This is a genomic window from Alloscardovia theropitheci (assembly GCF_004332295.1).
In the GTDB taxonomy this organism is placed as follows: domain Bacteria; phylum Actinomycetota; class Actinomycetes; order Actinomycetales; family Bifidobacteriaceae; genus Alloscardovia; species Alloscardovia theropitheci.
The window spans coordinates 1-57,671 of sequence record NZ_RXLP01000025.1 but is presented as its reverse complement, the minus strand read 5'-3'; the positions used below and the strand labels follow the sequence as shown (position 1 = coordinate 57,671).

Annotated in this window: 52 protein-coding genes (1 of these 52 running past the window's edge); 32 read left to right on the top strand and 20 right to left on the bottom strand. The window is 44.8% G+C overall.

The features are described 5' to 3' along the window. The 5 genes from valS to EJ419_RS06425 all read right to left on the bottom strand — a co-directional run. Nucleotides 1-186 carry the beginning of a valine--tRNA ligase gene (valS, locus tag EJ419_RS06445; protein ID WP_131284813.1) on the bottom strand. It extends 2,562 nt beyond the left edge of the window, so 186 of the gene's 2,748 nt are visible here — the first part of the coding sequence; its start codon is at nucleotides 184-186; its stop codon lies off the left edge, out of view. A gap of 178 nt (nucleotides 187-364) precedes the next feature. Further along, a complete protein-coding gene (locus EJ419_RS06440; protein ID WP_131284811.1) occupies nucleotides 365-793 on the bottom strand; it encodes a hypothetical protein in 429 nt (142 codons plus the stop codon). Between the two features lie 195 nt (nucleotides 794-988). Beyond that, complete coding sequence (locus tag EJ419_RS06435; RefSeq protein WP_165496265.1) at nucleotides 989-2,557, bottom strand: ABC transporter substrate-binding protein; 1,569 nt, start codon at nucleotides 2,555-2,557, stop codon at nucleotides 989-991. A 69-nt stretch (nucleotides 2,558-2,626) separates the two neighbouring features. After that, nucleotides 2,627-3,304, bottom strand: coding sequence for an endonuclease III (gene nth / locus EJ419_RS06430; RefSeq protein ID WP_131284807.1), 678 nt, complete (start codon nucleotides 3,302-3,304; stop codon nucleotides 2,627-2,629). Between the two features lie 19 nt (nucleotides 3,305-3,323). Further along, nucleotides 3,324-4,127, bottom strand: coding sequence for a response regulator transcription factor (locus tag EJ419_RS06425; protein WP_131284805.1), 804 nt, complete (start codon nucleotides 4,125-4,127; stop codon nucleotides 3,324-3,326). Nucleotides 4,128-4,342: 215 nt separating this feature from the next. Here EJ419_RS06425 and EJ419_RS06420 point away from each other — a divergent pair, with 215 nt between their 5' ends. After that, on the top strand, nucleotides 4,343-5,071 hold the full coding sequence (locus tag EJ419_RS06420; RefSeq protein WP_131284803.1) for a hypothetical protein: 729 nt from the start codon (nucleotides 4,343-4,345) through the stop codon (nucleotides 5,069-5,071). Between the two features lie 164 nt (nucleotides 5,072-5,235). Here EJ419_RS06420 and EJ419_RS06415 read toward each other — a convergent pair whose 3' ends face one another. Beyond that, entirely contained in the window at nucleotides 5,236-5,727 is a 492-nt protein-coding gene (locus tag EJ419_RS06415) for an inorganic diphosphatase (RefSeq protein ID WP_131284801.1), read from the bottom strand. A gap of 360 nt (nucleotides 5,728-6,087) precedes the next feature. On the opposite strand from EJ419_RS06415, the gene EJ419_RS06410 reads away from it, so the two are divergent. Beyond that, nucleotides 6,088-8,463, top strand: coding sequence for a hypothetical protein (locus EJ419_RS06410; RefSeq protein WP_131284798.1), 2,376 nt, complete (start codon nucleotides 6,088-6,090; stop codon nucleotides 8,461-8,463). Between the two features lie 289 nt (nucleotides 8,464-8,752). Further along, entirely contained in the window at nucleotides 8,753-9,763 is a 1,011-nt protein-coding gene (gene adhP / locus EJ419_RS06405) for an alcohol dehydrogenase AdhP (protein WP_131284796.1), read from the top strand. A gap of 193 nt (nucleotides 9,764-9,956) precedes the next feature. Here the strand turns inward: adhP and nrdG are convergent, their stop codons facing one another. The 3 genes from nrdG to EJ419_RS06390 form a co-directional block, all read right to left on the bottom strand. Further along, nucleotides 9,957-10,736, bottom strand: coding sequence for an anaerobic ribonucleoside-triphosphate reductase activating protein (gene nrdG / locus EJ419_RS06400; protein WP_131284794.1), 780 nt, complete (start codon nucleotides 10,734-10,736; stop codon nucleotides 9,957-9,959). A 236-nt stretch (nucleotides 10,737-10,972) separates the two neighbouring features. Next, entirely contained in the window at nucleotides 10,973-13,360 is a 2,388-nt protein-coding gene (gene nrdD / locus EJ419_RS06395; protein ID WP_131284792.1) for an anaerobic ribonucleoside-triphosphate reductase, read from the bottom strand. A gap of 613 nt (nucleotides 13,361-13,973) precedes the next feature. Next, a complete protein-coding gene (locus tag EJ419_RS06390) occupies nucleotides 13,974-15,365 on the bottom strand; it encodes an MFS transporter (RefSeq protein WP_131284790.1) in 1,392 nt (463 codons plus the stop codon). A gap of 478 nt (nucleotides 15,366-15,843) precedes the next feature. On the opposite strand from EJ419_RS06390, the gene EJ419_RS06385 reads away from it, so the two are divergent. From EJ419_RS06385 to EJ419_RS06360, 6 genes are all read left to right on the top strand, one after another. Further along, nucleotides 15,844-17,046 carry a glycerate kinase gene (locus EJ419_RS06385; RefSeq protein WP_131284788.1) on the top strand — a complete coding sequence of 401 codons (1,203 nt, stop codon included), beginning with the start codon at nucleotides 15,844-15,846 and terminating at the stop codon, nucleotides 17,044-17,046. Between the two features lie 195 nt (nucleotides 17,047-17,241). Then, the gene (locus EJ419_RS06380) at nucleotides 17,242-18,102 is read left to right on the top strand and encodes a LytR/AlgR family response regulator transcription factor (RefSeq protein ID WP_131284786.1); all 861 of its coding nucleotides are present in this window, start codon (nucleotides 17,242-17,244) and stop codon (nucleotides 18,100-18,102) included. Further along, entirely contained in the window at nucleotides 18,099-19,400 is a 1,302-nt protein-coding gene (locus EJ419_RS06375) for an ATP-binding protein (RefSeq protein WP_131284783.1), read from the top strand. Before EJ419_RS06380 ends, EJ419_RS06375 begins: the two co-directional genes overlap by 4 nt. A 174-nt stretch (nucleotides 19,401-19,574) precedes the next feature. Next, a complete protein-coding gene (locus EJ419_RS06370) occupies nucleotides 19,575-22,811 on the top strand; it encodes a glycoside hydrolase family 3 C-terminal domain-containing protein (protein WP_131284781.1) in 3,237 nt (1,078 codons plus the stop codon). A 2-nt stretch (nucleotides 22,812-22,813) separates the two neighbouring features. Continuing rightward, nucleotides 22,814-23,317, top strand: coding sequence for a hypothetical protein (locus EJ419_RS06365; RefSeq protein ID WP_131284779.1), 504 nt, complete (start codon nucleotides 22,814-22,816; stop codon nucleotides 23,315-23,317). Nucleotides 23,318-23,530: 213 nt separating this feature from the next. Beyond that, complete coding sequence (locus EJ419_RS06360) at nucleotides 23,531-26,290, top strand: glycoside hydrolase family 2 TIM barrel-domain containing protein (RefSeq protein WP_131284777.1); 2,760 nt, start codon at nucleotides 23,531-23,533, stop codon at nucleotides 26,288-26,290. 139 nt (nucleotides 26,291-26,429) lie between these two features. On the opposite strand, the gene EJ419_RS06355 is transcribed toward EJ419_RS06360, so the two are convergent. The 5 genes from EJ419_RS06355 to EJ419_RS06335 form a co-directional block, all read right to left on the bottom strand. After that, nucleotides 26,430-27,389, bottom strand: a complete 960-nt coding sequence (locus EJ419_RS06355; RefSeq protein ID WP_165496264.1) for a lysophospholipid acyltransferase family protein — start codon at nucleotides 27,387-27,389, stop codon at nucleotides 26,430-26,432. A 216-nt stretch (nucleotides 27,390-27,605) separates the two neighbouring features. After that, on the bottom strand, nucleotides 27,606-28,574 hold the full coding sequence (locus EJ419_RS06350) for a glycosyltransferase family 8 protein (RefSeq protein ID WP_131284773.1): 969 nt from the start codon (nucleotides 28,572-28,574) through the stop codon (nucleotides 27,606-27,608). 82 nt (nucleotides 28,575-28,656) lie between these two features. Continuing rightward, a complete protein-coding gene (locus EJ419_RS06345; protein ID WP_205668843.1) occupies nucleotides 28,657-29,493 on the bottom strand; it encodes a glycosyltransferase family 8 protein in 837 nt (278 codons plus the stop codon). 168 nt (nucleotides 29,494-29,661) lie between these two features. Then, nucleotides 29,662-30,615 carry a lysophospholipid acyltransferase family protein gene (locus tag EJ419_RS06340; RefSeq protein WP_131284771.1) on the bottom strand — a complete coding sequence of 318 codons (954 nt, stop codon included), beginning with the start codon at nucleotides 30,613-30,615 and terminating at the stop codon, nucleotides 29,662-29,664. 260 nt (nucleotides 30,616-30,875) lie between these two features. Further along, nucleotides 30,876-31,097, bottom strand: a complete 222-nt coding sequence (locus EJ419_RS06335) for a hypothetical protein (protein WP_131284769.1) — start codon at nucleotides 31,095-31,097, stop codon at nucleotides 30,876-30,878. 139 nt (nucleotides 31,098-31,236) lie between these two features. Here EJ419_RS06335 and EJ419_RS06330 point away from each other — a divergent pair, with 139 nt between their 5' ends. From EJ419_RS06330 to mobF, 21 genes are all read left to right on the top strand, one after another. Then, the gene (locus EJ419_RS06330) at nucleotides 31,237-32,097 is read left to right on the top strand and encodes a tyrosine-type recombinase/integrase (RefSeq protein ID WP_131284767.1); all 861 of its coding nucleotides are present in this window, start codon (nucleotides 31,237-31,239) and stop codon (nucleotides 32,095-32,097) included. A 203-nt stretch (nucleotides 32,098-32,300) separates the two neighbouring features. After that, nucleotides 32,301-33,356 carry a hypothetical protein gene (locus tag EJ419_RS06325; protein WP_131284765.1) on the top strand — a complete coding sequence of 352 codons (1,056 nt, stop codon included), beginning with the start codon at nucleotides 32,301-32,303 and terminating at the stop codon, nucleotides 33,354-33,356. A gap of 220 nt (nucleotides 33,357-33,576) precedes the next feature. Next, complete coding sequence (locus EJ419_RS06320) at nucleotides 33,577-36,933, top strand: LPXTG cell wall anchor domain-containing protein (RefSeq protein ID WP_240680364.1); 3,357 nt, start codon at nucleotides 33,577-33,579, stop codon at nucleotides 36,931-36,933. A gap of 320 nt (nucleotides 36,934-37,253) precedes the next feature. Continuing rightward, complete coding sequence (locus tag EJ419_RS06315) at nucleotides 37,254-37,613, top strand: hypothetical protein (RefSeq protein WP_131284761.1); 360 nt, start codon at nucleotides 37,254-37,256, stop codon at nucleotides 37,611-37,613. 83 nt (nucleotides 37,614-37,696) lie between these two features. Then, the gene (locus EJ419_RS06310; RefSeq protein WP_131284759.1) at nucleotides 37,697-38,149 is read left to right on the top strand and encodes a helix-turn-helix domain-containing protein; all 453 of its coding nucleotides are present in this window, start codon (nucleotides 37,697-37,699) and stop codon (nucleotides 38,147-38,149) included. Continuing rightward, entirely contained in the window at nucleotides 38,130-38,399 is a 270-nt protein-coding gene (locus tag EJ419_RS06305) for a hypothetical protein (protein ID WP_131284757.1), read from the top strand. The genes EJ419_RS06310 and EJ419_RS06305 overlap by 20 nt, the downstream gene beginning before the upstream one ends. Nucleotides 38,400-38,417: 18 nt before the next feature. Further along, entirely contained in the window at nucleotides 38,418-38,714 is a 297-nt protein-coding gene (locus EJ419_RS06300) for a hypothetical protein (protein ID WP_131284755.1), read from the top strand. Between the two features lie 473 nt (nucleotides 38,715-39,187). After that, the gene (locus tag EJ419_RS06295) at nucleotides 39,188-39,784 is read left to right on the top strand and encodes a hypothetical protein (RefSeq protein ID WP_131284753.1); all 597 of its coding nucleotides are present in this window, start codon (nucleotides 39,188-39,190) and stop codon (nucleotides 39,782-39,784) included. Between the two features lie 94 nt (nucleotides 39,785-39,878). Then, a complete protein-coding gene (locus EJ419_RS06290; RefSeq protein ID WP_131284751.1) occupies nucleotides 39,879-40,586 on the top strand; it encodes a hypothetical protein in 708 nt (235 codons plus the stop codon). Between the two features lie 568 nt (nucleotides 40,587-41,154). Continuing rightward, nucleotides 41,155-41,490, top strand: coding sequence for a hypothetical protein (locus EJ419_RS06285; RefSeq protein WP_131284749.1), 336 nt, complete (start codon nucleotides 41,155-41,157; stop codon nucleotides 41,488-41,490). A 76-nt stretch (nucleotides 41,491-41,566) separates the two neighbouring features. Further along, nucleotides 41,567-41,926, top strand: a complete 360-nt coding sequence (locus EJ419_RS06280; RefSeq protein ID WP_131284747.1) for a hypothetical protein — start codon at nucleotides 41,567-41,569, stop codon at nucleotides 41,924-41,926. Between the two features lie 139 nt (nucleotides 41,927-42,065). Beyond that, on the top strand, nucleotides 42,066-42,647 hold the full coding sequence (locus EJ419_RS06275; RefSeq protein ID WP_131284745.1) for a hypothetical protein: 582 nt from the start codon (nucleotides 42,066-42,068) through the stop codon (nucleotides 42,645-42,647). 75 nt (nucleotides 42,648-42,722) lie between these two features. After that, nucleotides 42,723-43,049, top strand: a complete 327-nt coding sequence (locus EJ419_RS06270; protein WP_131284743.1) for a hypothetical protein — start codon at nucleotides 42,723-42,725, stop codon at nucleotides 43,047-43,049. A 59-nt stretch (nucleotides 43,050-43,108) separates the two neighbouring features. Continuing rightward, nucleotides 43,109-43,567 (top strand): single-stranded DNA-binding protein, encoded by a 459-nt coding sequence (locus tag EJ419_RS06265; RefSeq protein WP_131284741.1) that lies wholly within the window; start codon nucleotides 43,109-43,111, stop codon nucleotides 43,565-43,567. Between the two features lie 84 nt (nucleotides 43,568-43,651). Continuing rightward, a complete protein-coding gene (locus tag EJ419_RS06260) occupies nucleotides 43,652-44,059 on the top strand; it encodes a helix-turn-helix domain-containing protein (RefSeq protein WP_131284739.1) in 408 nt (135 codons plus the stop codon). A gap of 430 nt (nucleotides 44,060-44,489) precedes the next feature. Then, the gene (locus EJ419_RS06255) at nucleotides 44,490-44,864 is read left to right on the top strand and encodes a hypothetical protein (RefSeq protein WP_131284737.1); all 375 of its coding nucleotides are present in this window, start codon (nucleotides 44,490-44,492) and stop codon (nucleotides 44,862-44,864) included. Nucleotides 44,865-44,949: 85 nt separating this feature from the next. Beyond that, the gene (locus tag EJ419_RS06250; protein ID WP_131284735.1) at nucleotides 44,950-45,303 is read left to right on the top strand and encodes a hypothetical protein; all 354 of its coding nucleotides are present in this window, start codon (nucleotides 44,950-44,952) and stop codon (nucleotides 45,301-45,303) included. A gap of 65 nt (nucleotides 45,304-45,368) precedes the next feature. Next, nucleotides 45,369-45,689: a hypothetical protein gene (locus EJ419_RS06245; protein ID WP_131284733.1), complete on the top strand. Its 321-nt coding sequence runs from the start codon at nucleotides 45,369-45,371 to the stop codon at nucleotides 45,687-45,689. 502 nt (nucleotides 45,690-46,191) lie between these two features. Continuing rightward, nucleotides 46,192-46,755 (top strand): hypothetical protein, encoded by a 564-nt coding sequence (locus EJ419_RS06240; RefSeq protein ID WP_131284731.1) that lies wholly within the window; start codon nucleotides 46,192-46,194, stop codon nucleotides 46,753-46,755. 44 nt (nucleotides 46,756-46,799) lie between these two features. Further along, complete coding sequence (locus EJ419_RS06235; protein ID WP_131284729.1) at nucleotides 46,800-47,222, top strand: hypothetical protein; 423 nt, start codon at nucleotides 46,800-46,802, stop codon at nucleotides 47,220-47,222. Between the two features lie 38 nt (nucleotides 47,223-47,260). After that, nucleotides 47,261-51,640: a MobF family relaxase gene (gene mobF / locus EJ419_RS06230; RefSeq protein ID WP_131284727.1), complete on the top strand. Its 4,380-nt coding sequence runs from the start codon at nucleotides 47,261-47,263 to the stop codon at nucleotides 51,638-51,640. A 105-nt stretch (nucleotides 51,641-51,745) separates the two neighbouring features. Here the strand turns inward: mobF and EJ419_RS06225 are convergent, their stop codons facing one another. After that, nucleotides 51,746-52,231 carry a Fic family protein gene (locus EJ419_RS06225; RefSeq protein ID WP_131284725.1) on the bottom strand — a complete coding sequence of 162 codons (486 nt, stop codon included), beginning with the start codon at nucleotides 52,229-52,231 and terminating at the stop codon, nucleotides 51,746-51,748. Further along, nucleotides 52,228-52,746, bottom strand: coding sequence for a Panacea domain-containing protein (locus tag EJ419_RS06220; RefSeq protein ID WP_131284723.1), 519 nt, complete (start codon nucleotides 52,744-52,746; stop codon nucleotides 52,228-52,230). The genes EJ419_RS06225 and EJ419_RS06220 overlap by 4 nt, the downstream gene beginning before the upstream one ends. Nucleotides 52,747-52,812: 66 nt before the next feature. On the opposite strand from EJ419_RS06220, the gene EJ419_RS08345 reads away from it, so the two are divergent. Continuing rightward, the gene (locus EJ419_RS08345; protein ID WP_165496263.1) at nucleotides 52,813-52,989 is read left to right on the top strand and encodes a hypothetical protein; all 177 of its coding nucleotides are present in this window, start codon (nucleotides 52,813-52,815) and stop codon (nucleotides 52,987-52,989) included. A 25-nt stretch (nucleotides 52,990-53,014) separates the two neighbouring features. Here the strand turns inward: EJ419_RS08345 and EJ419_RS06215 are convergent, their stop codons facing one another. Beyond that, nucleotides 53,015-53,596, bottom strand: a complete 582-nt coding sequence (locus EJ419_RS06215; protein ID WP_131284857.1) for a recombinase family protein — start codon at nucleotides 53,594-53,596, stop codon at nucleotides 53,015-53,017. Nucleotides 53,597-54,062: 466 nt separating this feature from the next. On the opposite strand from EJ419_RS06215, the gene EJ419_RS06210 reads away from it, so the two are divergent. Then, nucleotides 54,063-54,710 carry a hypothetical protein gene (locus tag EJ419_RS06210; RefSeq protein WP_131284721.1) on the top strand — a complete coding sequence of 216 codons (648 nt, stop codon included), beginning with the start codon at nucleotides 54,063-54,065 and terminating at the stop codon, nucleotides 54,708-54,710. Between the two features lie 323 nt (nucleotides 54,711-55,033). Here EJ419_RS06210 and EJ419_RS06205 read toward each other — a convergent pair whose 3' ends face one another. The 3 genes from EJ419_RS06205 to EJ419_RS06195 form a co-directional block, all read right to left on the bottom strand. Beyond that, complete coding sequence (locus EJ419_RS06205) at nucleotides 55,034-56,023, bottom strand: ketopantoate reductase family protein (protein ID WP_131284719.1); 990 nt, start codon at nucleotides 56,021-56,023, stop codon at nucleotides 55,034-55,036. Nucleotides 56,024-56,092: 69 nt separating this feature from the next. Further along, nucleotides 56,093-56,479, bottom strand: a complete 387-nt coding sequence (locus tag EJ419_RS06200) for a hypothetical protein (protein ID WP_131284718.1) — start codon at nucleotides 56,477-56,479, stop codon at nucleotides 56,093-56,095. 521 nt (nucleotides 56,480-57,000) lie between these two features. Beyond that, the coding region (locus EJ419_RS06195; RefSeq protein ID WP_131284716.1) for a Cna B-type domain-containing protein at nucleotides 57,001-57,671 on the bottom strand (671 nt) is incomplete at its 5' end.

Below are 57,671 nucleotides of genomic sequence, written 5' to 3'. Positions count from 1 at the left end.
CGTTGGAGGTGGTGTATCAATAGAGTAAACCGCCTTGCGGTCGCGAGTTCCTTGGAATGCGTATGTCTGCTGTTCTTCCCATGTCTCGCCCCACTTGTTTTCAAGACCCTCAACGCCGACCTTGTCAGGTAGAGGAGTCAAGTGTGCGGACACGCTCAATTCGTGTGCTTGTGCTTCATTAGTCATGCTCACGATTTTACGGGAGTTACGCGACACGAGGATAAAGCGTTTTCTAATGATTTTAAGCGTTTGCGCGCAGTTTGCTTTATAGGAAGTTCGCTGTATGCAAACGCTTAAATTTTCGTTGTTAGAAATTATTCCGCATGAGTATCTCGCGGTCGCACTTCACCACTTCACCAAGTTTTCACCGTGAAGCATGCATCGTGCCGTAGAAGAATAAATCATGAGTATGCGTATCGTAGAAAACTACGAAAATACTATCTCCTTTAATTGCAAATCGTTGATAGAGAAGGGTTGGAGAAGACAATGAAGCCTTCTCTATCTTGAATTTTTGATTTACATCGTTTATGAGATTACTTACGCTCGTATCACGGTCTTTTGATCCTGCGATATAAGTTTCCTCTGCGTTCTTGATAGGAGAAAAATTCACGGGATTGGCTATCGCATCGAGTGGATTGATATGACCTGTGTTTTTTGCTTTGAGAGTTCCATAGCATAACGGTGCATCCCACCCTTCTTCTTTATGAAGCGAAGTAACCTCTACCGTTGGTGGTAATTGCACTCCATACACTGACGCAATATACTGTGCTGGCTGGTTCTGGTGCCACAGCACAGCGAAGCATACGCATATCGCCAGAGTGGCGGCAGTGAGAAGAATTATGAGTTTTCGGCGTTTTTTTGTACGCGAATAACGGACTTATGTGTAAATACATTCATTGAAGTCACCTACCATAATAAACAGATGCTAACCCGTCATTGGTGACAACAATTTTAGCAAAGAATGAGCTAAGAAATAGTTGTAAGAAATCTATTTCTTAATAATCCGCGCAAAATCAACATATGCGTCAGCTAGTGCAGTAGGAAGCCCTGTAATCGAACCGCGTGCTGCTACAAGAGGCTGCTCCTCGTAAAGCCATAAGAGTGGTGCATCCTCAGCAAGTCGAGAAGCTACTTTGTGTACGTTATCTACATACGTATCATTGCTGGTAGCTTCTTGGGCAGCTTCCCAATTATTTTCCATGTCGGCATTGGTATATGACGTGAAATATGACGGATTAGCGACAGTTCCTAAATCGTGGCTTCCCACAAAATCAACCAATGCCATATCGAAATTCTTGCCTTCTACGACTTGAGCATTCCACTGATCGTCAGGAACAGCTTGTGGAGTAACTGAGCCCCCGAGTGCAGAAAGTTGAGAAGCGATTGCCTGAGCAAGAGCATCACCATAGCTAGCAGGGTATGACAGCGTAATATTGCGATTGTACGCGAAGAAACTGAGCAATTGACGAGCCTGCTGAAGATCATAAGGATACAAGCCGTTGTAATCCTCATACCCAGGATCAAGGCTCGCAACTGGGCCAGAAATCGGCATTGCACTTATACCGAGCTGAGAAATGAGCGACGATTTATCAAGCATGGCGCGATAGGCCTGACGTATATGGGTATCGGAGAAAATCGAATCAGCGCTGTTATTGAGCGTGATAGCCCAACGGTGTGTGCTGGCAGTCGCAGTAACAGTAACATTCGATGATTTTTCTAGGGTGTCGCGTGCTTGCGAAATATTCGATACGGCAGGTGAATTTGCCAATGGAATAATGGCGTCAATCGAACCTTTATTTAAGTCATCTACGGCGGCGGTTGTGTCCGAATACGAAGTAAGAACTACTGTTGATGATCCTTCTAATGGAGACCCCCAGTACTGATTATTGGCTGTAAGAGTTAAAGACTTTCCTTTATCAAAGCTTTCTACTTGGTAAGGACCCGATCCCACAGCAGAAGTTGCTTTATCATTGGAGCTTTCAGCATCAAGTACGATTCCCGAACGAGTACTCAGAGACCACAGAAGTGTAGGATCAGGAGTCGAAAGTTTGAGAGTGACAGTATCGCTATTACCGTTCACAGCAGAAATATGGGATAGCCTGTCATAACCGGCCGTTTGATTTTCAATGGTCGAGCGCAATGATGCAACGACATCTTCAGCATTGAGAGTATGCCCATTTGAGAAACGCATATTGCGGTGAAGAGTAAAAGTATAGGTTAGAGCATCACTCGAAATGTCCCATTTTTGGGCAATTCCTGTGGTTGTTGGCTCATTCTTTTCATTTCGTCCCACAAGAGTTTGGTACACATTACCCAGTAATGCTTGGTCGAGAGCAGTAGAAGTATCTGTAGTAATATCAAGAGAATTCAACGGTTTATCGGTAGCAACTTTAAGAGTTGTTCCGTTTCCAGCAGATGATGGTTGAGTCAAAGGCAAACGTACGCCGTGAGTTATTACAGCCCATACGCCACCAACGATAAGAGTAAGGACTAGGAGGGTGGCGATAAATATAACACCTGGATTGACAGAACGTTTTTGCGCTGGGGATTTCTTCATGCTTTTCATTGTACTTGGAGGCTTCGCTAAGATTGTATGAACTGGAAAGCTGCGCGAAGTTTGTGATAACTATTTTGTATACAATCCGTAGCTCGGGCAAGTTTGGTTTAATGGACAACTCTCGCACTTGGGGTTACGAGCATGGCATGTAGAACGTCCAAAAAGAATGAGTCGGTCGGAAACATTCTTCCATTCGCTTGGTTCGAAGTACCGTGTAATCTCTTTTTCAATGTGGCCAGGATCTGGGTTCGTTTTGCGCCAATCTGTGCGCCAACGAAGTCGTTTGGTCAGTCGGATGACATGCGTATCAACTGGGAATCCAGGAGCGCCAAAGGCATGCCCGAGAACAACATTAGCTGTTTTACGACCCACCCCAGGCAGGGTAACGAGTTCTTCCATTGTGCTAGGAACATCGCCATCAAAATTCTCTATGAGAGCCTGTGATATCTCGACAGCGTGCTGTGCTTTAACGCGCCAAAAACCAATTGAATGGATAATTTCGCCTATGATATCTACACGTGCGTGAGCCATTGCTTGAGCAGTTGGGTATAAGCGAAACAGTTCAGGTGTTACCTCATTGACACGAACATCAGTAGTTTGTGCACTCATCATTGTGGCTATGAGTAGCTCAAATGAGTTTGAAAAATTTCGTCCCGGTCGAGGGTCTGGTATTTCGCGACATAAAATTTCGTATTCATTGTGGATACGTTCTGCTCGTTCGCGTGCAGTTTCTCGTGATGCTGACATAATAAATGTAGTTTAACCGTTAATCGTTGATTGAAGAAGAATTATCCGACGAAGTGGGATTTTCACTCATCATGTCATCATGAGACGATAAAGAAGTAGAACGCATACTTTGCGGAGGGTCAAAACGATAACCTACATTTCGTACGGTACCAATTGCGGACTCGAATTCAATTCCTAATTTTGCGCGCAAACGACGAATATGAACATCAACTGTACGTGTACCACCGTAATAATCGTATCCCCATACTTCTTGCAGGAGCTGGACGCGAGTAAAAGCACGCCCAGGGTGCATGATGAGATATTTGAGCAGTTCAAACTCTTTATACGCAAGGTCCAAAGGCTCGCCGCGAAGAGTGGCAGTATACCCTACAGTGTCCACTTCAAGTGCTCCGCATGAAATCATGCCTTGTGAGTCGGAATTGGGCGAATCCTCAGTGTGTTCAGGTTGATTGTCATCAATGAAAGTCGAAGGCTTAAAACCGCCTGAAGCGATGACTCTGATACGGGTCTCTACCTCAGCAGGGCTTGCAGTATTAACAACAAAATCAGTTGCTTCCCACTGTGCATTAAAAGCTAAACATCCGCCTTCACTTAAGATGACAATAATTGGAAATTCAACGTGTGAAGCAGAGGCCATAGAACAGAAAGTTTTTGCGGCGTTGACATCTTCGCGTGCGTCAAGAAAAGCAATCGTATTATCAGGAATACGCACGAGTGAAGCGGTTTCGGCAGGAAGTACACGGACGCGATGTTGCAAGAGCGCTAAGGCAGGCAAAACTGATGCGGGATCTGGTGAATTGGTAATAAGCGTTAAATCTTGCATAGAACCATCCTCATGCTGTCAGCCTGTAATTGTTCGATAATTTAGCTATTTTAGCGCATATCGCGCGGTACGTGTAATTATTGCCTTCTTCATTTAGTACTATAAATAATAGTAACTGTTTGGTACGTCATGTAACCGCATCCTGATACATGTGTGATGCACATTGTTGATTGTGTTGCTATGTGATGTGGTACACGACGATGGGGAGAACGAGAATGCGTAAAAGTGCGATATGTGTAGGCATAGCTAATGCAATAGCCGCGTTAATTATGGCAATTATTTCGGTAGCAATATCCTTCACGGGTGCAGCAGCAATCTGGATTATGTCTGTATGGGTTGTAGTTATAGTAACTGCTTTTGCTCTCGTTTTTCCGGTAGAAATATATACTCCAACTCCTGGTACGTCGCGTATCGCTGCAATCGCCGCTGGAGTTGCATCAGCGATTGCGGGCATCGCTGTCTCGACTGCTGAACGTTTTGGAATCGCGCTTTTTCTTCTTATGACAGCGCTGATAGCAGGAGGATTCCTTTTTGAAATGTTGAGACGAGACCGCTCACAGTTGATTAAATCATTGTCGTCAATTATTTTTATGGGAACTCTCGGCTTGGTCTCGTCGGGGTGGACAGCTACCGGTCTCGCAAAAGCATATGTATTATCTCATCCGCGTGGAATGTGGGTTGTGCTGGCATGTGTTGTCGTAGGGGAAATAGCTATATGCATGTGTGCAGCGTTGTGGTCGCACGATGCTCTGGTGCAAAATAAGAAAAATGAGATTTCGCAAGAAACCGCTGGAACTGGTGAAGATACGGAAAATGTGAAAGCTGAAGTTGTGCATACTTCACGGATTCCTTTGATTTATCGTTATAGCGGAATTGCTGCATTGCTCAGTGGAATATTCCCACTTGGAGTGGTTCTTATTAGTGGTGTGATGAATAATCTGTAGACGATAATTCAGCGTTGAAGATAGGCGTGGATGGTTTTTGAATAGATAACCATCTGTGGCGATAAAAATCTGCTACATGAAATATGCTGAGTCCCCATGTGAAAACACATGGGGACTCAGCATATAAGAATTATTTCCTCGAAAGTTAACTTGGTGTAGCTTCTTTACTCAGCATCAGCAAGGCGCTGGCGTGCTGCTACGATTTCAGCCTCTGCCTTGTCAACTGTAGTCCAGTATGAACCTGGCATAACTTCCTTACCAGGCTCAAGAGCCTTGTACTGGTTAAAGAAGTGTTCGATTTCTTTCTTATGGAATTCGTTAACATCGTCGATATCCTTGATATCGTCGAAGCGAGGATCAGCAGGAACGCACAGAATCTTGTCGTCTCCGCCAGCCTCATCAACCATGTGGTACAAGCCAACTGCACGGCACTCAACTACGCAGCCTGGGAATACGGAGTTTGGAATCATAACGAGCGCATCAAGTGGATCGCCGTCTTCACCCAAAGTTCCTTCAATGTAACCGTAATCATCTGGGTAACCCATGGAGGTAAACAAAGTACGGTCAAGCATAATGCGACCGGTCTCATGGTCTACTTCATACTTGTTCTTAGATCCGCGTGGGATTTCTACTAAAACGTTAAATGTCTCTGCCATTTTTTCTCCTCAAAGAGATATGTACATGCACTCGTTATGATGAGCGTTCGATTTCTAGCATACTGAGTGCGCAGTATAAAGGGTTCGCGTGAGTGTGCAGGCGGTGGACGCATGAGGTGAGAACGCTTGTGGTTTTCGGTGGCGTGAGTAAATCGCATCTGGCCAGTATGTGCTGGAGTAATGGACAGTACATTCTTGTGTTTATTCACATTCGTTCACAATGTTTTTAAAAGTTCTCATATGAATCGTAGTCAGGGCAGTCTGTAAGTACGTAAATGTTCGCATGGAGGAGGCTTCGTCATGAAGCTTCGTTGATGAACAGGTTGAGAATCGTAGGAAGGACTAGCGATGAGACGAAGGATGAGCTTACGTATAATCGTTCAACTTTTTGCCATGATAATGGGAGTATTACTGTGTGCTGGTGTGATAAAGATGCCACAAGCTGGGGCACAAACTGAGGGTGGTAATCTTGAAAAACCGCCAACTAACGTGACGATGAGTGTACCGGGTTATGCGGGATATTCGCTCGGAGTTATAGGAGTGACAGCAGCAGGTCAATTTGTATACTGCCATGAATGGGGAATAGCTGAAGAATGGAAATTTACTAGTGCTACCCAGCTTCCTGATACTGCTCAAGCACGTGCAATGGGATATTTACTGCCTAAGTATCAACCACTACATGATTCTCTTACTCATGCAGCGCTTGCTTACCTCGTTCATGATCATTTCGAATTACAATCCTCTCGTCACTTATGGGATAAGGCGAAAGATGCTGTTTTGAAAGCAATCCCTGGGCTAAGTGACAAAGTGAAATCTTTATGGGAAGAGGGCTTAGCTAATGCCGTAGCGGATACTCAGGTAAGTGTGGAATATCTGCAGTCAAAAAGACGTGGGCAGGTGCTCGTACGTGTCGTGAACGCGAAAGGTGAAGCTATAGAAAATGTTCCAGTAACCGTTGAACTTCATGGCCCGGCGCAATTTGATACGAACTCGTCTACATCTATAACGGTGATGAGTAAGGCAGGGCCTGTTTCTCTCAATTGGACGGCAACAGGTGATGGGGAAGTAAGTACATCGCAATCAGCAACTGTCCCCACATTAGATGATATGGAAAGTGCACAAAATTTCGTTAGATTAGGCGAATCAAAGCAAGCTCGATATGAGGGTATTCGATTCAGTGTGAAGAAAACTTTCCAGCCGCAATTATCTACTGCAGTTGATTCACGAGTACATGAAGCAGGAAAGCCTACCAATGATTCGCTAACTGTGGGAGTTAAAACTGGTGAAGATTGGGAAGGTGGAGTAGTTTTATCCGTCGAAGGATACTTATTTACTGGGCTGACACATGATAGGCTTACTGAGCTCAGTGAGTCGTCACAAGCCGCCGTAAAAAACGACGAAACTGCTGTGCAGTATCTAAAGCGATTAGAAAATCTAGGATTACGAGTTGCTGGGACATCTCATGTAGATGTCAGTGGGAAAGATCAGACATTCGAGGCGCTCGCATACGATGTCGGAGGTTCTGCTAACCCGTTACTTGTGGATGAAGAAGGAAAATTCGCTTCATGGGTATGGGTTATCGATAAAGCTAAGCAAAGTCCTGATGCTGCTCAATGGATTGAGCATGATGCGATTTCAGGTCTGCTTGAGGTATCGGAGAGCTTCTCTACTCGTCGTCATGTCATAGTGGATTCAACTGTTACCGAACATTCTGCGCAGGTGGGAGCTCAGCTCACTGATCGCATAACCGTTTCCGGTTTTCCTGACGATCACGGGAAATTCCTTGGAAATGAAAAATTCGGTTGGAAGCCTGATGAAAAATATGCCACCGTTAGCGTCTACTGGTCCCTTAATAAGCCAGATAAAGTGCAAGTTCCTGCAGAAGATAATGAGCATAAACTTATAGGAAGCTGGACATATAAAGCAGTCAATGGTGTAATAGCTGTCGGCGGTGGTAGGCCGGACGCATTTGGTCATGAAGTGCGTATTAATGCGCAAAAGCATGGGTATTATGCATTCGTATATTCATTTGCAGGCGATGACCGTGTCATGCCAGCTACTAGCGCGTGGAATGATGAATGGGAATATACACGAGTCATTGATGCTCAGGAAAAGACCTTGATAACAACTCATGTATCGGATGAGTCAGTGGAGCCTGGCAGCAACTTTAATGATATTGCTCGAGTAGAAGGACACGTACCTGAAGGATCCTATGTAACGTTCTCAGCTTATGATGCGGTCGCGAATAACTCACAAATGGGAATGGGACCAGAGCTTTTACATGAATCGCGTGTAGCAATTAATGATTCCATGCGTCAAAACGACGGAAGCTTTATTGTAACAAGTCCGAAGGTGCACACTCAGGTATCGGGTACAGTATTTTGGAAAGCAACTGTATGGGATGCATCCGGTCAAATTCTTGCTTCGCATGGATTAGGCGTTGAAGGAGAGGACACGACAATTGTACCGCCGCCTCCGATACCGCCAGATAAACCGCAACTAAGTAGGACAGGAGCTGATCTCAATATACTGCCGACCGTCACAGTGATAATGGGAATTGTAGCATTCCTCGCGCTCGCTCTACGAGCAATAACGATGGTGATTATGGATAATAAGAGTGGGCAGCATCGTAGCGGAAGTAGGAACCATGTCTGGGGCAATCGGCAAGGATCGTCTTATTCACGAGGGGCAATGAGGTCAGCACAACAAAACCATCCACGGCATCGGAAAAGTTGAGTGTAAGAAGATGTGAAAAGTGAGTTAGTCATGAGTGCTAACTCACTGCATCACTGCGCTTAAACTTAATGTGATTTGTGTATGTAAGTGCTGTGCATGCGAATACAGATACTGGTAGTGTAAGCCTGCTAGCACGACCAGTAGTGTAAGCTAACAAATCTCTCACAAACGAACAACATTTTTTGTTCTCTTTTGCGTTTTATATGTGATATAGGTTACAATAAATGTGTTCCTAACCAAGAAGTTAGAACTTTTGTAGAGAGGTTTTTAGAAACAAAGGAGCGTCGCAATGAAGGCGATCGTAGCTACACAAGACAAGAAAGCAGCAGTTGTTGACAAGGAACTTCGTCCATTGAATTATGGTGAAGCTTTGCTGGATATGGAATGCTGTGGTGTATGTCATACAGATATGCACGTTATGCACCAAGACTTCGGCGATAAGACTGGCGTAGTGCTTGGCCATGAAGGTATCGGAGTCGTAAAGGAAGTAGCTAAAGGCGTTACTACTTTGAAGGTTGGCGACCGTGTATCCGTAGCATGGTTCTTCAAGGGATGCGGACATTGCGAATACTGCACTACTGGCCGTGAGACATTGTGCCGTTCTGTTCTTAATGCAGGTTATACCGCTGATGGTGGTATGGCTCAGGAGTGCATCGTTCCAGCTGATTATGCAGTTAAGGTTCCAGAGGGTCTCGACTCAATGGCTGCAAGTTCCATTACGTGTGCAGGTGTAACTTGCTACAAGGCTATCAAGGAATCAGGTGTTCGCCCAGGTGAATGGATCCTTATTTCTGGTCTTGGTGGCTTGGGCAATCTCGCTCTCCAGTATGCAAAGAACGTATTCCAAGCCAAGGTAATTGCTGTTGATATCAATGACGAACAGCTTGAATTCGCAAAGAAGTTCGGTGCAGATTTAACAATCAATCCTTTGCGTGAAGACGTTGGTGAAACTGTACAGCGTGAATGTGGCGGCGCTCACGGTGCAGTAGTTACTGCAGTTGGTAAGAGTGCGTTCAACGGTGCTGTAGATGCTTTGCGCGCTGGCGGTACTCTCGCAGCTGTTGGTTTGCCAACCGAATCCATGGATTTGAACATCCCACGCTTGGTGCTCGATGGTATTCGCGTCGTTGGTTCCCTTGTAGGTACTCGTAAGGATCTTGAGGAAGCATTCCAGTTTGGTGCTGAAGGCAAGGTAGTACCACAGTGCCAGTCTCGCCCAATGGAAGATATCAACGATATCTTCGAAGAGATGGAGCAAGGCAAGATTCGCGGCCGTATGGTTATCGATCTTAAGCACTAAGAATCTGATAACACGATGCACCGGGCTCTAGGATGCTAGGGTTCTGCGGCTTTTGAAAAAATATTTGGCTGGTAAACGTTTGTAAAGCGCGTACCAGCCATTTTTTCATAAGTTTTGCTGTATATCTTGAATGTTGATTCTATGCGTGTTCGCGATTTAAGAGATTTGGCAGTTTGATAGACCACGAAACTACTTAAGAATTTTCAACAGCGTCCTCAGCAGCTGCTCGCTCTTTACCGTACATTTCAGGGATAAAACGTTCTTGATCATGAAGCTTTTGCCATAGAACAGCATCGCCAGTTTCAAAGCTTTTACTCACGTCAAGAATTCGCTGATTAGATGAACCGCGGAATTGGAGTAATGAATCATGAAGCGTGCTGATATATCGACCGTCGACCAAAATATCAATATTGTGGAGTAGTTCAATCTTGTCAGGGGTTTCGCCCTCGCGCATGAGTTCTTCCCATGTGTAGCCTGTCCAAGCCCAGATATCTTTAGAATGACCGAATTCTTTTCGAATGCGATTAGTTAATGTCAGCAGCATGGGGGTATTAAGTAATGGTTCGCCACCCAAGAGCGTAAGGCCTTGGACATAGTCCAAGCTCAAATCGGCAATAATTTGATCTTCAAGTTCCTGAGTATATTCATGTCCCGCTTGGAAATCCCAGATAGATGAATTGTAGCATTCGTGGCAATGAAAAGGACAACCACTTACATAGAGCGAGCATCTGATACCTTCACCGTCAGTGACGATAAAACGCTTATAATCTGCGACTATGTTCCTCGAGAGTTTGCGTCCGTCCCATTGACCTGCGCGAGGATTATTCGCGAGATCGGTAGGAATAGAAGGTCCGCGATTTATTTCATTCGCTGCAAAATCACGGTGAGCACTAGTACGCGGTCGTGCCGTGCTGCGATGAGGATCGTTCGTTGATGATTGTGTGATGCCAGTTTTCTTAAAATTCTCGGTCATAGTTGTTTCGTTTAGTTTTTCCGATTGCTTTTACGAAGTTGCTTTGAAGATCAGTATCTAGGTACCTAGGCGCGAAGAATCTATGTCGATAGTTCATTTGTGTCTAAAGACGAGTAGGTAATGTCGAGTAAGACTAGAGGCCTTGTTCGCAGTGAATCAAGGCCTCCAATTGTGTTACTTACCGTATCGCTTAGTGCTATTTCACCTCATACGAAGTGAAAATTGAAAACGGTATATTACTTAGCTTCGTCCCACCATTCGCGCACAGTTCCATCGCTCAATGTGACGTGTCCGGTTTCGCCAGCCATATGCTTAACGCGATGAGCGATTTCTTCATGACGACCATGTGCCATAGGGCGCTGAACAGGGTTACCCAAGTAACCGCAAGTACGCTTGGTTACATTGCACTTATTCGGATCATTGTTGCCACACTCAGGGCACTTAAAGCCGGTTTCTGTTGGTTCGAAATCGCCTTCAAATCCGCATTCGAAGCAATGGTCAATAGGCGTGTTGGTACCTAAGTAGCCAATGCCGATATTATGTGCATAATCCCATACAGCTTCAAGTGCCTTAGGATTTGCCTGAAGGCTTGGGAATTCACAGTAGTTAATGAAGCCACCATTTGCGAGGTATGGGAAATCACGCTCATAAGAGAGCTTCTCCATAGGAGTTGGGCGAAGCCATACAGGATAGTGGAAGGAGTTGGTATAGAAATCGTGATCTGTTACGCCATCAATAGAGCCAAACTGTTCCTTATCCAAACGAGCAAAACGATCGGTCAAGGACTCTGCAGGAGTGGAGTATACCGAGTAATGATAGCCTTCTGCGTTATCCCAGTCTATGCACAAATTATGCATACGGCGCACAATTTCCAAAGCAAATTCTTTGCCGTTTTCGTCCCATGTATGATCTTGCATCCAGTCTTTGCCATAGAACATTGCTACGGTTTCATAAAGACCGATGTATCCCAGGGAAACGGTTGCGCGAGAACGATTAAAGAGCTGATCTACGCTATCGCCTGGCTGTAAACGACCAAATGCGCCGTGCTGGAAGAGAGTTGGAGCATTGATCGGAGTTGCTTCCTTGCAGCGCTTGATGCGGAATTGCAAAGCTTCATGAGCAATTTCCATACGCTGATCGAATAACTTCCAGAAACGATCTTTATCGCCATGAGATTCCAGAGCAATACGAGGAATGTTTACAGTGACAACACCGAGATTCAAACGAGAATCTTCAACGTCCTTCCCTGTATCTGGGTCGGTCCAGCCATTCAGGAATGAACGACAACCCATAGGAGCCTTGAAGGAACCAGTAATCTTTACGATATTTTCGTAGAAAACGATGTCTGGATACATGCGTTTTGTAGCGCACTCAAGCGCAAGTTCCTTCATATCGTAATTTGGCTCGCCCTGCTTTGAATTTACGCCGTGCTTAACGGTATAAACGAGCTTAGGGAAAATAGCAGTGTGGCGATCCTTGCCTAAACCACGAATGCGAACAAGGAAGATAGCGCGCTGGATTTCACGAGCGAACCAATCTTGACCAAGACCAAAACCAACTGTAACGAATGGAGTCTGACCATTGCTAATACGGTTGGAATTAATCTGATATTCCATGGTCTGCATTGCATCGTAGATATTCTTACGTGTAAGAATCTTCGCATAAATCTCGCGAATCTGCTCAAGCTCATCGACGTCGTCATGGAATGGGGTATCCATAGGAAGAGGAGCGCGGTTTTCAAAGTGTAACCAGTCAGCTTCACGTTCCTTGAATGCGGCGATAGCGCGCTTAGCTACGTCAATTGGCTCACCGTCAGGGAATACTGTACGAGCCATGTCCAAATTCTTAGCATAGTCGAGCTTTGCATATGGTGCGAGCATTTCATCAGCGCGGTTTACAGTCTGTCCGCCGTACTGGGAACCTGCGATATCCTTAATAATCTGAGTAATCTGTGTAGCAGCAGTACCGATAGACTTTGGAGAATCCATCATAGCGTTGCCCAGAATGAATCCGTTAGCAAGCATGTTGCCGAAATCAGGTAATGAGCAGTTCGTCATTGGGGTGAATGGGCTGTAATCAGCATCGTGGAAATGAATATCACCTTTAATATGAGCATTCGCAACTTCAGGAGGCAGCATGCTCATAGCGCTTGCCTTGGATACGGCTCCTGCAAGCAAATCGCGCTGTGTTGCATAAACGTTGGAATCCTTGTTTGCATTCTCGCGCATAATAGTTTCATCGTGATTAACGAAACGCTTGATAGCTTCATTAACATCGCTTGCCTTCGCGCGAGCGATGTCCTTATTGAGGCGCCATGAGGTGTATGCTTCGGCGATTTCGTACAAATGATTATTGATGAGTGTATGCTCAACTGCATTCTGAATATCATCAATGCGAACGTTGCCTGTGTATCGTCCAGCAATAGTGCTTTCTACGGCAGATGTCATATCCTCAATGAGGCGTGTATTTTGCGAATTTGTATTTTCGCCTACTGCGTGGAAAGCAGCTTCAATCGCGTGAATAATATTCATGCGGTCAAAAGGAACGACGCGACCATCGCGCTTTTCTACCTTGGTTCCTTTAACGGAAACGGCAGTATCCTCAATAACAGTTGCAGTTGTCATTTACCTCGTCACCTTCAAACTTTCATAAACCTCTTATGTATCGCTAATGTGTGTTATCTCGATGCTGAGTTAAGCAGCATTAGCGAAGAGCATGTATGAAACATTAACTCTATGTCTAGACGGATTTTTACCTAAATACAGTAATTCATAATATAGTGAAATACTATATATAGTGTTTTTGGAGGATTGTGGATAATGTGGATAACTACAGTATTTGGCTCAAATCGTTGCGTGTCTGAGTGGATAGTTTAGTGGATAAACTATCGCGAAATACTAGATATTGAGTCTCAAGAAGTTGAAGACACGACATGCCGTAGTAAAAAATTTTTAAGAATAAATTAGGAAATAAGAAAATGAGAGAATGACGTGCGGAGCGGGCGTATATATATGGTTTTTTGCATTATTGCCCATTTCTGATTCGCGAATCCGCATAAATACGTAGCGTGAAAAACATCAAATGGGCAAAAGTGCAAAAAAGTATTTTTATTCATCTACGCCAAACAAAAAGGCTTGGTTATATACGTATAACATATATAACCAAGCCTAATCCAAATTAGCCTAATCCAAATTAGCCTAGTCTAAATTAGCCTAGTCTAACTGAGTCTAGCCCAGTCTAGTTTTCGAACGCGAGTTCTTCATTGTAGTTGGAATCCTTGGTTTCTTTCGTGAGCACCAAAGATATTAAGGTGAGAACCGAGGCAATTGCGAGATACACACCAACCATCCATGTGCTGCCGCCAGCTGCACGCCACAAGGCAACAGCGATAATTGGAGCTAATGCAGCACCGAGGATAGAGCTGATATTGTAAGCAATAGCAGAACCAGTGTATCGAACGTTGGTAGGGAACATCTCAGGTAAGAAAGCGCCCATAGGGCCAAACGTAATACCCATCATGATGAATCCAATGATCAAGAATGCTTCTACGAGCCATACGCTTGCTGGGCTACCATGATGGAAGTCTAGGAACAATGGGAAGAGCAAACCGAAGATGATAATTGCGACAGTTACCCAAATGAGAAGCTTACGGCGACCAATCTTATCGGCCCATGGACCGGAAACGAGGGTGAAAATACCAAAGAAGATAACGCCGACGATCTGCATTAAAACGAACTGAGTATAAGGGATTCCAAGCCCATTCTTGTCAACGGTTGTTGTGCCAAAGGAAAGAATCCACGTTGTCGTCAAATAGAAGAGAACATAGGTAGCAAGCATAGCAAATGTGCCGAGAACCACTTCCTTGAAATGGAAACGGAAAGTATCAACGAGAGGGGACTTCACGACCTTGTCTTGTTCAACGGCCTTCTTGAAGGTCTCAGATTCATTGAGCTTAACACGTACCCACATGCCTACAGCAACCATAATGGCAGAGAAGATGAATGGAATTCGCCAGCCCCATGCCAAGAATGCTTCTGACTGGAGTACTGAGCTCGTTGGGTGAGGAAGTGCAAAGTTGATAATCAGGAAGAGCCCGTTAGCGATAATGAAGCCGATTGGTGCACCAAGCTGTGGGAAAGTACCATACAGTGCGCGCTTGTCAGCTGGAGCATTTTCTGTTGCGACGAGAGCAGCACCGGACCATTCACCACCCAAAGCAAAACCTTGAGTCAAACGCAGTATGAGAAGGAAGAATGGAGCCCATAAACCAATCTGCTGATACGTAGGAAGAAGTCCGATAATGAATGTGGCGATACCCATAGTGAGCAGGGAAATTACCAAAGTAGTTTTACGGCCAAGGCGATCGCCTAAATGTCCGAAGAAAATTGCACCCAATGGGCGAGCTACCATTGCAGCGCCGAAAACAGCAAATGAGCTCAGCAAGTTAACTGTATCATTTCCTGCTGGGAAGAAAAGTTTAGGAAATACAAGTGCTGCAGCAGTTGCGTATACGTAGAAATCATAAAATTCGATAGTTGTTCCTACGAGAGAAGCTGCAATAACTTGTGCAGGAGTGTTGATTCCCGACTTGTGTCCCGTCTGTGCGGAAGTCTCTTGAGTCGTAGACACGATTGCTTCTTTCTTTCTCTGTATAAGTTATGGAGAGTCACAAAATCAAATAAATTCGAAACCCTCATACATAAAGCAAAAGCAGCTCGGATGTTTTGCATCTCTGCTGCTTTGTTCTGTTTAGCATTATTGCATTTCGAGACGACGTATAGGCAAATAGTCCACGTAGTGAGAAAGATTTTGCGAATTTCAATGATTAAGCACAGTAATTAAGCACAATGCTAGAGCTCAACGATAGAGCATAAAGCTTAAAAGCGATGCTGATATTTTACTAACGCGGTCGTGAGATGCTTCACGATTGTTTGGGAAATACGAATTATGTATGGTGTGTACGCTGTCTATACAAAGTGTGTGAAGCTATATAGTACGTGAGGAGGCGGGGAACTCGTATTTTATGTATCGCGATTTACAATGCGAATAGGATTTTGCGCGTACGATTATGCGAAAACGGTATAAAACGGTATAAAGAAGTTAAATTATGAAAATTGTTGTCGCTCCGGACTCGTTTAAAGGAAGCCTAACTGCACAGCAAGCAGCTGACGCGATAGAAATTGGCATTCGTCGTGTATTGCCGCAAGCAAATATTGTTACGGTTCCTATGGCAGACGGCGGTGAAGGAACTGTGCAATCGCTTGTTGACGCTACCGGCGGTTATCTTGTGACAGCTGAAGTTGTCAATCCGCTAGGGAAAATGTGTCGTGCACAATATGGGTTTTTAGGTAATACCAGTCTTAATGATAAAAGTGTGCATGATGACACGACACATGAGGAGAACTCACTGGGTGATTGCACGGCCGTTATTGAGATGGCTCAGGCATCAGGAATTCAGTTTGTTAATGAGTTAACGATGAATCCTTTGACCGCAACGACATATGGAACCGGTCAGCTTATTAAAGATGCGTTGGATAGAGGAGCTACAAAGATTATTGTCGGTCTTGGCGGTTCTGCGACAAATGATGGTGGCGCTGGCATGGCTCAAGCTTTAGGCGTGCATTTGAAAGATGCCGATGGTAACGAGCTGGACTTTGGAGGAGCTGAATTAGCTAGATTGGAATCCATCGATTGCTCGCAGATGGATGAGCGATTGAAGTACGTTGAGATAATTCTTGCTAGCGATGTGACTAATCCGTTAACTGGTTCGCGTGGAGCATCTGCGGTATTTGGGCCGCAAAAGGGTGCAAGTGATGACATGATTATGCAGCTTGATGCTGCTTTGATGCATTATGCAAAAATTATTCGTGAGCAATGCGGTCGTGACGTAGAAAATATACCAGGATCAGGGGCTGCTGGAGGGCTCGGTGCGGGATTTTTAGCGTTTACGCGCGCATCTATAAAGCCGGGAGTCAGCGTGATGATTGAAGCGACCCATTTGAAAGAGAAAGCAGTCGGAGCAGATTTATGCATTACCGGTGAAGGCGGGATTGACTCTCAAACCCAGTACGGTAAAACTCCATTAGGCGTAGCTCAAGCTGTGAAAGATGCTGCTCAACAATGTACAGTTATTGCGCTCGCTGGGAAAGTAGGTTCGGGGGCAGAGATACTTTACGATATGGGTATTGATGCGATTTTTGGAATAATTCCTGGTGTATCAACTATGAGTGAAGCTATTGAGCAGGCGAGTGAGAATGTGTCGCGCATGGCGGAGAATGTAGTTCGCTTAGTCCATTCTTCAGAGTTCTAAAGCGAGGATTGTCAAGACGATGGGCACGTTACAATAGATATCACTAAGTAGATTGGCCTGTACCAAATCGACGTGCTAAATCAGTACAGCTATTGGTTGGAACAGTGAGATGCACAGTGCTAAACAGGCACTGTGCTAAGTCGGCACAGTGCTAAAACAGGTACAGACAGACACGAGGATGAGTAAGGAGTTGCAATGCTAAACGTCGCTATCGTTGAAGACGATGAAAATGCAGCTCAATTTCTCGTGCGGAGCCTATCTCTCTATATGCGTTCTCAATATACGGGTCAAGAGGATTCGCACCATGAAAACTATCATGATTCTGGCGCTGAAAGCATTGTTAATCCGTTGCCCACAATGCTTTCGCATGGAGAAGTATCTGAGAAAGATCACAGCATAAAGCACTCAAGAACGCCAAATAATGTGCACAATCAGCAGCTTAATATCACCTATTTTCCTGAAGCTACACGATTCTTGGAAAGCTATAATTCTACGTACGATATCGTTTTCATGGATATTGATATGCCTAATATGAACGGTTTACAAGCGGCGCGGCGACTGCGTAGTTTAGATCCGGCTGTTCTACTCATTTTTGTAACAAGTATGGCGCAGTTTGCAGCTCATGGATATGAAGTTGATGCTCTCGATTACATCGTTAAACCATATAATTTTGCTGATTTCTCACGCAAAATGGATCGTGTAATGCGTATCGTCCAGTCGCAAGATGAAGCAATCTTTCTATCGCATCAAGGTGGTATGACGCGACTTAAATTGCGCGATATCTATTACATCGAGGTACGCGGGCATACATTACGGTATGTGACCAGTCAGGGTGTTATTTCTGAATCTGCTACACTTACCGCTGCTTTAGCGAAACTGGAAGGGCATGGGTTTATCCGCAGTGCGAAGGCATTCATCGTCAATTCGCATTACATCGAGCAGGTGAGAGGTAATGTGCTCATTATGACGGATAACGTGCAAATCCCTATAGGGCGCGCCTTTAAAAAGGAGTTTATGGAGAAATTTGCGCTAGCGATAGGGCAAGGAAACGTATGAATACCATAGTGAACGCCATAGTAGAGATATCTGCGTCCTTCTTAGCAGATACCGGTTTTGGTTTTGAATTTCTTATCTCGCTCGTATTGTGCGCAGGACATATGCCACGGCGTAGTTATTTTGCCGCACGTATGGCAGGAGCCGTTGCCCTAGTAACTATTTTCTTATGGGGCTGGAATCATATTTTCCCTGTGACACTTGCTACATCTATTGTTCATTACATCGTGTTCTTTGCTCTTATCGTTGCGTGCGCTGTGTTATGCTGGGCAATCGACAGCGAGCAGGCTTTAGTTGTGACAATTGCTGCTGGAATTCTCCAACATTGTTGTTATCGTGCTGCATCGTTAATCGGCTATGGTATAAGCGATACCGCGCACTTATCGCTTCAATGTGGCTCATATATGTACGTCCTTTCTCTTATCCCAATTTTTATCCTGGGATGGTGGTGTTTTGCTCGGCTTTTGCGTTTTAGCGATTTTCATATGAATTACCGCTCATTCATACCCCTTACGGGAGGAATGTTGGTATGCGCAAATATATTGACGAACGCTTTCGAATCCTTGGCATTGGATACTACGAGCGAAGTGAGATTTGTTTTCGCGCTTTTCGATCTTGTTAGTAGCTTTTTCTTCATGATGCTTTTATTACAAATGATGAAACGTCATCATGCTGAGAATAATTCTTTGGTCCTTGAACGCATGCTTGCCGAACAGAGGAAGCAACTAGCTAGTTCGAAAGAAGTAATTGATCTGATTAATATCAAAACACATGATGTTAAAAAACAATTAGGATCGTTAGGTCGTCTCATAGATCCGCAAGAGCAAGCAGAATTGCAGGAAATGCTTAATATTTACGACTCAACGGTCGATACTGGCAATGATACTCTTGATGTCGTTTTGCAGGAAAAATCGTTGATTTGCGAGAAACGAAAGATTCGTTTTGAACGCATCGTAGATGGAAAACTTTTGTATTTCGTGCGTTCTCATGATATTTATGCACTTTTTGGAAATGCATTGGATAATGCGATTGAAGCAGTGAGTCATCTCGAGGAAGAGAAACGATACATTTCCTTGGATGTGAGACAAAATCGTGCAATGATTGCTGTCGTCGTAAAAAATCCTTTTGAGGGAACTGTCGAATTTGTGGATGATTTACCGCGCACAACTACTGGTGATGATGCATACCATGGTTTCGGTACTCGATCAATCCGCATGATTACCCAGCGATATGGCGGGGTGATGGCGATTTCGACGGATGATAATATCTTTACTTTGTCTCTTCTCATTCCAGTGAGATGAACGCGGGACGCGCGCATACCGTATGGAAATAATTTAGTTAAAGCATTTTGAGATGCATTTTATGTCGTTTGCGAAGAATGACTAGAACATTAGGATTCTCTCTCGCATACTAATAGTGAGCAAAACTGGCACGAGGCAAGTGCCACAACGCCCACAAATCGAGGAGGATGAAAGATGGCAAGCCATTCGCGAATTTGGCGTGGTATAACCGCAATTGGAGCGTTACTACTATCGCTAGCTATGGTAGCTGCGGTAACACTTGAAATGTATCGCACATCTGTCGACGCAGCATTAGGCACGAGGTCTCAGCGTACCGTAACACAATCGACGAAGAATGATAAAGATACGTGGAACTATCAGTCGTCGTTCAAGACGGCGAAAGAAGCATATGATGGTTTCAAGAATTTCGCTCTTAAAGAGGGCGAGGAAACAAATGTTCTCTTAAAGAATGATAACCAAGCATTGCCACTAAGCAAGAATGCAAAAATTACGATGTTTGGTGTACGAAGCTATGCCCCTGTATATGGAAGCTCTGGCGGATCGATTGCTGATGGATATTCCACAGTCCAAATTACTGAAGCTTTTAAGGAGAAGGGTTTCCAGATTAACCCTTCTATGCTTTCTGCATATGAATCGTATTTCAAAGGGCAGAAATGGACAAAGCCAAAGTTTGGTAGCGGTCTTATCCCGGAGTATGAATCCATTACTTCTTACAATAATCCACATGAATTGAGTCTTAATGAGCTCAAGCGTCTCAACCCTAACTATGCATCTGAATATAAGGATTACAATGATGCTGCGGTTGTCGTAGTAGGTCGTCCAGCTGGTGAAAACGGTGATGGATATACTCCAGGGCAGGCAGGATTAGCTGATGGAGTGCATACTGTAACCGGTAATATCTTGAGTCTTTCTGATGAGGAAATGGCGATTATTCACGAAGCAGAAGCAAACTTCAAGAAAGTTATCGTTCTCGTGAATTCTACAAATCCAATGGAAATTGCAAATTTGCAAGATGACGCAAATATCGATGCAATTATGTGGATTGGCTTCCCAGGTGCATACGGATTCTACGGCGTGGCTGACACTCTCAATGGAACGGTTAATCCTTCTGGTGCATTAGGAGACGTATTTGCAAAGAATTCGGCTCTAGCCCCTGCAATGGCAAACTATGGAAATATTCCATGGAAAAATGCGCATGACTTCAGTGAAGATGCTGCAGTGAACTCATACCTCATTCAGGCAGAAGGAATTTACACCGGTTATCGTTATTACGAAACTCGTTACGCAGATATCGTCAGTGGTCGCGGTGGCGCACAGGCATCTGCCGGCACATACGCGGCTGCAGATGGTACAGTTGCGACGAGCGATGGTACGTGGGACTATAACAACGAAGTAACGTATCCATTTGGTTATGGACTGAGCTATACAACGTTTGAGCGTAAGCTCAATTCTGTTCAGGTCAACGGTGATAAGAAGTCAGCTACTGCAAGCGTCACCGTAACTAACACAGGAAAAGTTGCTGGTAAGACACCTATTCAACTTTATGCGAGCGCTCCTTATACGCAGTATGACAGGGATAACGGTGTAGAAAAGTCAGCTATTGAGCTTATAGATTTTGAAAAGACTGATATCTTACAGCCTGGAGAATCTCAAACTATTGAGATGAAAGTGGATCTATCGGTTCTTGCAAGCTACGATGCGAAGACGGCAAAGACTTTCATTATGGATCCAGGTCGTTATTATTTCTCGCTAGGTGATAACGTCCATGAAGCACTTAATAACGTATTATCTGCTCAAGGAATTCAACCTGAAATGACAGATACAGTTACAAATAATCAGTCATCTCGCACAGCTAATTCCCAAAGCGTGGTTGACGATACCGTTCAACAGTGGGATGTAGATGGTGATGTTGATTCAGTAACCTTCGCTGTATCAAAGTCAGGACAGAAGATTACGAATAAACTTTCTGAGGGTGACTATGCTACTGATTTCAACGCATTCCAGCCAGGAACTGTAACGTATCTGTCACGTAGTAATTGGGAAGGAACGTACCCTCACACATATGAAGGATTAGAAGCTACTGGACGCTTAGCTGAACTTTTAGGCAATGATTTTATCAAGCTCAAGAAGAATGAAGATACATCTGATATTAAGTTTGGCGATAAGTCTAGCTCACTGACCATCAATGATATGAAGGGCGCTTCTTACGATGATGAACGTTGGGGCGAGCTCATTGATAAGGTAACGCTGCAAGAATATCTCGATTTTGCGGCTAACGCTTTCCACGCAATTGGTGGAATGCCTTCAATCGGGCTTCCAGACATGACATCTGATGATGGGCCAGGCGGTTCTGATTCGCATCTTCTGTCTGAAGGTCAGTATCAAGGAACGCCATATGCTGATGGTGAGAAGTATAACAAAGCAACGCGTGTAGCTCCTTCACCTGTTAATCTCGCATACACGTGGAATAAGGAACTTGCTTATGAAAATGGGCAAATCCTCATGGGCGAGAGCACTTTGGTACTCAATCTTCCTATTATGATTGGCCCTGCAATGAACCTGCACCGTCATGCTTACAACAGTCGCGGTGTGGAATATTACTCTGAAGATCCGGTGCTCTCTGGTTACACGGGTAGTGCTGTAGTTCAAGGCGCCCAGAGTAAGGGAACATTGGTAAACGTCAAGCATTTGGCGTTTAACGATCAGGAAATTAACCGTTCGGGTATCGCTGTGTTTATGAACGAGCAGAAAGCACGCGAGCTTGAATTGCGTAATTTCCAACAAGCATTCGAAGGCAACGGTCAACCAGCATCATTCTCGCAAGATAAGAATAAGGATAAGCGATATGGTGAAGGTGCTCGCGGCGTTATGACGTCTTACAACCGCATAGGTGCAGTAGCTCCAAGTGCTAATCGTTCAGTGATGGTCGATATTTTGCGCGATGAATGGGGCTTCAAGGGATATAACGTAACTGACTTTACATCTATCTCGTTGAAAGCTGCTCCAAAGGAGTCCACGCTCGCAGGAACGGTTGCATTCTGTGGATTTGGTCCACAAGGAATTGACTACTGGACTGTGGAAGGACTGTCGGGAGACCGTGACATGCTGCTTGCGATTAAGCAGAACTTGCATTATGCACTGTATGCGCTTGCAAACTCAGCAGCTCTTAACGGTGTTAACTCAAGTACCCACACAGTTAATGTAATGACCTCATGGCGTATAGGATACATTGTGGCTTTGGTAGTTGCAGGTGCCATGGTATTAGCAGGATTAGCTGGATACATTATCAGTATCATGCGCGCTCGCAAGGGTATCATACGTGGTGTGAAGTCTCACGAAACTTCTGCTGGCGAGTCGATCGTTGAAGACCATAACGATAATTCATCCGTCACATCTAAGGAAAGGAACTAGACATGGCTACTTTCATGAAAAAATCATGGCGTGAGATTATCGCTGCCGTTGCTACACTGGCTGCCTTGATCATTGTTATCGTCAGCGGTACCACAGGATTCTTGGCAGGAAATGCCATAAATTATCCAGCAATTGGTCTGTCTATTCTCGCTGTCGTGGCGTTAACTGCAGATGTTGCATTGATGATTCGTGGCAATAAGATCGCGGTAGAAGGCATGCCTTCACTTCGTTCTATCATCAGCGACGGGTTGTTAATCGTGTCCATAGCAAGCATTTGCGCGGCACTCGCATTTCTCCTTGTGAGGCGTATGCCGCTAGTGGCAGATATTTATTTTATTCCTGTCAATCATCCTGCTGCTGAAGATGTAGCAATGAACATGACTATTGCTGCACTTGTAGGGTATGTAATAGCCGTATTGCTTTTAATCGTGGAATCATTTATGTCACGTACGAGCATGAGTGTTAAACACGATGAAGCAGTACAGGATTCTCCAGCCAAGAAGTAAATCGCTAAATGAGTCATTAATGAAGCGATAATCGATATAAAAATATCTGAAATGAAGGAAAGTTCTCTAGTATTGTGCAGGTTTTTAAGCTGAGAATACTAGAGAACTATCCTCTTCATTCGTACAATAAGGCTATAGCCTTGAGCATTTTTGCACGATTTAATTAAAAGAAATTAATTTAAACCTTTAGATATACAGATTCAAGGACAGTATATGCGTTCAGTAACTCTTCACACACAATGGGCATATCGCCATCTTGATAGCAATGAGGTGTGGCAAGATGTGACTATCCCTCACGATGCAATGCTCAGTGAACCACGCTATGAGCAGGCAATTAGCGGTATTAATTCTGGTTGGTATGACGGTCGAGATTATGAGTACGTGCGCACAATTTCACTCGCTGACTTAGAGGAATGTGCAGACGTAACACAATCAATCGATGATGGTGCTGATAAAGGAATTTATGTACTTGAATTTGAAGGCGTATACCAGCATGCTCGCGTTTATCTTGATGATCGAGAAATTGCATATCGTCCATATGGATATACGAATTTTACGGTAGATATTTCCGAACAATTACGCGATGGCAAACCGCATCGTTTACGAGTAATCGCTAGAAATGCCGATCAACCAAATTCCCGGTGGTATTCGGGTGCAGGAATTTATCGCCCTGTTCGGCTGTGGTATGCATATGATAATGCCATTGATATAGATGGTCTTTATATGACAACTGAGAGCATTGATGGTGTAGAGCAGTTGGGACGAATTGCGCGTATAGCACATATCTCAGCTGTTGCAGAAACTCGCAAACCTGCACACGTTATCTTTGAACTTACAGATCGCCAGGGGAGTGTCGTAGCCACCGGCGAAGCAGACTCGACGGATAATTCTCCAGCACATGTCGTGATGACAGTTCATGATGCTCAACTGTGGGATACAAATCATCCATATTTGTATACGTTGCGTGCTCGTCTGGAGAAGACACAGGACGCGCAAGATTCTCACGAAGACTTATCCGGTCACGCCACATACGCAATTTTGGATGAAGCGACTACACAAGTGGGTATTCGCACACTTGAATGGGGAAATGAGGGAATTCTTCTTAATGGTAAGCGAGTTATCGTTCAGGGTGCGTGCATTCATCACGATAATGGCGTGCTCGGTGCCCGTGCATACGAGGATGCTGAATGGCGTAAAGTCGCTCTAATGCAACGAGCAGGATATAACGCACTTCGTTCTGCGCACAATCCATGCTCAAAAGAGATGCTGCGCGCTTGTGATTCTTTAGGCATGCTTATGATGGACGAATATATTGATCATTGGTATATTCACAAAACTCAGTACGATTATGTGGAATTTTTTGAAGATTGGTGGCGTCACGATATTACGGATATGGTTCGCAAGGATCGCAGCCATCCTAGCGTTATCATGTATTCGACTGGGAACGAGGTAAGTGAAACCGCTCAAAAGCGAGGTATTGAGCTTACACAACAACTTACCGATTTTATTCACGAGCTTGATGCGACGCGACCAGTTACGTGCGGAATTAATATTTTCTTTAATTTCTTGAGCTCTATCGGTATGGGCGTGTATTCAGATGTGAAAGCTCAGGCAGAAGTGGATAATGCTGCAAAAAATGCAGTAAAGAGTGCGTCGAAGGAATCGGCGAGTGGTGCGACGAACGATACTTCGGTAAGTGGCGCTCAAGTGCCTGATGAGACTGGGCGCTCCGGCAAGGCTGTGGGAAGTCAGTTCTTTAATGACATGGCTGGTGTACTTGGCGCAGACTTTATGAAGACGGGTGCCACCCTTCCGATGTGTGATTGGAAAACCAAGGATGCGTTTGCAGCGATGGATATCGCAGGGTACAACTACGGAATCAAGCGATATCGTCATGATCTTAAGAAATATCCGAACCGTCTTATCCTAGGAAGTGAGACATTCTGCTCAGACGCTTATAGATTCCGTGAGCTCGCTAAGAAGAACCCTCGTCTCGTGGGCGATTTCGTGTGGGCTGGAATGGATTACATGGGAGAAGTAGGCGTTGGTGCTTGGGAATACGCTGATTATGCTCCTCGACCTTATGGTTTTGGATGGCGAACAGCTGGATCGGGTCGAATAGATTTAATTGGACAAGATCTTGGTGAGGCATTGTATACAAAGGTTGCGTTGGAAGCAGAGGATGGTCCTTTTATCGCTGTCTGCCCAGTTAATCATACAAAAGATAAGCATTCGCCATCCGCGTGGAAAATGAGCAATGCTATCCCGTCATGGAGTTGGGATGGATGTGAGGGTAAAAAGGCAAAAGTTGAAGTTTACGCTCGCGCATTCAGCGTGGCATTGTTCGTCAATGGACATGAAGTGGGACGCAAAAAAATGCGTAATGATTGCATAGCGCGTTTTACATGTGCTTACGAGCCAGGCACGATTGAAGCCGTAGCATACGATAAGCAGAGTAATGAAATAGGACGCACATCGTTGACGAGTGCTACAGGTCCAACAGAACTTCGTGCTGTAGCCGAATCGATTAATGGCGACATTACACGCTATGTCAGTTTTGGTGGCGGAGCTGGAGAAGATGTTATCTCCAGGCAAGACATTTCAGATGATGCTACCTCGATTGTCTCCGAGGCTTCGTCTCATGAAACTACAATTCCAGCACTGCGCAAAGGACATCTTGCGTTTATTCGTTTGCAGTACTGTGATGAACATGGCGTGGTAAAACCATTGGAACGTGGCCGTTTAACTGTAAATGTAGATGGCGGAACGCTTGTAGGATTGGGCAGTGCAGCGCCATTTACTTTTGATTCCTATACAGAGAATGAAACAGGAACATATTATGGTCAAGCACTCGCAGTAGTGCAGGCTCAGAATAGCAATTCGTCAGCTATTCGTGTTCATGTTTCAGATGGCGAGCGTACAACGCAGATTGAGATTCCTGTTGAGCAATCTCAATCTGCTAATGTCCAGTAGATTAATTCCGAGTAAGTTAATATCGAGTAGATTACGTGTGATGAAACACTTACCAAGATAACCGGGATAACTACCGGAAAATATGGTGATGGGGTTGAGAATGTAAGTATTCTCAACCCCATCACCATATCTATTGTGTCTAAGCAGCAAATGGATTTGCTAGATTATCAACTTTGTCGTTGCTATCTTTGTCGTTGCTATCTTCGGCGTTACTATCTTGAGGTTCTATAGAAGGATCTCCGGCTGTCCATCCTGCGATATCATCGAGTGAGAATGGTGCATCGATAGATTTACCATAGACGCTCTCATAACATGCTACTTTTTGCTCATAATCTTTTTGGCGCATCATTTCGCTGTTTTGTGCCACAGATAATGAAGGATCTGGGTAGATAGGATCAAGAATGTGCAAAACATAGCGTACTTTATTGAACTCGGTTGTTTCTTTATCCGGTTTTCCAGTATCAATAATTTCAGTGAAACATGGGATAATTGGCACGCCGAATTCCGCAGCATAGTCGAAAGCCCCGTGCTTGTTTGGGCGAGGACGACGGTAATTAAACCACATCTGTTCTTCTGGATAAATCAGAATAAAACGTTTATGAGCCAAGATTTGGCGAATAATAGCCGGGAATTGGTGCGAAAGATAATCGTGGCTTTTGGTGATAGGAACCGTATCGATATTCTTCATCATAAAGCCGATAAAACCTTGCATGAGGAAATTAGAGTCCTCGGATACCACGTAGTTTCTCAGATGGCCGGCTCGGCGCATACCCTGGAGAACTGTTAGATTCTCCAATGGGTTGAAATGATTGGATGTAATAATCGCGCCAGTTTTAACTTTACGAGCATTCTCAAGCCCGACGAATTGTGTCGTACGGTTATTCCACCAGCCGAAAATGTTATAAAGAGAGCGCGCAACTCGATTATTAATGCGATAACGGAAAGTTCGCACATAACGCAAATGGTTAAGAGTTAATTGTGTACGATCCTCTTTGTGAATGACAGGATCATGAATCTCAACGCGGTCATTGAATCGGCCGTCATTGTGAGCCTTTTCGATATTTGCGATAACTGGTCTTTTAATTCCGCCGATAAACATATGCCTACTATACATCGAACGGTATGAATAAGTGCAGCGAATAGATAATTGGTCCGTAATGGGTAGGCGAGTATAAGTTAGGCGTTCTACACAGATAATGTATAGAACGCCTAACACATAGTTATCTAGATTAGTTATCTCGATTGAGAATAAGCGAGGGTAGCTATGACGATAATAACGTCTCAATTACGCTTCAAAGATGAAGCATTGCGCGTCTTATAGTTTTACTCTCACACCCTTTTCTTTTAAGGAACGGAATGTAACAGGATTGTGTGAGAAATCGCGTGCTTTGCCAATCATGTAAGCAGTACGCTGACGGTCATCTTCCGGCGTTCGTGTGGACTCGTTTAGGGAGTTATGCACTTGCTCAGCGAATGGCGATTGGTCAGCATAATACCAGAAGCGATCAGAGAATGGAGCACTCGTGAGCTTCCATGGTTTATTGACGAGATTCCAATGAATAAAATGAATATCTTCAGGAGGTTCAACGCCTGCTGCCATCATCACATTCCATGAGAAAGGAAGACGCTTGATGCGCCCCTCAAACATAGCGTTGAGATAATCCTGATCAGGTGCGATAGAACTAACATGGTATTGAGTAAGCAGCTGTGTAAAGTGTTCAGCTACTTTATATTGATTCCACGCTGCCAAGTCCATAAGAAGAACACCAGAATTAACGTAATCTTCAGGACTGATGCCAACCATGGCAGTAGCATAACGGCGCAAATCAGGGTCGAGATCAGAAACCACTGGATCGCCTACTGCTCCAACGAGATTGCCCTCAAGATCGATATCGTAGAGGTCGGCGACATCGGATTCAAAAATGGTGTCTGCGTCTACATAAATTCCGCGATCGATATGAGGGAAAAGCTGGGAAATGAACAAACGGAAGTACATTTCAATAGCTTCAACCTCGGCATACAGTTTATTATCATCTTTTTGCAATGTCTCGAGAATAGTTTGATCCATATCGAGAATTTCCATAGAAATATTTGGATACGTAGAAACAATGCTTTCAAGCTTGTGAGCAGATTGCGGAGTAATCCCGCGGCCGAGTATATGGATACTGTAATTACGCTTTGGAGTCGTGTTGAGCACGAGAGAAGTCAATGCGACGCTTAAAATCGGGACGAATTTTTCATCGGACGAATAGAAAACGTCGACGGTTGAAGACGAATTAGTCATGAAACGCTCCTTGAGAGTACCTCACATGTAATGCAGTAAATTACTCTGCCTGGCTAGTTCTAGTAGTTATAAAGAAATTATCTTAAGGCATACTAGGAATAAGACGTTCGTATTCGCTAAGAACATCGTCGTACGCAGTAAGATGAAGTGTATCGTGCACGGCATTCACATCCCACGGTTTGACCGTAAGAGTATGGAACCATGGGAAGAAATGTAATTTGGTAGAAAAATGCTGGAACACGGTCGATTTTCGAAGATGATGCTGTTCATTAAAATCGCGCGATACTATGCGTTTATTAACAACTAACTTATTGAGCGCAGACTGGTCTGGCATAAACATCGTTCGTGACTGGCACATGCGGCGAGCTTTTGCAAAAAGTCCTGTTTCTCGAATGCGTGCCATATTAAAGAGGAACATGCCAGAATTCATATAGTTTCGCTTAATATCCCATGCGCGTTTCTTAAAGAACCAAGAGCCGTAAAAGTCGAGAACTCCCACGATTTCGACATTGTCAATGTTTTGCGCATAAAACTTATCAAAGTTTTTATTGCAGACGATATCAGTATCGAGGTAAAGGATGCGACTTGGAATTTGAGGAACTTTATCTGCCCACAAGCGCAGCATGCAGCATGGAGTAAAACGAGTGTCCATATTTGCCATGGGCTTTTCTGCCATAAACATGTCGGTAATGTCGAAAAGCTGAACGAAACTATCAGGATTCGTCAAGCGAATCTGATGCTGAAGAAAATCTATGGAATCCTGCGAAATTGCATGATATGTTTTCTGCTTGGTTGGGATAGTGGCAGTGAGAACGTACACATGCAACGGTTCATGAGTATGCTTGCAGATTGAAAGGAGAGAGATTAAAAGACCATGGCGCATATAGTCATCACCGCAAAAAAGAAGATTAATGCTCATTTGTCCTCTTTCATCTCTCAATCGTATCGAGCTGTGATCGGGCTTGCCGGAACTTGCTTGATGATATCTGATTTTCTGAACTCGTCGGATACTGAGCAAGCTTGTTAAACTTGCAAAGTATCGAAACTATCATTGTCAAATATGTGGGCGAATAGTTGTTCTTTAGTTTTAACTTTGTTCTTCCTGAGTATAGTCGATATAGGTGTACGTTGATAATTCAGAACGTTTACGCATAGTGCTCATAATTTGGGTATGAAGGCTCGCTTTTAGGGCTTCTTCTAGCTGAACTTTATCCATATTGCTATCGGCGTTGTTAATAGTTGAGATATTGTGAGGCGTGTCGCGTAGTTGGGGTTTAGAGTGCGAATTCTCAGAGTGTGAAGTTTCTGAGCGTGGATAAAATGGTCCGTCGATATAGATAGTTATCTTTGGCTTTTTGCTAAAACGGCGTTTTTGATATGTGGTCGTTGCAGTAAATGACGGTGTGTTGTAGCGAACAGGATATCGCATGGAAGAAGTAGAAAATGGTCTAATGCGTGTAGTGTAAGGCCATACGTGTGCTTCCGGAAATACTTGAATAGCAGTTCCGTCTTCCACGAGCTGTGTCATTGTTTCTTTAAATTTGATGCGCTGGCTGTCTGTCAGGGGGACGGGAAGAAAATCAAAGTGATGGAGAATACTTCCTACAACAGGTATCCCATAATTTGATTGAGCCATAATAGCTGAGAGCTTGTGCGGGTAATTCTCAAGTACGGTGAAAACGATGTCGCCAAATGGTTGCGTGTGATTCTGATACAGAAAATAAGGCTGACCATGGGCTTGCTTGAGCTTGTGCTTGCCTATAATCGTCGCATGAAGGACAAACTTAGAATAAACAGCAGCAATTGAATAAATAACGGTATATACAATCATCCACAGTGCTTGATGCCACCAGGAGTTGCCGTGATACCATGTCCAATCTTCGCCAATGCGAAACTTTTGATTAGGAGAATCTACGAAGTCTTGGTCTGTGGAAGTGTAGGTCACTTTCTTAGGTGCGGACGATTGCTTGGGAGTAGGGGTTTGAGGTGTTCGTGAGAGCCGTTTGCGTGAAAAAATGGAGAAAAGCGAACGCCTTGACATATCAAGAACCTCATTGCTGTTATGTATAAATACGTGTTCTTTTTATGCTTATCTTTAAGAGGTCGTCAGAACTAGGCACGATATGAAAAAAGCGAACCTTACGGTTCGCTTTTCTTTGGTAGCGGGGCATGGATTTGAACCATGGACTTCTGGGTTGTCCCCTAGCTACCGGCGAACCGTTAGACTCTATGCATTTCTTACAGACGCTTATATGTTTGTAGAATTTATATTCAATTATTGTAGTGGTCGTGTATTACGCTTTAGAGGTCATGGGCTGTGACTAATACTGATGGCTCAATACCGAAGAACTCCGCTGCTTTTTCAATATCTTCTGCACGCCATGTCATTTGGTTACGCATTCTTTTGCTTGTCACCATAGGATGATCGCCCATGAAGTCCGCAAGTTTGCGTTGTGTACAATCTCGTGCAGCAAGATAAATACGCACATTCTTCGAGATGGTCTTATCTAACTCTGACGCCATGTTATGTTCCTCTTGCTTTCTATCGCTTAATACTGTGTGGAGTACTCCTTTCCTACTAATACTTATAGAATAACACGTATTCACGAAATATTAGTGAGAAAGGTTGATGGTGTAGTTTTTTGGTATATTCTGTATACCTATGAGTATACAGAATAATGTTAAGGTTAGGAAATTGATATTAGCTTCGGCGTGGCGCGACTATGCTGAGGGCTGGTTAGAGTGGCTCAGGGCTAGTGGTTACGCTGATACAACTATTAAATCACGATACTACAAATTAGTGAGTATTGCACGCCTGGTGGATTGTGATCCATTGGATGTATCAGAGCAGCTACTAGTGCATGTGTTTGCGGCTCAGCCGTGGAAGAGAGAAACGCGTAAAGGTTATTTCGCGACGGTTCGCTCGTTTTATCATTATTTGCTCGATAACGAGATTATTGACGTAGATCCAACCAGACGACTGCCTCGTATTAAGAAGGAGCATTCGCTGCCACGAGTGTGCCCAGAGAATGTAGTGCATCATGCGTTAGCTAAAGCGCATGGGGATAAGAAACTTATTGCGATGATAAGGTTGGGTGCGGAATGTGGTTTGCGTCGTAGTGAGATTGCGCAAGTCAATTCTCATGATCTTATTACTATCAACGGGTCTACTCTACTGCTTGTACATGGTAAGGGCAGTAAAGAAAGAGTCGTTCCTATCGCAAGGGATTTAGCACGCTATATTCATGATCAATACGGGTTCGTCTACCCAGGACGGTGGGCTAACCATGTTGAAGCATCGTATATAGCCAAACATATTACAGCTGTTCTCGACCAAGGCTATACCACGCATAGCCTCCGCCACAGGTACGCGACTAAAATGTATGAAACAACCCACGATATCCTCCTGGTCTCCAAACTATTAGGGCATGAGAGTGTAGAAACAACCCAAATCTACCTGCATATAAACCTGCCTAACGCGGGTGATCTTACTCAAGCAGTCATGTGCGGCTCACCCCTCTAATAAACCAGTGATAGTCATAACAGTGTGTAGCTGCGTCATTATGAGCCACCTACACACTCCTTGACTTGTGGTCAGGATGACCAGAAGTAACAGGGAAATGTATCGATATCGATAGTGGTGTTGAAGACGTGTCATTATATAGTGAAAGATAAGAAAACACACACGAGAGTGTGTGTGAAGCCTATGAGGGGAGAAGAAACACTATGAGCAAGCCTATGGATAATGACGAAACTCAAGAGACAAGCATCATTGACCCTGTTGATGGAGATGCGTCGGATGAGGTTACTACCTCGATAGATGATAAAGTCATAGACGATAAGAGAAGGCGTCAGCGTCGTGTGCTGTGGATTGTGGCAGCAAGCGTAGCAGCTGTAGCACTCCTGGGGGCAGCTATCTATGGTGTGGCTACCAGGCGTTCGACTGCTATCCGCGCGTGTGAGAATGCGAACAAGACATACTCTGCTACATATGAGGATTATAAGAAAACTGTGGGCGAGGGAGAAACCCTTAGCCGAACAATTATCAGCAAGGATCAAGTAGCAGACGCCAAAACATACGACACGTTCCATAAGCTGGTCAACGAGAAAATCAGCCCAGCTACACCACTGAACTGTAATATCAGTTTTACTGACTCGTTTAGCGCATCCACGACAAGCATAGATTCCAAAACAAGCGCGCTGAAGTCGAAGACGGAGCAATTAAAGACCGCGATGAAAAACGTGCAAGCATCAAAAGATAAGAAAGATCTTACCGACGCGCGCAATACTGCCCAGGCGAAACTCGACACCGCTACTAAAACCTATACTGACTCTGAGGGTAAAGTAGCCGATAATGCAACACGTGACACGCTGAAAACCCTCATCGATGCCCTGCGTAAAGCGTTAGAGGATAAGCATGCCACCGTTGAGACACTCACCAAAGCTGGAGAACCAGTCCAGGGTGCTATCGATCAGGTTAATCAAAGTGTTCAAGCGAAATCGGATGCGGACAAGAAAGCTCAAGAAGAAGCACAACGCACACAACAACAGCAACAGCAACAGCAACAGCGTTCGTCTACTCCTCGACGCGGATACACCAGCAACCAGCAACGCTACACACCACGCACCAACAACGGTGGAAACCGTGGTGGTGGAAGCACTCCAGCACCACAAAGTAACAACAATGGAGGTGGTAGCTCATTCGATTGGCAAGCATGGATGAATAATCGTCCGCAAGCACCGTGTGAGGCTCAGGGTAATTGTTCCCAGGCTATAGGGTAGAATAGTTGTACACATTTTTTCTTCTATCTCTGCGAGGGAGTCCACTGTTTGGTGGGCTCCCTCATTTTTTATTCTTTTCTCTTTTCTGGGTTTTCATCGATATCGATGGAGTGTTTGTAGGTGTGTCATTACTAGTAGAAGCATTTTAAACGTGTTTCTGTTTTGTTATAACAAAAACTGCTCCCCTGTGTGGGGAGTGTGAGGGAAAGGAATTATGCTCATGCATTTTGCTAAGTATAAACTTTTAAGCACGAGACTTAGGCAGATTGCTATGAAGTCTGGTGCTCTTGTAGTGACCGCGTCCACCGTGTGGGCGGGTGCTGCATTGGCTGCCGACGGCGGTAGTGGCTCGTCTGGTGGCTCTACCGGTACGGGCGGTTACACGTCGCGCGTGGTGTGGGCGTCCAACGATAACTTCGGACCAGCCAACGCTACAACCGTAGAAAACGTACTGACCGGCACCTTAAACGGTGTCTTGACATCCAATAGTCATACAAACGTAGCTAACGCTATTCAAAACGCAAACAATGAGTGCGTGACCAATTATGCTGCACGTCATAATGGGGATACTGCTAGTGCGAACTGTCGAGTCTTCGCAGTCGGTGCGGTGCGTACAGACCAGTCACGCAATATCGCCGACGCTACAGCAGGACTAACCCAAGCACAATGGATGCAAGCCTGGGCACAAGAAGTCGGTCCTAAAACATATACACATAATGGTGTTGCTTATAATACCAATGCTCGCTTGTCTAGCGGATCCACCATTGATGGATTAGCTGCTCGTGAGACCAATGGTGGTAATCGTACTATCGTTGTTGTCGTGTTGGCGGCAGATCAGCCAAAGTTGTGGGATTTCACGCCTGATAAATCATGGCTCACCTACACGAATGGCAAGTGGAATGCTGTCGTAGATAACACATGGAGCAACACCACGGGTGCGGATACTCACACCGTCCTCGATGGAACCAAGCTCGGCGCTGCTATCAACGGTACATTGGCTGCTCAGTTAGGTGATTCTCTGACAGAGTTTAAACTCGTTGATGATTACTCTAAAGCTGACTATTTGTTCGATGCCGATAACAACGATATTCACGTATACGCGGCTGATGTGAGCGATGATAGTAAGCCAACTGTCAACGATATTGTTAACCACGGTCAGGATGTGACCAGCCAATTCGACATTACCGTTAACGGTACAACCGTTACCGCTAGTATGAAGCAGGCCGCTCTTACTAGCGCGCGCAATAACACTTCTGCCAAGCAGTACACGTTGCTTGTGGGTGGTAAGGCGAACTTTGCCAACGGTAAAGGAGCAGCACAAGTACGCTTAGATTCTCACCAGGCAGAAGGCAGTGAGGTGACATTCTGTGCTGACCCAACCACAGGAGCAGCTATCACGTCTCATGGTTTACTCAATAGTGGTTCTGTGTCTGCTGCGGGTAAGAGTAAGAAGACGAACGAGCCATATATTTGTGGCTATGTTCCACCAGTTGTTAAGCAGGTTATCGGTGAAGCATCCCAGGGTGGTGACCAAGCAAGTGTGGATGGTAAGAATGTGTTCCCAGGACAAAAACTCGAATACAAGCTCACCACGACCCCAACCATCCCACAGAACCTTACCGAAACTATTAATACGGTGGCGTTTATTGACCAGTACGACCAGTACTTGCAGCTGGATAAGCAAACCATCGAAGTATTAAACCTTACAGATGGGTCTACTGTTACCAAGAACGATTACGTGTTGACTGAGGATAAGGCGGCTCATACGTTTACCGTAACGTTGAAGCCAGCCTACGTGGCTGCTCATTTTGGGGCGGGTGTTCAGGCTCGTTTCCAGATTCGTTTTGAAGGAACCGTAGCAAAGAATGCGCCAACTAACCGTGAGGTTACCAACCAGTGGACACTTCAGTTGAACAATAGTGTGACTCCGTCGAATACGGTGAAGAATATTCCAGTTGACGTCACACCTACTAAGCGTGATGAGACGAAGACGGGTATTAATATCGATGGCAAAACCGTTTACTATGGAGACGACGTCTACTATCGCCTCACCTTGGACGCGGAAAAGCTTGCTCATAGTGCGTATAAGATTCAACGCCTCGGCATGGTCGACAAGTACGATAGCGAGTACTTGAATCTTATCGACAATCAGATCGAAGTCCTCGACTCTCACGGACAGGATGTGACCAGCAAGTTCAATATCCAAGTCAAGAACGGTAGCGTGTACGTATTCTTCAAGACCGTTGACACTGACTATCTCGGTGACACATTAAAGGGTGATCCACAACCAACCGATCTCGAAGCATATGTAACTAAGGCATTAGATCCGAAGACTATGCCAAGCATTGATCAAAGCGTGCTTGGTCAAAAATACACGGTTGTTTTGCCGATGAAGGTTGCAAAAGTCACTGACGGATATGTTGTCAAGAACACTGCTACCCAGATCACCAACGAACGAACTGACGTGACCAACACGGTAACCAATCCTTTGAAGGATATTAATCCACGCAAGGATGTGACTGTCAACGTCAACGGTGACAGTGTCAATGGTAAGAGCATTTACAAGAACCACCAATTCCTCTACAAGCTCGATAGCTCGAAGATTACGGGGAATCGCGCATACCAGCAGATTAAGAATTGGAAGATTGTCGACAAGTATGATACTCGCTACGATAAGACCACCGGTCAATGGGCAGTGTACGCGAATAACAATATTACCGATGATGAAGGCAATATTGTTATCGCTAAGGGTGCTCGTATCGACGGGTCTGGAGTGGGAGCGGGATACTTCACTTTCACCGATAATAATGGCGTATTTACTGTAGAAGCTACTCAAGCATTCCTCGATCTGGCAAGTGGTATGGATGCTAACTTGTCCTGGACCGCATACGTACAAATGACGCGCACCGCAGTATCCGACCGTGTAGAAAACCGTTTCGTGGAAACGTTGAATGATACTGAGCGTGAGTCTAACCTGGTATGGACCAAGACCCCAGACCAAACCCCTGCTATTAAACTCATTAAATACGATGCAGCAAGCGGACTTACCAAGGGTGACCGTAACACTCCAGCAGAAGCGTTGACTCGTGCTAAGAACGGTACTCGGGTTGTCTTCCGTATTATCAATACCGGAAGCGTTGACCTCACCAAGATTACCTTGGAAGACAAGACCATCGCAGGAAACGGAACCGTGACTAATCTAGAGTATCCGGCTGGATGGGATACGTTAATCCTCAAGCCAGGACAATGGGTAGAAGTCACCGGAACCTTAACCGGACTTCGCACGCATCACACAGATCGTGGTACCACCACAGGCACTCCTATCGTGCCATGCAACGTATCGAACAACCACCCATTCGACGGTACCGTCACCGGTGATGATAAGAAGGGCGGCATGTGCTATGACACACCAGTGAAAGCAACCGATGACTGGAACGCCACCACAAGCCGTCTTGCCACGACAGGCTCAACCATCATCCCATTCGCACTCATCGCGGTAGCTGCTGTAGGACTGGGCGGAGCATTCATCATCATCCGCAAGAAAACAGCTCAAACCACTACACAGGATGAAAAATAAAAACTAAACCAAGACTTCGGTAGAAAGCCTTGATTTTAGTTCACTATTAGTGGTCTCCCCTTTTTTACAAGGGTGAGGCCACTAATTTTTATTGCCGAGACAAAGAAAAAAGATCTAAGCAACTCTAGGTGTACAACACTCGTCATGTCATCCGCATCGATGCGCATGTGTAAGCGTGGATAAAATACTGATAATCGTTGAAATTCCATGTGTTTCGGCGTGTCGAACTACCATATAGTCACTAATAGTGGTATACTAGATATTGTCATCAAGAACACACGAGGTGTTCTTACCTAATATCTCAAGGAGACATGATTATTATGACTATCGATATGACAACCATTAAAACATACACACATTATACGTACGGTACTATATTCGTCGATAAATCAGAAGAATACGGTGATTACCATTTCATTGTGACAGACAAACGTAACGTTTTTATTCCATACTCGTATACGGATAGAGAGTACGACATGTGGGATGCTGTTCGACATGCTCGTCGCGACGACGCATGGGCCTACATCGACCATGACTACGAGGATGTGGACGGGGCAGTCTACGACATGGATGCTCTAGCGGATAAGCTCGGTCTCGGCTGGCGCATCAGTGTAAACGATGAGGATTACGAGGACATTAATAACGAAGAATGGCGCTACGACACCTCATACACTTACTAAAAACAAACAGAAAAAGAGGGTAGATTCCACATATAGAATCTACCCTCTATGGTTTATAGATAGAAAGGATAATACACGATTATATGACGACCAATACGTATAGTAAAGCCGATTTTCGCGCGCTGCGCGACAAACTCGGACTGTCCTGTAGAGACGTAGCAGACGCTCTCGGGTTAAGCGAGAGGACTGTGAAAAACTGGGAAAAACAATCCCACCCCAAAAACCCACCAGACGACGTATGGCAGTGGCTTAAAAACCAAGAAATCACCTACTACAAAGCGATAGAAGAAAGCGTCAACCTCGTCAAAGAAGCTGTCCAAGCAGCAGACGGTGTAGCGCCACGAGTGATCACGTTAACGTATTACCGCGGTCAAGACGATTACAATCGCTACGGCAGAGACCCCGGCTCCTACCACGTTGTCAATACCAGGACCAGGGCAGTAGCCCTCGAGCTCGAACGATTAGGCTACAGCGTCCACTACCAATATCCAACCGACGATAACAATATCTACACTCGTGCCACACACAACGACTAAAATACCATCGTTCCTGCACGGTGACCGGGCTTGCACATACACACTCGATGACGTAGTAGAAGCAATACAAGGAGCAACCCTTGTTCGTCACTACACCAAAAAGGGGCTAACGTATGCGAAAGTTATTGGACCTTATCACGCAGATGCGCTGATACCTTTTCTAGAAATTATCATGCGCATCGATGCTGCAGGACGTATTCATGTCTTTCATGTCAATGCGTTGCAAGATGGATTCATGAATCGCGATTAAAACTGTAAGGAGAAAATAATGTCTGATTTTATTTTTGATGATTCTCAAGCAACAACACTCACCGGAGAACAAGCGCAGGAATTTGCTCATCATATTCTCATGCAAGCAGCAGATGATGCGCCAACAATTGAGGAAGCTGTACTCCGATTAACTTCTGGACGTCCACGCGTGCATGACACAGATGAGACGGTAACGGTTAATACCAGGTTTCCTAAAACCTTGGTGGACTGGCTTGATAGTCAAGCAGAAAAACTCGGCATCACGCGAAGTCAACTCTTGCGTAACATCACGTATAACGCGATGCGCACCGCATAACAAACTCTACTCACACCTTAGGGTAGGATCCAATAAAATTTGGATCCTACCCTTTTTGTTTATTATGCCGCGCCCCTTACGGGGCGGGCAGTGTGCTACGGACTTACCCTACCGGGTAAGACTGTGCTCATGGTGGAAATCACAGGCGATATTCCACACGCCGCACACAAAAATTAGCAGCTACCAACTTGTGATCACCGTGACCAGAAGTTGAGGCTTTCCAAAAGTTTCTTGTGGTGTTAGTTGTGACCCTACCCCACGCACCCTAAGAACCCCACGCACCACGCACAGTGACATATAAACGCCATAACCCCTTACAGGGGTCATTATATGGCGCTTATATGTCACGCGTGTTGGAGGGTCTCTTAGGGCACGCAGGGCATTGTCAAAACTAACAGCACATACGTGCTCACAGTAAATCTCAGCGTGAGATTTCCATAACGTAACAGTTATGAACAAGGAAAGGACATGCCATGAGTGATACTCTAGCTCTCGACGCATTACGCATACAATTCGATATGGAAAAACTCAACACCAATCAGAACCATATTCCTGACATGCTCTATACATGGTTTGGCGACATAACCCGCCAATGGGTCAACGCTATCAATGAGAACCAAAAAATAGAATTTACCACTGACGAGCGTGACACGTTCATCATCGGAACAAACAAATACTTAGGTTTTCGCGACACTATCATCCTCACTGCCATAAATACCATGACCGTTAAAAAGGCAACAAACTTTCTTATCCAACCCTTTGGTAACACCGCTGAAAAAACAATCACAACCGCGTTCAAAAGCATCTTCGACGACCCCACCTACATGCCACAGGTGACACGTGTCACAAACGTTATCGCTAACCTAGACACCATATTTGCCGACCACACTACAGACGAATACGCGCCAGCATACCACGCAATAAAAGGCTACCTCTCATGGTATCTCGGCGACAACACCACCGCGAAAAGTGAAATCAGCTACGCGCTAGATATCGACAACATGTATTCGCTAGCTCGAATCACCTACACGGCACTGAGCTACAACATTAAACCCGCCTACCTACGCTAACTTATCAGCACGAAAAACAAATCTTGTGTACACCCCTAAACGGGGTGTACACACCTCAAGAAAAACATATCGACACATTAAGGAACTTTATATCATGGCTAATCTTTCCGACGCTAACGGCACCATGACCGTCATATCACATAACCCGTCCACCGCGTTCATGTTTGTCAATGAATACCGTAAGCAAGCAGGCGACTGGTTCTACAACACAATCATCAGCGACACTATAGAAGCCGCCACCACTAGAGACGGTGCAACAGTTATTACAGTAAGTTTTACGGGAACAGGACGATGGGCATACAGTGAAAACATTGCATGGACGTTTAATATCCTCACTGATAAAGAATATCGCGATAAAATCGACCCCATGATACTTGCAGTCCTTGAGCAAGCACCTATCAGTGTTACCTACGATTACGCTGATTTTGAACCCGGGTGTGAAATCCTGTACACCCAAAAAGTGACGGTCACCTACGATAACGGCACCATATCTACGGACGTTATAGAACACAACCAATACGACTACACCCTAGACAACCTAAAAACCTACATCGACGATAATATGTACGGATTAGAAAGTTTTCGAGACGACCTTGCTACAGGAAACATCACGAAATTTAGTGAGTATCCTCTTAACGCGCATGAATACGAACGTTTCACCGCTATCATGAACGATGACAACCGTAAAAGAAAATTCATGACACTCGTTGATAAACACGCTGTAGACGGAATCGATTACACGTGGGATAACTGGCTGACCATGTTCTACGAAGAATTTAAAACCGACATCCTCACATGCTAAAACCGATAGACCATTTTTTTCCGGGCTCTCCATCCCTACAAACTCGGGTGGAGGGCGCGGGTGGCGGGAAGGACTGCCACTAGCGTGGCAGACTCTCCTTGATGGAGTGACCCTGTAAGGGGTCACTCACGTCCCGCCGCCAGAAAACGGTATGAGCGCGACAGAGGCGCTCATACTCTACCCAGCCCACCCCTTGTGGTGGGCGAAGTGGTGAGGGGTTCTAGGCATCTTCCTGTCTCCACGCATAAAGGATCGTGGGGCAGGGGTAACGAGCCCACACACAAAAAAATTTTTTGGTGTGTTCTCATCACCCCGCCACGACACGAAGACGCCTAGAACCCCTAACCACAGGACAAGGAACACCATACGGTGTCCTCAACAATTGGATTTTGTTAACTTCTTGACCCGTTCAACGATAAAAATCTTCCGCTAACCATGTCAAAACTTTTTACGCGTGTCCATACGGCCACGCGGTTTTGACATGGCACTCCAGATTTTTACATCGCCCGTGTTCAAGAAGTTGAACAAAAAATAATCAGCACAAGGAAAGAAAGACAGATAGACCTCCATGAACGCTATAGGAAATCTCATCATCCCAGTAAACCCATTAGAAAACACCGGATACACGCCACTTACCACGTTCTGGATGGACTACTCCATAGCAGACGCCTTTGGTATTAACGCTATTAAAGACACTCATAAGCGCGTTATAAAGGAATGGTCAAGCAACTATAAGATGATGACCGAACTCGTCCTCGTCTTCAACTACAAAATCTGGCAACACTACGAAACCAATCAGGCATTAGCTGAGCTCTACAACGAGTTATGGGAAACAACCGAAAATTGGTGCTACACCACCCTTACAGGTGAAGAACTCGACTACTTCATCACCACCATCGACTAACCACCCTCAAACCTATCGTGGGGCGTACATGCCTACGCCCCACAGTGACCCTCAAGAGCATAAAGGAAAACATATCATGGCACGTATCTACCGATTTTCTAAACCCCTCGCGTGGGATAAGAGCATCATACAACCCTTCGATATCCCTGAAAAAGACCTCACGTATGAAGCCTACAGACGACTCATCGATACCGACACGTTCGAGAATGTGCTTGATAGATTCGCCGGGCTCACCCCTCAAACTCACGCTATTGCACAAGACATACACAAGGCTACTCATCATACGCGCGAACACATGCGCGACAGTGATATCGATTATGAACAGCTACTAGAACCCCTGTGGTACTACCTGCACGACGCTACAGAAGACACCCTCATCAAAGCCATCTGCAGCAGCGATAACGGTATCATCCTCAGCCAAAAAATCACACAATAAACCCACACAAAAACGTTGAAAACATTAGCCTTATACGGCGTGTCGCACACCATTATAGTCGCTAACAGTGGTATAATGGTAAGTGTCACCACAGAACACGAGGTGTTCTAACTAGACCTCACACGATAGGAGAAACATCATGACAATAACCAGGCAAGAATACGCTCAGCTCGGTGAACTCATCTACCACATGCGAGACATCTACAACACGGGGTACGTCGCCGACTACACCAGTGATATCACATGGGTGAGTGTGAAAAAAGTCCTCTCATATCATGATGAAGACCTCTACACTGCCGTACATCACATCGGAGCAAACGAGCATACAGAAGAATCATTGCATGATTTTATTCTCCATACCATGCGACGTGTCAACTGGAAAGAATACCTACCAATAAGCCTCTACGAGCTTACTGGGCAAGAAAGCGGGATTATATTCTTCGATAACGGTGACACCATCATCTGCAACTGGAGTGGGTATGCTGATTTTGAAATCCCACGCGTGTTCGCAGGCATGCTCATCCCAGCATCGTTTGACGACGAATGGAACCCCACACCCGTGCGCGTGAACGTGGATGCGCTCCTAGCTAACGCGGACATCATCTACGACAAGAACAATGATTACAAAATCCTGAGCGAGGAAGACCGGCCACCATTAGAAACCGTCTACCGTTTCGACTCTCTCGGAATCAGTATCTACGCGCCCAACGACTGGGCATAACACACAAGAATACGATACAAGGGTGGGATACTCTACCAGTGGTATCCCACCCACAGGAAAGGACAAGGGATGATTATGGCAGACGACACCCATATCAGACTCATCGTAGAGTTTCGCAAAACCGTCGACATGAACGATAGTGACGGATGGACACCCCAACTATCCATGATAAAAACCAGCAGCCTCAACCCGGCTCAAGCCCACCACATCGCCAACGTATGCAATAGCGTAGAAAAATTTCGAAGCACACGCCTAGCCAACCAGACCAGCGTGCAATGGATAATCACCATCACCGACACCAGAGACGCTGAAAATATCGTGAGCAAATTCGCACTCGACGAATACCAGAACCTGCCCGACATGATGACCGCCACACTCACCATCACACTCACCCGCTACTAAAAACAAACATTAAACCTTACAAAAAATAAAACACAAAAAATTAGAAAGGAGTACGTATCATGCGTACCAGTATCAACCAAATCATTAAAGGCGGTCTCACCGACCAATACCGTTACTTCCCAGGAAACGATTCCAAACGAAGCATGATAGACCTGACCATCGCATCCAGCTCACGGTACCGCGACAAGACCACCCGCGAATGGGTCAACGGAGACACCGACTACATCAGCGTACGCCTCTACGGTGGGGTAGCAGACCAAGTCAACACTCTCATCGACACACAAAAAATAGTCAAAGGCTCACCCCTGATCGTCATCGGAAAATTCGACCCACAACCAAAAACATGGATCAGCAAAGACGGAGAACCACGAGCACAAATCGTGTTCAATGCCGAAACCCTCACCATCGACCTCCTCGCCCAAGTAGCGCGCGAAAAAAACCGAGAAAACACCAACAATACTACTGTCGACGAATGGGAAATGGACGGATTCATGGACACCAGCATCATCCCATTCTAAAAAACAGAAAGTCGCCACGTGGTGGGGTACGGGGTATCGAACCCCAACCCCACCACACACGCACAGGTATGAAAGAAAAAATACATGAGCAGTCAACCACCTACAGGAAAAACACGAGCCGACTTCAAAGCCCTCAGGGAAACCCTAGGAATAACCCACCCATGGCTAGCCGACCAGCTCACCATGAACGTGCGCAACACCCACCGGTGGGAAGCTGATACCACGAACTCGTGGTATCAGCCACCCGACAAAGCATGGAACCTCCTCTACAATCTCAAAAAAGACCACGATAAATACATCCACCAGACGGTGAAACAAGCAACAATCCACCACAAGATCGGAGACACCATAACCCTAACCTACTACCACAAAAACAATCAATCCCACCTCGACTTACCACGCGACATCATCAACGCGCGCATCCGCGCAGCCGGCACCATCCTCGAACACCTCGGCTACACAGTAACCTACCAATACCCCGACCACACATAATTTTATTCTTTCCTTGAAACTGCTGACAGTGGCTACACTCCCTAACGAGTGTAGCCACTGATTTTTTTATCAATACACTTCACACACAGTAAAACAAAACCCACACTAAAAATAAAAAAAGGGAGAGCGGCGAAAACGGAGTGACCACACACAGTGTGGATCACACAATCACACAGTGGTGCCACATCAAGAAGTGACACCACACGTGTTTATTTAAAGGAACACCATACGGTGTCCTCAACATTAAAAGTTTTGTTTAACTTCTTGACCCGTTCAACGATAAAAATCTTGCGCTAACCATGTCAAAAATAATTTCGCGTGTCTCCCAGGGGATCCACGCGGTTTTGACATGGCACTCCAGCTTTTTACGCCGCCCGTGTTCAAGAAGTTGAACGAAAAATAATCAGCACAAGGAAAGGAAAACATAATCATGAACGATAAATTACAAGTAGCCTTGACTAGAGACGGACACGTCGCTTGGTTAAGATACGGACTGTTCACCCCAGAAGCAAAGGAAGAAATCCTCAACGCGTATCACGAAATACAAACACTACAACTTGATAATAAGGGGCAAGGCTTATACATGACAGTAAGCCCGCTGAGAGTAAGATTTAACTTTCCTACACCTGTAAACAACCCGGAATATTTTATAAGCGCCCACATAAATCAGCATGAAGCTGATGAAAACATTACAAAACTTGTAGACATTCTTTACAAGCAAGCCAAAGAAAAATGGGAACAATATTACTACATGAAAAAGTTTAAAGAACTCGCTGAAAAAACCGGCGCATACGTACCATTCTAAAAAATAATCCCACACACTCGGGTGGGACTGTACCGCCCCACCCGACACCTCACAAAATTAATTCATACACAAGGAGAACATAATCATGGTTGACATTCATTTTACAAGTTGCGGACACGGTGATATCCGTCAAGCGACTGCGAGCAATCTGGATATCACAAACGAGGACGACATACTCTCTACCTTTTACCTGATGTGGAATCTTGACATGTGCCCCAACCAAGAGCAAGACATGTCTATTACAGTCAATGCGAAAGGTGATGTAATTTTTACCAGTCCAAGCCAGCCATACGATACGAACAAAGTCGTGGGATGGTGTATCCATAATTTTTATTATGATGACACAATTGGTACCGTTAATGCAGACAACATTGTCAATCATGTTCGTGCTCTACATGAGGAAAGCAAAAAAAGATTCATTCGCAATAACACACGATAACCAAAAAATATTTAAGGGTTGCCCTCAAGGAGGAGCAACCCAAATCACGGAAAGAAAAACAAAAAATGTGTACATGGTTCGACAATGCGCGTGACTTAGATAAGGCGTTAGAAGATTACCCCAAGTTTAAAACATGGATGAACAACAAGCATACTAGTGGCGAGATTGAAGCGGCAAGCATTATGAGTGTGGACGAATGGTTTGATGACTTCATGACCACATGGATCAATCCACACTATGATGATATGACGAGTCAACCGATGAGTTTACTCATGCAATCCATCGACATTAATAAGCTGGCACTGTTATGTAGTTGGAACGAGGACGGTGGATGCGCGTTCTGCTACGACCCCGACTCGGGTCTCGTGCTCGATGTCGTGTATTAAAAAAATTTTTTCTAGAGTTTGCCCCTCACCTGTGTGAGGGGCAAACTCATTTTTGCGTTTCTAAAATTTTTATCATGTGAAAAAATTTTAAATGTGGTTATGCGGTATGGGGATAAAATTTTTTCTGATTTTCGTGTGAAAAATTTTTCCACGATGCGGGTAAAAGTGAAAAATATTTTTCTAGTACTTTTAATTTTTTGTTTTTAATTTTTGCTTATCTCATTTTTCTTCTATCCCACAATTTTTATTCATAAATTTTTAAGAAAATATGTGAAAAGAAAAATCATGTGAGTTGAAAACATACATTTTTATGTTTTCATGCACCAATGCACCCTCCGGGTGATTTTTCACGCTAAAGCGTGTATTTTCAATACCTCAAGGCATATAAATGCGTCATTGACGCAATCGGTTTTTCATCGATATCGATGAAATGTTTTTACACGTGTCATTACATAGTGACAGTACTATCGTCTGAACTAAAAATAATAGAAAGGAGGACAAGATGCCACAGAAAAGAGAATTTATTCCCATCATTCGCACATGTGAACGGTGTGGAAAACAATTCCAGGTTATGACTAGAAGACAGGCGCGTAAAAAGTTTTGTACACCAACATGTAGAAAACTTTTTAACCGTGATCATCTACAAGCCGAGCGTGATCGTGCACGTGATATGGCGTACGCGAAGCTGACCTTGAAAGACTACGAGCGTGACAGTATGATGCGCACTCTGAGCGAAGAAAACGAAAAACTCACTACGCGCAACAAACAACTTGTCGACCTCATCGACGAGTTGACTGTAGTGTTACCACGCATGGTAGAAACAGGATACATTAGCGTACACGCTGACTCTGATCATGCAGCTTATTGGGTCAAACGGTTTGAGAAATTACAACTCGACTGGAAACGATTACTGAGCCCACCCGATACGATAATCGACACGACCACCACACAAACCCGTGAGGTGAATAGTGTTGTAAGTGAGTACACTCCACTTGTCAGTGAGCATGACAATGATGAGTGGGATGAGTGGAACACCAGCATAGATGACGGGTACACCATCATCTAATAACAGGAAAATAATCCAACATAAATATAAGGAGAAAAATAATTATGGTATCCAAATTCGAAGAAGAACTGACACGCTACGAGCATGAAATGAAAGCACGCATGGACGCTCTCAAAGCTAAAGCAGCCCAGTTCAAAAGCATTCAAAAACGACTCGGCGCTATCGAATCTCGACTCGAAAAAGATATGCAAGCCTACCTCGATGAGTACCGAGCAGCACAAGACATGGGATTAAGTGTTAAAGAACTCAAAGACAATAACATCGATAATCTCACCGCTCTCATGCGCAAGCTCACCACAAGTGTGAATGCAAAAACACACACCAGCAAAGACGACACAAGCGTACTCGATAACACCATGAGCGACCATATGAGTGATCAAAACGAGCAGACACCACATGAAAATAATACTCATGATGAGTCGTCTCATGGTGAAGAAAATAGCTCGAACGAGTCGAACAATTATTAAAAATAATAACCAAATCACGCGTATGTAGGAGGACAACTATGAGTATGAGTATGAAAATAATTCACGCAGGATACACCAAATACCTCGAAGAATCTGTCAGCGACAGCATGAGAAATCTCACCACTCATGGCATGTCTTCCTACTATACGCATGAAGGAAACCCACCCGGATACTGGATGGGAAGCGGGCTTTCCATGATCGGAAAACATGAGGGAGACATCGTAGGGAAAGGAGAACTTTTCGACGTCATCGAACGCATGAACCACCCCGAAACACATCACAAACTAGCGTCACACATTAGTATGAGGAACGCTGACCCGCGCAAACCACACAGCTCATCAACCGTGCTCGGCTATGATGCAACATTCGCCGCACCTAAAAGTTTTAGCGTCCTCTGGATGATCGCTAGCGAAGAGCAAAAACGCGAACTCGATGCCATGTGGAAACAATCATTAAGCGAAGCTATCGGTCAATTCGAACACGATGCAGCCTACGGAAGAATCGGCAAAGGGGGAGTAGCACGTACGAAACTGACCGGGTTTACTATAGCTGCCTACCAGCATTACACCAACAGAAATGGTGAACCCCACTATCATACACATGCTGTTATCAGTAACCTCGCCACGCGCGAAGACGGGTCTATTGTCGCTTTAGATGGGCGCACACTGTTAAGTGTGAAAGAACACATCAACATTCTGCACGCGCAACGATTACGTTCCATCATGCATGAAAACTGGGGAATAGAATGGACGCTTACTGACAGTGTGAGCGGGGATAAAACCAAGGTCTGGGAAATGAGAAACATGCCCCGTGAGATCCTCGAAGAAGTATCCACCAGGCGTACCCACATCACAAACAGGCTCAACGAACTGATAGAAAAATACGAGACCACGCACGGGCATACTCCGACCGGTCGTGAGCTTAAAATGCTCGAACAGCGCGCATGGAATGACACCAGGCACCGTAAAACTCAGGACACTATCAGTGTGGATACATGCGTCCAACGTGTACAAGAAATCCCCCAGACCCGTGACATCGATGCGAGTGAACTCGTCGCAAGTCAACACGGGCAGGACACGCAAACCTACACGTATGATCATCTCGATCACACGCATATCCTCCACCTCATGACACCCTTATTAGAGGCGAACCTTACGGATGAAGCACACGCATCACGCTCATCGAATGCCAGTGAAAACGAAGTGAGTCAAGCGTTCGAACACACGGTAGCAGCCAATAAAACCACTTTCAGTCTCGACCATATTATCGCCACAGCGCAAACATTAACTGACGGGCTCAACCTGAAAACTGTGGACGACCACGTTGCTATCGCGCATCACATAACACGAGAATGTCTCACACGTTTTATCCCTATTACACCTGAACGTTATCGTATCCCCGACGAACTAGTGAACGACCCGCGATACACGCTCACCACCAGTGTAGGCGACCATGTGAGTGTGCTCGATATGAAAAAAGGCACCTCACTCTACGCGTCAATCACGCTCATGGATGCCGAAAAAAATCTTCTAACTCTTATTGATACTACGCATGACAACGGGTTACTCGACAGGGAAACAGTCACTGATCTTCTGGACCAGTATAATCAGCAAACACGCTATCCACTCTCTGTTGACCAGTATGATGCAGCAGTAGCAGCGTTGACCACGAAGCGTCACATATTTAGTATCATTGGTGCAGCAGGAACCGGGAAAACGACCACGCTCAAAGCCATGAAATACGTCATCGACCACACTCTCGGCGAGGGTCATCTCATAGGATCTGCACCATCGACCAGAGCTGCCGAAGAGATGAGTGAGAGCATGAACATTACATGCGCTAACATTGCAGCCATCCTTACCGAGAACACTCACCACGCGGTAGCAAAAAATATTCAGCGCATCGAGCAACAACTTTCCGACCCTACAGTGAGCATAGAAGAGAAGAAAAATCTGCGCGCCCAGCTCGTACGCGACCGTACGCAGCTTGCGCAATACACTATTCCTGATAATAGTGTGCTCATTGTGGATGAAGCAGGAATGGCCTCCAGTACCGACCTCGCCAAACTTTCCCAGCTAGCAGCCGATCATAATACGCGTGTCATCTACACGGGCGATCACATGCAGTTAGGCGCTGTCGGAGAAGGAAGTGGAGCCTTATATGAAACATACTTACAAGGCAAAGACCATTACGCACAGCTGACCACACTGTTCCGTTTCACGGATGAGCATGAAGCACACATCACACAAGACTTACGCGATGGAATCTTGAGTAAGGATGGCACCTACAGTGCAATACGCGACTACAGGAATATGAATCGTATTCATCAGAGTATGAGTGAGGATGCTATGAGTGAAAAAGCCTACAGTGACACACTCACAGATCTTGCCCACGGCTATGACGTGATCTTAATGGCCGCGGACAATGACACCGTTGCCCACATGAACGAACGATTCACTCTCGATTTAATGGCACAAGGAAAAGTAGAAACCAACCCCGCACTTCGCACAGAATTCGCCGACGGGGTCTCCTACGGGAAAGGCGATCATATTATCACGCGTAAAAACACCGGGCGAAACATCACCACCAGCCTCGGGGAGCGTGTGCATAACGGAGACCACTGGACTATCACCAACGTCGACATCGAACGCCAGATAGTAGAAGTGAAAAACCCACAAAATGAGGAAACTGCACGCCTGCCTTTCTGGTATGTCAAACAATACGCGCAAGGCGGCTACACATCCACCATCCACCTCGCACAAGGCGCAACCTACGATAAAGCACGCGTGATCATCAACACGGACAGTATCCTCAACCGTGCAAGCCTGTATGTGGCACAAACTCGTGGGAAAACCAGCAATGAGATTTATGTACAGCTTGCGCCTCTAGCAGATAATGATCATGCGAACTGGGTTAAAACCAAAGCCAGTGAACAAGAAAAACACGGTAAAAAATACTGGGCATACGAGTCAACCAACCCTGACCCTGAAAAGTATTACACTGACAAAGATATAGAACCAACAGAATCCGAGTTAGCTGACGCATACCTCAACCAGGTATGTGCCTCTACCCCTACCGTGCTCGCTACACGAAGTCGCACGCAATACAATAATCAGACTCACTCCATCAGTACACTGCTCGCGGAACGCCAATACTTACAAAACGTGTTGGTAGAAGACGATCTCATACAGGCTATGACCTCTCTATACAGTGAGCACGAGATCCAAGCCATGAAGACACAGCCAGGATGGAGTGAGCTGATTACTGCTTATGGGAAAGCATATATGATTGACCCACGCCAGGCGAATCAGATTATTACTCACCGAGTAAAAGGACACAGTGACATCAAGGTTAGTGATGCGGATCAGCATTTATTCACTACAATGCATGAAGGTGATACTATCAGTGTTCTCACCCGTAGTCTCAACCAGATTAGTAGCCCGCATCATGGGACAAGCCGCTTAGGCAAGTATGGGTACTTAACCACCTACACGCCTCAACATGTAACAGAGAAAACACCAGCACAATTACACATGCTGGAACAAGCCGACAAAATGCTCGAAGAAGCATTAGACAGACAAGCGGCTAAAAGTCTGAGCAATCCCACCGCATGGCAAAAAGTTATCCAGGGCAAAAACTCCCTGCCGGTGGTAGCAACCCGCGCCTACCACACATATATGAATCTCATCAAAAGCGTACTCATCTACAGGGCAGAACACTCTATCACTAACAATTTCGCACCCCTGGGAGATCGTATAAAAGCAGATGTTACCCCACTGTTAGCAGCATGGAGAACAAACCTGACCACACAAATATACGACTACAAAAACAACCAACCAACCCCACCACACACGCACAGGAAAACACACATGAACACTACAACAAACACCATCTATATCGCTGCCAACCCCATCCAAGCCCAGGAATATCAGGAGAAGCATCCCCACGCCCACATCCTCACAACTACGGATAGCGAACTCACAGAAAGTCTTTTCACCGATACGCGAAGCCAAGAAAACAATGAGACCGTCACATACACGCTCATAACCAGCGGAAACCGAGAACATGACAAAGAATTCCTCACTAACGCATATGAGCACATGACGATGCAAGAAAAAGCAACAGCCACTGTCGTTACCCGTACCAACAACCAGGAAGAAACCAGCCCATTATGGCAAGCATTAACAGACCAGATGATACCAGAAAACCTCACACGATCAAATGCTGTAGAATATCATCACACTATCATGGACACCATCATCGATGAACTACCCATCAGCATGCAAACAGACAGCGACCAATACGTACGCCATCACATCACACAAATCATCAAACAACACGAAGAAAAACAACAGTACGTCCAAGAACAAACACAACAACGTATTCAGCAGCAAAACTATTCAGCGAGCATAGAATAAAATAACACACAATACGGGGTGATGACTTACATAACACAGTGCCAAACCATCACCCCGTACATTTTTATTCCGTATTCATCCGTGGAGATTATAAAAGTATTCCCACTATAAGAATGGTTTATATACAGTATCTTCTATAAGAAACGCGTGAGTGCGTAATTGATGGGATAAAACATCGATGGGGATTTTACGTTCTACAATATCTTGAATCCACTGATACAGTGTATTATGCACCGGATCGGGATCATCAGTGAACGACAATCCAATACCATGCTGATACAATAAAGAAACACTCGTAACAACAGTTGTTCTTTTATTCGCATCAGGAAAAGGATGATCAGTAGATAACTGAGTAGCAAAATGTGCCACCTGATCAAAAATATCAGTAAACCCATGCAATTGAGCAGGCGTATGATCATAATACATACTAAAGTTTGCTGCAACAACACTTTCCACTAACCCGTAGGAGTGATTAGTAGAAACGTTGAGACCTTGAGAAGAGAGAAGAATAGCATCATGTGTCGAGCAGATGGATTCAGTAAACGATTCAATCTGCTCAACAGAGAAAATAAGACAATCATAGGGACTCATGCGTCACCTAGAATACGTAACGTGTTCTCATAGTTTTTCTCGGTCACAGCAATAGCATCAGCCAATGTTCCAAAACGTTGTGGATACATGCGTATATCAGATGAGTTCAAAATATCACTAATCGTAATAATACGATGGTGTTCACCAGTATAGACTTTAGACCATGCGCTACCAGCACGGTGTGAATAATTGACCAAGTCAAAAGCTGTCATCCACCCATACTTATCCATAACAGTATCCACAATATTTACAGCTGTAGCCTCGTAAGAAGACTCGTGAACAGGTACCGTAAAAATCCTGGAACTTCCATACTTCTTAAAAGTGTCATAAACTACAGGTTCAACAGGACCATAATTCCATGCTTGAATTTCATCGGTAAATAAAGCGGAATGAGGATCTCTGCGTAATGCTTCAACCTGAGCAAAATAGACAAGTTTATTGAGAGTGAGATTTGTCAATGACACATCATGAGCATACCCGTCAATAAAAAGAGCAGCAACATCTAACACTTTCATAACAAATCTCCTTCCTACCATATATACATATATAAATATATACGAAAACAATAAGACTATCTAAGCATGATGACACAAACAAACCCACACAATAAGAACAAGCACATCCTGACTAAGGATAGTAATGAGTCCATCGTAGAAACACAGTATCTCATGTCAATACCAGGAATGGAACACTCTCTTATAGAAGCACTCCATGAGCCAAACGAAGACTACACTGATGCTACAGACATACAATGGTAATATCACACATTTAAAATCTAGCCTTCTAGTCTTTTACACGTGTGGTATGAGCGGAGCGTAGGATTCTATAAATGGTGGATCGAGATAAGCGTGTTTGTTTACTTATCTCGCTGATCTTCATTCCGCCCGTATACATGGCAGTGACTGCTGATGCTTGAGGGTTAGCCGTAGAAGGGCAGCCAAGTTTCTTACCATGATTCTTCGCGGATTCTAATCCTTCTTTGACACGTTGGGACAGCTGATCGCGTTCTAATTGACTCAACGCTGCCATAACGGTTAAAAGGAAAGCTGACATAGGATTCTCGTCTGTAGTATCTAACCATGTATCGTGTAATGATTTGATAAACGCGCCTTTGGTTTTAATCTGCTCGATGATGGAGAGCATATCTTGGGTTGATCTACTTATTCTCGATAATTCCACGATGATTACTGTGTCGTGGGGTTGGAGTTCCTCTAGCATTCGGGTAAGTTCTGGACGCTTCCTAGTTGTACCGGTGATTTTTTCCTGATAAATATTTCGTGTATCGACTCCTGCTGCAGCCAGCAGATCAATTTGACGATTAATATTTTGATCACTGGTACTCACGCGTGCATATCCCACCAACATGACGAGCCTTTCCATTCTTTCGCATCGATGTACGGATTGTGTGTCATAAACGTATCAAAAATAGGGGAGAAGAGAAAAGACTTTTGGAACGTTTTATGACACACTTTCCACGGCGTGTCCCACGCGAAAACATGTGGACGAGAAGTGTGCCATAAAACTATACTTTATAAACACAGCCGAGCATCACGCGAAGACATGGGAAAACAGCAAAGACTCTTTATCAATATTTACTGGCGTGTACCCTGATACGACTTTTCATTGTCGTTTACTATAAAAACTGTCACACCCTGCACCCCTTACTTGTATATCAGGAAATATTGTGTCGTGACACACGATAAAAAATGAGAAGAAGAGAAAAAGAATGAGAAGAAAAACACTCTCAGTATCTACCATACTGATACTTATCGCAAGTATTCTTACATTCGGGTTTATACCCCAGGCCAGGGCTGCACAATCAACATGCTATGTGGCTGATGAAAATTTTAACAAAATAACACCCCTGCAGATTTTTACCGGCACATCGAGCACATCCACGTTTCCTGAAATCCCTACGCCTGTGTTAGAAGGGTATTATTCGCTCGAAGTAACCACGCCCGCTCAAGGGATCGATCCCGATGGAAGCATGGTCAACGTTGTATGTGATGTCAACTATCATCAGCTCGGACAAATCCAGCTCATCGATGAAGGCGGTAACGTGGTAGCAGAGCGCGTCTACGCTAATCATCCTAGTGATCCGTCCCAAGCGGATGCAACACCACTACCAGGTATCCCCAGTGGGTGGGAAATTATTCCAGGACAAGATATCCACGGGTATGATCCGACCAGTAAGACAGTGAACCCTAACGATATTAAAAACCCGTATCGTATTGGGCTCAACACGATAATACGTATACGTCCGATCTCACATCCACCAGTAACGCCAGCCACACCGGTAACACCGGTCACACCTCGTGTTCCTCAGTCGCCGGCTACTCCACCTGTTCGATCTCAGTCTTCCTCATCTCACCGTGTCTTAGCGCGCACGGGTATGGATATTATTCCTACACTTACCGGGCTTGCTCTTATGAGTAGTATGGCTGCCATGCTGCTCATCGTCATACGTAGACGAGGATAACACCGTGAGAATGGAATAAATTTTTTAGTCGTTTCGTGAATATCAAGTCGGGGACAGTCTCAATTTTTCTGGGTTTTGTCACCTCTTCCCAGAAAAAATAGCAGGGGGGTAAAGGGACTGTCCCCGCATTTTCATGTCCTCTCCTAGAGAGAGATAGGGAACATGAGATGGCACAGGGTGAAAAGGATGATGAGAATATTCATGAGCATGACAACAATAAAACAGCCAATCTTTACTTTCCTCGTATGTGACGTTGTCGATACGAGCACGAGAATGGGCAGAGACAGAAAATACACAAGAGCTAAAGCATCCATGAGAAAATGTCACTGTCTACGTTCATAAACCGTAGCAAGTTGTGGTTTTTTTCTATAAATCGTGTCCATGGCCTCATAAAAATACGGCATGTCAAGATGATAATCTTCCCCTGTCCTATACACGTTATGACACGCATACATGATATCGTTCATATCATTATGCATGAGCATAATACGCCGTGCTGGCTCATTATGGGCGAACATGTATTTCATTACATGAGACGCACCCCATGAAGGCATCATATACGGGCGAACCTCAGTGTGATACAGGGATAAATCCACGCCTCGTGCTTCGACTGTGTGTAAGGTTTCACGCACCGTGAGGATAGCTCTTTGCAGGGCGTGGGCATCCTTCATAAACTCGTCGGCAAGAATTTGAGGACGAGACACATCACCATTTCGACCGATCGTCGCGGTCACGGCCGCGTTAATAGCCATATGAATCCATATCCATTCGAGCATATCATGAGGGGTTTCAACCTGAATATGAGCATGAGTAAACAGACTCATCAAATCATGATACGACGAACACGTCGTATTCTTCGGGTTTTCGACCATGACATGATCTAAAAGAACACTATCGATAGCACCATGATATTTATATCCGCCGGCTGTAGGGAACGCAAGAATATACGGGTATCCATCAACAATCGACTCAATATCAGATCGGTTATCCCATAGGTTACAAAAGATCACCAAAGTACCTGTAAGCCTATTTGATCGTATAGTATCAACTGCTTGCTGTAAGAGCCCGTTTCTGACGCTAATAAAAATGAAATCATAGTGAGAATGAATAGGCGCTAAATGCACATCATACGAATGAATGTGCGTATTAGCAGGACGGTGCGCGCGACAATCATACAAATGAATATTAAGAGTACGCGGCGCGATAAGACTGGACTCATCGCGCAGCACATGATCTACATGGTGTCCTGCTTGGCTAAACGCATACCCATAGGTTGTTCCAATAACGCCAAGCCCAAGAATACAAATACGCATAAAATCTTTATCCTTTCCATTAAGCATTAACCCAAAAATTGTGTAAAACTGTATGTAGATAAGAATGGGTTAGTTGTCGTACATATGACGACGTAAATATTCAAACGCGTAAAACACGTAAAGCGCCCGGTGATAATCGGACATCGGGCTCACGGTGTCAATATCGAGGTTGTGAAGCATAGCGGTGAAAGAATAATCGGTCCAATTCGGGAAAATATAGTGTGTAATCGACAATGTATCAATATACGGTAATGTTAACGGATGATGCAGTAGCCTGTCATACACAGTACTGAGCTGAGGATAGACGTAATCGGTAATATCGTGTCCGACCAGGATGTCGGTTCCCATAAACTTTTCCATATCATGCAGCACACTCACATGGTCATCATCAGGTGTTTCACAGGCAGCACTATCTTCCAAAGACAGAGGAATCTTCGTATGATATGTGTCTGTCATAATCCCGTTGCGGATACGTAACAACCACACATCACACCCACTAGAGGTGGGGGTGATGGTTATGACGGTGTAATTCTTGAGATTTTTTATCACACGACAAGCACGTCGAAGATCTCGACGCGACGCGTGCGGATCGAGCAAAATATGGTTGGGATCTTTACTCGATTGGAAAACAAGACAATACAGGAACAGGAGAAAGAAAAGAGTAACGATACTGACGGTAATCCGCCACTCAGGCGCAACGGCTTGTCTGAGGGCCAGAAAAATAACTAAGACGCTGAAGAATAGAGCAGGGGGATATTTTTTCATCATAAGAAATTCTTGAGTCTCCTTCCACCACCTCAAAAAATGTGAGTCATCGTTAACTGTGAAGGTGGTAACTTTTTATGAAAATAGGGTCTCATAGACTGTAAGGGGTTATGGTCAATGATTATTTCTATGAGACCCTATTTCTTTACCATTGCTTTGATTGAGAGGAGAAGTTAAGGGGATCAAAACAAATGGTAAAGTCTTTATGATTTTTAGCGGCGCGTATGGTTAAGTAACACCACGACACCACCTATGACAGCAAGGAAGATAACAAGCCAGACAATCCATGCGATACTACTTCCCGTGTGTGCAAGGTGAGGCGTAGGCGGGGTAGGAGGAACACGGGTAGGCGTATGAGAATTCGTAATAGTAACGACTCCCTGGTTATTCGTGTTCCCTGTCATCGTATATCCTGTCACGGTAGAGGTTTCCGTGACCGTGTACACGATTTTCTTCCCCGCCTTGTAAACAGGAAGATTTGTGAATGTATACTCCCAGTCAGTATCCTTACTCAAAGTCACAGAAGAACCGGATGGTTCATTGTTAGCCATGAGCTGTACCTGAATACTGTTCGGACGAATCTTATCCTGATTATCCTTGTCATCCCACTTCTTAACCACTCGCACACTCGTAGATGCTGGAGTATGCTTATTCGTCAGATTAAACCCGGTTGTTGTGCTGGTATAACCCTCTACCGGGGTTTCACTAATCGTATAGGTAATCTTCTTGCCATTCTTGTAGACAGGAAGATTATTAAACGAATACACCCATCCCGTATCCTTACGTGCATGGGTTGTCTTAATCTTCACCCCGTCAGCGAACAGATTGACGCTAATATTGTCCGGGCGGATACCATCCTGGTTATCATGATCATCCCATGTTT

Bases quoted from the DNA above. Each gene is read 5' to 3' on its own strand.
- EJ419_RS06435 (WP_165496265.1), bottom strand. From the start codon at position 2,557: ATGAAGAAATCCCCAGCGCAAAAACGTTCTGTCAATCCAGGTGTTATA.
- nth (WP_131284807.1), bottom strand. From the start codon at position 3,304: ATGTCAGCATCACGAGAAACTGCACGCGAACGAGCAGAACGTATCCAC.
- EJ419_RS06425 (WP_131284805.1), bottom strand. From the start codon at position 4,127: ATGCAAGATTTAACGCTTATTACCAATTCACCAGATCCCGCATCAGTT.
- EJ419_RS06420 (WP_131284803.1), top strand. From the start codon at position 4,343: ATGCGTAAAAGTGCGATATGTGTAGGCATAGCTAATGCAATAGCCGCG.
- EJ419_RS06415 (WP_131284801.1), bottom strand. From the start codon at position 5,727: ATGGCAGAGACATTTAACGTTTTAGTAGAAATCCCACGCGGATCTAAG.
- EJ419_RS06410 (WP_131284798.1), top strand. From the start codon at position 6,088: ATGAGCTTACGTATAATCGTTCAACTTTTTGCCATGATAATGGGAGTA.
- adhP (WP_131284796.1), top strand. From the start codon at position 8,753: ATGAAGGCGATCGTAGCTACACAAGACAAGAAAGCAGCAGTTGTTGAC.
- nrdG (WP_131284794.1), bottom strand. From the start codon at position 10,736: ATGACCGAGAATTTTAAGAAAACTGGCATCACACAATCATCAACGAAC.
- nrdD (WP_131284792.1), bottom strand. From the start codon at position 13,360: ATGACAACTGCAACTGTTATTGAGGATACTGCCGTTTCCGTTAAAGGA.
- EJ419_RS06385 (WP_131284788.1), top strand. From the start codon at position 15,844: ATGAAAATTGTTGTCGCTCCGGACTCGTTTAAAGGAAGCCTAACTGCA.
- EJ419_RS06380 (WP_131284786.1), top strand. From the start codon at position 17,242: ATGCTAAACGTCGCTATCGTTGAAGACGATGAAAATGCAGCTCAATTT.
- EJ419_RS06375 (WP_131284783.1), top strand. From the start codon at position 18,099: ATGAATACCATAGTGAACGCCATAGTAGAGATATCTGCGTCCTTCTTA.
- EJ419_RS06370 (WP_131284781.1), top strand. From the start codon at position 19,575: ATGGCAAGCCATTCGCGAATTTGGCGTGGTATAACCGCAATTGGAGCG.
- EJ419_RS06365 (WP_131284779.1), top strand. From the start codon at position 22,814: ATGGCTACTTTCATGAAAAAATCATGGCGTGAGATTATCGCTGCCGTT.
- EJ419_RS06360 (WP_131284777.1), top strand. From the start codon at position 23,531: ATGCGTTCAGTAACTCTTCACACACAATGGGCATATCGCCATCTTGAT.
- EJ419_RS06355 (WP_165496264.1), bottom strand. From the start codon at position 27,389: ATGTTTATCGGCGGAATTAAAAGACCAGTTATCGCAAATATCGAAAAG.
- EJ419_RS06350 (WP_131284773.1), bottom strand. From the start codon at position 28,574: ATGACTAATTCGTCTTCAACCGTCGACGTTTTCTATTCGTCCGATGAA.
- EJ419_RS06345 (WP_205668843.1), bottom strand. From the start codon at position 29,493: ATGAGCATTAATCTTCTTTTTTGCGGTGATGACTATATGCGCCATGGT.
- EJ419_RS06340 (WP_131284771.1), bottom strand. From the start codon at position 30,615: ATGTCAAGGCGTTCGCTTTTCTCCATTTTTTCACGCAAACGGCTCTCA.
- EJ419_RS06335 (WP_131284769.1), bottom strand. From the start codon at position 31,097: ATGGCGTCAGAGTTAGATAAGACCATCTCGAAGAATGTGCGTATTTAT.
- EJ419_RS06330 (WP_131284767.1), top strand. From the start codon at position 31,237: ATGAGTATACAGAATAATGTTAAGGTTAGGAAATTGATATTAGCTTCG.
- EJ419_RS06325 (WP_131284765.1), top strand. From the start codon at position 32,301: ATGAGCAAGCCTATGGATAATGACGAAACTCAAGAGACAAGCATCATT.
- EJ419_RS06320 (WP_240680364.1), top strand. From the start codon at position 33,577: ATGCATTTTGCTAAGTATAAACTTTTAAGCACGAGACTTAGGCAGATT.
- EJ419_RS06315 (WP_131284761.1), top strand. From the start codon at position 37,254: ATGACTATCGATATGACAACCATTAAAACATACACACATTATACGTAC.
- EJ419_RS06310 (WP_131284759.1), top strand. From the start codon at position 37,697: ATGACGACCAATACGTATAGTAAAGCCGATTTTCGCGCGCTGCGCGAC.
- EJ419_RS06300 (WP_131284755.1), top strand. From the start codon at position 38,418: ATGTCTGATTTTATTTTTGATGATTCTCAAGCAACAACACTCACCGGA.
- EJ419_RS06295 (WP_131284753.1), top strand. From the start codon at position 39,188: ATGAGTGATACTCTAGCTCTCGACGCATTACGCATACAATTCGATATG.
- EJ419_RS06290 (WP_131284751.1), top strand. From the start codon at position 39,879: ATGGCTAATCTTTCCGACGCTAACGGCACCATGACCGTCATATCACAT.
- EJ419_RS06285 (WP_131284749.1), top strand. From the start codon at position 41,155: ATGAACGCTATAGGAAATCTCATCATCCCAGTAAACCCATTAGAAAAC.
- EJ419_RS06280 (WP_131284747.1), top strand. From the start codon at position 41,567: ATGGCACGTATCTACCGATTTTCTAAACCCCTCGCGTGGGATAAGAGC.
- EJ419_RS06275 (WP_131284745.1), top strand. From the start codon at position 42,066: ATGACAATAACCAGGCAAGAATACGCTCAGCTCGGTGAACTCATCTAC.
- EJ419_RS06270 (WP_131284743.1), top strand. From the start codon at position 42,723: ATGGCAGACGACACCCATATCAGACTCATCGTAGAGTTTCGCAAAACC.
- EJ419_RS06265 (WP_131284741.1), top strand. From the start codon at position 43,109: ATGCGTACCAGTATCAACCAAATCATTAAAGGCGGTCTCACCGACCAA.
- EJ419_RS06260 (WP_131284739.1), top strand. From the start codon at position 43,652: ATGAGCAGTCAACCACCTACAGGAAAAACACGAGCCGACTTCAAAGCC.
- EJ419_RS06255 (WP_131284737.1), top strand. From the start codon at position 44,490: ATGAACGATAAATTACAAGTAGCCTTGACTAGAGACGGACACGTCGCT.
- EJ419_RS06250 (WP_131284735.1), top strand. From the start codon at position 44,950: ATGGTTGACATTCATTTTACAAGTTGCGGACACGGTGATATCCGTCAA.
- EJ419_RS06245 (WP_131284733.1), top strand. From the start codon at position 45,369: ATGTGTACATGGTTCGACAATGCGCGTGACTTAGATAAGGCGTTAGAA.
- EJ419_RS06240 (WP_131284731.1), top strand. From the start codon at position 46,192: ATGCCACAGAAAAGAGAATTTATTCCCATCATTCGCACATGTGAACGG.
- EJ419_RS06235 (WP_131284729.1), top strand. From the start codon at position 46,800: ATGGTATCCAAATTCGAAGAAGAACTGACACGCTACGAGCATGAAATG.
- mobF (WP_131284727.1), top strand. From the start codon at position 47,261: ATGAGTATGAGTATGAAAATAATTCACGCAGGATACACCAAATACCTC.
- EJ419_RS06225 (WP_131284725.1), bottom strand. From the start codon at position 52,231: ATGAGTCCCTATGATTGTCTTATTTTCTCTGTTGAGCAGATTGAATCG.
- EJ419_RS06220 (WP_131284723.1), bottom strand. From the start codon at position 52,746: ATGAAAGTGTTAGATGTTGCTGCTCTTTTTATTGACGGGTATGCTCAT.
- EJ419_RS08345 (WP_165496263.1), top strand. From the start codon at position 52,813: ATGATGACACAAACAAACCCACACAATAAGAACAAGCACATCCTGACT.
- EJ419_RS06215 (WP_131284857.1), bottom strand. From the start codon at position 53,596: ATGTTGGTGGGATATGCACGCGTGAGTACCAGTGATCAAAATATTAAT.
- EJ419_RS06205 (WP_131284719.1), bottom strand. From the start codon at position 56,023: ATGCGTATTTGTATTCTTGGGCTTGGCGTTATTGGAACAACCTATGGG.
- EJ419_RS06200 (WP_131284718.1), bottom strand. From the start codon at position 56,479: ATGACAGACACATATCATACGAAGATTCCTCTGTCTTTGGAAGATAGT.